The 42711-nt window shown below is 46.7% G+C and carries 41 protein-coding genes, 1 pseudogene and 2 riboswitches; of the genes and pseudogenes, 18 read left to right on the top strand and 24 right to left on the bottom strand.

Features of this window, described 5'->3' with window-relative positions; genetic code table 11:
- The first annotated feature begins 819 nt into the window (after positions 1–819).
- A riboswitch (SAM riboswitch) is annotated at positions 820–927 on the top strand.
- Between the two features lie 81 nt (positions 928–1008).
- On the top strand, positions 1009–1671 hold the full coding sequence (locus tag EGV91_RS06715; protein ID WP_135501952.1) for a sulfite oxidase-like oxidoreductase: 663 nt from the start codon (positions 1009–1011) through the stop codon (positions 1669–1671).
- A 46-nt stretch (positions 1672–1717) separates the two neighbouring features.
- On the opposite strand, the gene EGV91_RS06710 is transcribed toward EGV91_RS06715, so the two are convergent.
- The 3 genes from EGV91_RS06710 to EGV91_RS06700 form a co-directional block, all read right to left on the bottom strand.
- On the bottom strand, positions 1718–2776 hold the full coding sequence (locus EGV91_RS06710) for an LLM class flavin-dependent oxidoreductase (protein WP_135501937.1): 1059 nt from the start codon (positions 2774–2776) through the stop codon (positions 1718–1720).
- 140 nt (positions 2777–2916) lie between these two features.
- Positions 2917–3639: a class I SAM-dependent methyltransferase gene (locus EGV91_RS06705; RefSeq protein WP_135501935.1), complete on the bottom strand. Its 723-nt coding sequence runs from the start codon at positions 3637–3639 to the stop codon at positions 2917–2919.
- 17 nt (positions 3640–3656) lie between these two features.
- A complete protein-coding gene (locus tag EGV91_RS06700) occupies positions 3657–4046 on the bottom strand; it encodes an RDD family protein (protein WP_135501933.1) in 390 nt (129 codons plus the stop codon).
- A 149-nt stretch (positions 4047–4195) separates the two neighbouring features.
- Between EGV91_RS06700 and EGV91_RS06695 the strand changes: the two genes are divergently transcribed.
- Complete coding sequence (locus EGV91_RS06695; RefSeq protein WP_135501931.1) at positions 4196–4822, top strand: hypothetical protein; 627 nt, start codon at positions 4196–4198, stop codon at positions 4820–4822.
- A gap of 71 nt (positions 4823–4893) precedes the next feature.
- Here EGV91_RS06695 and EGV91_RS06690 read toward each other — a convergent pair whose 3' ends face one another.
- From EGV91_RS06690 to EGV91_RS06670, 5 genes are all read right to left on the bottom strand, one after another.
- A complete protein-coding gene (locus EGV91_RS06690) occupies positions 4894–5313 on the bottom strand; it encodes a YybH family protein (RefSeq protein WP_135501929.1) in 420 nt (139 codons plus the stop codon).
- 133 nt (positions 5314–5446) lie between these two features.
- Positions 5447–6124, bottom strand: a complete 678-nt coding sequence (locus tag EGV91_RS06685; RefSeq protein ID WP_135501927.1) for a protein kinase family protein — start codon at positions 6122–6124, stop codon at positions 5447–5449.
- Positions 6125–6201: 77 nt separating this feature from the next.
- Positions 6202–6579, bottom strand: a complete 378-nt coding sequence (locus EGV91_RS06680) for a DUF4181 domain-containing protein (RefSeq protein ID WP_135501925.1) — start codon at positions 6577–6579, stop codon at positions 6202–6204.
- 36 nt (positions 6580–6615) lie between these two features.
- Positions 6616–6978, bottom strand: coding sequence for a hypothetical protein (locus EGV91_RS06675; RefSeq protein WP_135501924.1), 363 nt, complete (start codon positions 6976–6978; stop codon positions 6616–6618).
- Between the two features lie 98 nt (positions 6979–7076).
- Positions 7077–7436, bottom strand: a complete 360-nt coding sequence (locus tag EGV91_RS06670; protein ID WP_135501922.1) for a DUF4181 domain-containing protein — start codon at positions 7434–7436, stop codon at positions 7077–7079.
- 206 nt (positions 7437–7642) lie between these two features.
- Between EGV91_RS06670 and EGV91_RS06665 the strand changes: the two genes are divergently transcribed.
- From EGV91_RS06665 to EGV91_RS06655, 3 genes are all read left to right on the top strand, one after another.
- On the top strand, positions 7643–8509 hold the full coding sequence (locus tag EGV91_RS06665) for a metallophosphoesterase family protein (protein WP_135501920.1): 867 nt from the start codon (positions 7643–7645) through the stop codon (positions 8507–8509).
- 215 nt (positions 8510–8724) lie between these two features.
- The gene (locus EGV91_RS06660; RefSeq protein ID WP_135501918.1) at positions 8725–9075 is read left to right on the top strand and encodes a hypothetical protein; all 351 of its coding nucleotides are present in this window, start codon (positions 8725–8727) and stop codon (positions 9073–9075) included.
- Positions 9072–9476 carry a hypothetical protein gene (locus tag EGV91_RS06655; protein WP_135501916.1) on the top strand — a complete coding sequence of 135 codons (405 nt, stop codon included), beginning with the start codon at positions 9072–9074 and terminating at the stop codon, positions 9474–9476. Before EGV91_RS06660 ends, EGV91_RS06655 begins: the two co-directional genes overlap by 4 nt.
- Before the next feature lie 152 nt (positions 9477–9628).
- On the opposite strand, the gene EGV91_RS06650 is transcribed toward EGV91_RS06655, so the two are convergent.
- The gene (locus tag EGV91_RS06650; RefSeq protein WP_135501914.1) at positions 9629–10363 is read right to left on the bottom strand and encodes a glucose 1-dehydrogenase; all 735 of its coding nucleotides are present in this window, start codon (positions 10361–10363) and stop codon (positions 9629–9631) included.
- 140 nt (positions 10364–10503) lie between these two features.
- Between EGV91_RS06650 and EGV91_RS06645 the strand changes: the two genes are divergently transcribed.
- Positions 10504–11088 (top strand): TetR/AcrR family transcriptional regulator, encoded by a 585-nt coding sequence (locus EGV91_RS06645; protein ID WP_135501912.1) that lies wholly within the window; start codon positions 10504–10506, stop codon positions 11086–11088.
- Between the two features lie 245 nt (positions 11089–11333).
- Here the strand turns inward: EGV91_RS06645 and EGV91_RS06640 are convergent, their stop codons facing one another.
- From EGV91_RS06640 to EGV91_RS06625, 4 genes are all read right to left on the bottom strand, one after another.
- Positions 11334–11783: a DUF4357 domain-containing protein gene (locus EGV91_RS06640; RefSeq protein WP_135501910.1), complete on the bottom strand. Its 450-nt coding sequence runs from the start codon at positions 11781–11783 to the stop codon at positions 11334–11336.
- A 164-nt stretch (positions 11784–11947) separates the two neighbouring features.
- Positions 11948–12316: a rhodanese-like domain-containing protein gene (locus EGV91_RS06635; RefSeq protein ID WP_135501908.1), complete on the bottom strand. Its 369-nt coding sequence runs from the start codon at positions 12314–12316 to the stop codon at positions 11948–11950.
- Positions 12316–12612, bottom strand: coding sequence for a rhodanese-like domain-containing protein (locus EGV91_RS06630; RefSeq protein WP_135501906.1), 297 nt, complete (start codon positions 12610–12612; stop codon positions 12316–12318). The genes EGV91_RS06635 and EGV91_RS06630 overlap by 1 nt, the downstream gene beginning before the upstream one ends.
- Before the next feature lie 25 nt (positions 12613–12637).
- Positions 12638–12898, bottom strand: a complete 261-nt coding sequence (locus EGV91_RS06625; RefSeq protein ID WP_135501904.1) for a metal-sensing transcriptional repressor — start codon at positions 12896–12898, stop codon at positions 12638–12640.
- 236 nt (positions 12899–13134) lie between these two features.
- Between EGV91_RS06625 and EGV91_RS06620 the strand changes: the two genes are divergently transcribed.
- Positions 13135–14250, top strand: a complete 1116-nt coding sequence (locus EGV91_RS06620) for an RNA-guided endonuclease InsQ/TnpB family protein (protein ID WP_135501902.1) — start codon at positions 13135–13137, stop codon at positions 14248–14250.
- Between the two features lie 391 nt (positions 14251–14641).
- Here the strand turns inward: EGV91_RS06620 and EGV91_RS06615 are convergent, their stop codons facing one another.
- Both EGV91_RS06615 and EGV91_RS06610 read right to left on the bottom strand, forming a co-directional pair.
- Entirely contained in the window at positions 14642–15499 is an 858-nt protein-coding gene (locus EGV91_RS06615; protein WP_135501900.1) for a neutral zinc metallopeptidase, read from the bottom strand.
- Between the two features lie 337 nt (positions 15500–15836).
- The gene (locus EGV91_RS06610) at positions 15837–16787 is read right to left on the bottom strand and encodes a ribose-phosphate diphosphokinase (RefSeq protein ID WP_241666127.1); all 951 of its coding nucleotides are present in this window, start codon (positions 16785–16787) and stop codon (positions 15837–15839) included.
- 375 nt (positions 16788–17162) lie between these two features.
- Positions 17163–17254: riboswitch (cyclic di-GMP riboswitch) on the top strand.
- Between the two features lie 45 nt (positions 17255–17299).
- Between EGV91_RS06610 and EGV91_RS06605 the strand changes: the two genes are divergently transcribed.
- The 5 genes from EGV91_RS06605 (at position 17300) to EGV91_RS06585 (ending at position 22857) form a co-directional block, all read left to right on the top strand.
- Entirely contained in the window at positions 17300–18181 is an 882-nt protein-coding gene (locus EGV91_RS06605; RefSeq protein WP_241666126.1) for an amidase, read from the top strand.
- A 251-nt stretch (positions 18182–18432) separates the two neighbouring features.
- On the top strand, positions 18433–20037 hold the full coding sequence (locus tag EGV91_RS06600; RefSeq protein ID WP_135501898.1) for a diguanylate cyclase: 1605 nt from the start codon (positions 18433–18435) through the stop codon (positions 20035–20037).
- Positions 20034–21086, top strand: coding sequence for a HEAT repeat domain-containing protein (locus EGV91_RS06595; RefSeq protein WP_241666125.1), 1053 nt, complete (start codon positions 20034–20036; stop codon positions 21084–21086). Before EGV91_RS06600 ends, EGV91_RS06595 begins: the two co-directional genes overlap by 4 nt.
- A complete protein-coding gene (locus EGV91_RS06590) occupies positions 21086–22483 on the top strand; it encodes a glycosyltransferase family 2 protein (protein ID WP_135501896.1) in 1398 nt (465 codons plus the stop codon). The genes EGV91_RS06595 and EGV91_RS06590 overlap by 1 nt, the downstream gene beginning before the upstream one ends.
- 17 nt (positions 22484–22500) lie before the next feature.
- On the top strand, positions 22501–22857 hold the full coding sequence (locus EGV91_RS06585) for a response regulator transcription factor (protein WP_135501894.1): 357 nt from the start codon (positions 22501–22503) through the stop codon (positions 22855–22857).
- Positions 22858–22926: 69 nt separating this feature from the next.
- Here EGV91_RS06585 and EGV91_RS06580 read toward each other — a convergent pair whose 3' ends face one another.
- The 8 genes from EGV91_RS06580 to EGV91_RS06545 all read right to left on the bottom strand — a co-directional run bounded on the left by EGV91_RS06580 (position 22927) and on the right by EGV91_RS06545 (position 33160).
- Positions 22927–25791, bottom strand: a complete 2865-nt coding sequence (locus tag EGV91_RS06580) for an ATP-binding protein (RefSeq protein ID WP_135501892.1) — start codon at positions 25789–25791, stop codon at positions 22927–22929.
- A 181-nt stretch (positions 25792–25972) separates the two neighbouring features.
- Positions 25973–26494, bottom strand: coding sequence for a GNAT family N-acetyltransferase (locus EGV91_RS06575; RefSeq protein ID WP_135501890.1), 522 nt, complete (start codon positions 26492–26494; stop codon positions 25973–25975).
- A 43-nt stretch (positions 26495–26537) separates the two neighbouring features.
- Positions 26538–27713, bottom strand: a complete 1176-nt coding sequence (locus EGV91_RS06570; RefSeq protein ID WP_241666124.1) for a cytochrome P450 family protein — start codon at positions 27711–27713, stop codon at positions 26538–26540.
- Positions 27714–27950: 237 nt separating this feature from the next.
- Positions 27951–28856: a hypothetical protein gene (locus tag EGV91_RS06565; protein WP_135501886.1), complete on the bottom strand. Its 906-nt coding sequence runs from the start codon at positions 28854–28856 to the stop codon at positions 27951–27953.
- An 84-nt stretch (positions 28857–28940) separates the two neighbouring features.
- Positions 28941–30392 (bottom strand): MBOAT family O-acyltransferase, encoded by a 1452-nt coding sequence (locus EGV91_RS06560; RefSeq protein WP_241666123.1) that lies wholly within the window; start codon positions 30390–30392, stop codon positions 28941–28943.
- An 88-nt stretch (positions 30393–30480) separates the two neighbouring features.
- A complete protein-coding gene (locus EGV91_RS06555; RefSeq protein ID WP_135501884.1) occupies positions 30481–31875 on the bottom strand; it encodes an AMP-binding protein in 1395 nt (464 codons plus the stop codon).
- A complete protein-coding gene (locus tag EGV91_RS06550; protein ID WP_135501882.1) occupies positions 31868–32116 on the bottom strand; it encodes an acyl carrier protein in 249 nt (82 codons plus the stop codon). Before EGV91_RS06550 ends, EGV91_RS06555 begins: the two co-directional genes overlap by 8 nt.
- A gap of 426 nt (positions 32117–32542) precedes the next feature.
- A complete protein-coding gene (locus EGV91_RS06545) occupies positions 32543–33160 on the bottom strand; it encodes a cyclase family protein (protein ID WP_135501880.1) in 618 nt (205 codons plus the stop codon).
- 226 nt (positions 33161–33386) lie between these two features.
- Here EGV91_RS06545 and zwf point away from each other — a divergent pair, with 226 nt between their 5' ends.
- From zwf to EGV91_RS06515, 6 genes and pseudogenes are all read left to right on the top strand, one after another.
- A complete protein-coding gene (gene zwf / locus EGV91_RS06540) occupies positions 33387–34904 on the top strand; it encodes a glucose-6-phosphate dehydrogenase (protein ID WP_338325025.1) in 1518 nt (505 codons plus the stop codon).
- Between the two features lie 104 nt (positions 34905–35008).
- Positions 35009–36426, top strand: a pseudogene (gndA, locus tag EGV91_RS06535) (NADP-dependent phosphogluconate dehydrogenase).
- A 151-nt stretch (positions 36427–36577) separates the two neighbouring features.
- Entirely contained in the window at positions 36578–37234 is a 657-nt protein-coding gene (locus tag EGV91_RS06530; RefSeq protein WP_135501878.1) for a Type 1 glutamine amidotransferase-like domain-containing protein, read from the top strand.
- A gap of 445 nt (positions 37235–37679) precedes the next feature.
- Positions 37680–37871: a hypothetical protein gene (locus EGV91_RS06525; RefSeq protein ID WP_135501876.1), complete on the top strand. Its 192-nt coding sequence runs from the start codon at positions 37680–37682 to the stop codon at positions 37869–37871.
- Positions 37872–37877: 6 nt separating this feature from the next.
- A complete protein-coding gene (gene dndD, locus EGV91_RS06520; protein WP_135501874.1) occupies positions 37878–39893 on the top strand; it encodes a DNA sulfur modification protein DndD in 2016 nt (671 codons plus the stop codon).
- Positions 39894–39898: 5 nt separating this feature from the next.
- A complete protein-coding gene (locus EGV91_RS06515) occupies positions 39899–40261 on the top strand; it encodes a hypothetical protein (protein WP_135501872.1) in 363 nt (120 codons plus the stop codon).
- 49 nt (positions 40262–40310) lie between these two features.
- Here EGV91_RS06515 and EGV91_RS06510 read toward each other — a convergent pair.
- A partial coding sequence (locus tag EGV91_RS06510; RefSeq protein WP_241666122.1) for a helicase HerA domain-containing protein occupies positions 40311–42711 on the bottom strand: 2401 nt, incomplete at its 5' end.

Genomic DNA, 42711 nt, shown 5'->3' with positions numbered 1-42711 from the left:
TTGTTGATTTTCATAAATGAACATCTCCTTTTTCTGTGTGTTTTATTTGATTCTGACTACAAAACGCACGTGGTTCATTTTTAGATCACTCTTTTTTAAAAAAACTTAAAATTCTTTTTTTCTTCCCTGTGATCCTTCCACCTGACCAATTCGCATTATTATAGAAGAAAGCCGTTTTTTATTGGCTGAATGACAATAAAAAAGATTTCTATCCAATGTGAACTAAACAAGTAACGAACTGAAATTCGCTGCGGACGTTTTGGGCAGTGCAAAGATCAATGTTTCTGTTTCTGTCTCTGTCTCTGTCTCTGTCTCTGCATCGCTGCGCTAGCTTCGGGACATGAAAATGCGTTGCCACTTCGCGGGATAGCGACTTTAAAATGAACTTTTTACGTGTTGCATCAAATTTACTTGCGGCATTCTATTTTTACTTGTGGAAACCAATGTGTAACTTGCAGCAAAAGCTAACTTACTTGCGGAAAACCGCTTTTTACTTGCAGCATCCAACTTGCGGAAAACGACGATTTACTTGCTCCATCTTGATTTTACTTGTAGCAAATGGCCACTTACTTGCGGCAACACACACCCCCTGCACAGCAATAGAACATTTCTCATGTTACAAAGCTACCGAGGCGTTAAATAGAATTTGATTCTTTAAATCCAATTACACAAAGTGGCCCTCCTTATTTTTTAATAGAAGGAGGGCGATTTTTCTTGATCGAATAAGATTTTAATTAAATAAATGCTCCAACATCATTGTCATCCCGCAGCAAATTGGATAGAATGAGTCTTATCAGAAAAATTACATAAAATTACGTAACCTTATCAAGAGAGGCAGAGGGACTGGCCCTATGACGCCCGGCAACCGCTAGTATGACTAGTATGGTGCCAAATCCAACAAAGCAGCGATGCTTTGAGAGATGAGGGAGAGTCTGTTCTTGCTATGGCGCTTAACTCTTCCTCTCGCGAGGGGGAGTTTTTTTTATGTGGAGGAGTGATTGGATGAAATTGAACAAAGCAGACCGCATCAAACGGACCCGCGTACCGGTGGCCGATCCCGCACTTGCTGACCGCTTGCCGCCCGGACAAGTGCTGACCGAGCGCTTTCCCGTTTTGCATGAAGGCGAAGTGCCGGAATACAATATGGACGACTGGACGTTGAAAATCTATGGCCGTGTCGAGCAGGAAGTGACGTTGTCGTATAAAGACATTATGGAATTGCCGCAGACGACGGTACAGCGCGACATCCATTGTGTGACACGCTGGTCGCGCTTTGATAATTCGTTTACCGGCGTGAAGTTCCAGGACTTGATGAAAGCGCTCGGCGTCACGCCGAATAGCCAGTACGTCATGCTCCACGGCGATTACGATTACACGACGAATGTCGCGCTCAGCGATTTGGACCGTGAAGATGTGCTGCTCGCCCATTCACTGGACGGTGAACCGTTGACGGCTAAGCACGGCTACCCGCTGCGCTTTGTCGTGCCGCATCTGTATTTCTGGAAAAGCGTCAAATGGGTGCGCGGCATCGAATTTGTCGATGAGAACCATCCCGGCTTCTGGGAACAGAACGGCTTCCATTTGAACGGCGATCCTTTCAAAGAAGAACGTTTTTCAGGGGAAGACTTGGAAATTCCGGATGATGAATGGGAAAAGAAAGAATTTGATTGAATGCAAAAAACGGCTCATCCACTGCGGATGAGCCGTTTTTGATATTTTATTTTATCGTAGTGTATTTTTTCACGGCTGGCAGAATCTCGGTCGCAATCAGTTCGATGTTGCGCTCGATCCGTCCGAACGGTACGCCGCCGAAATCCATTTGGGCGATATAACGCTGGTGGCCAAACACTTCGTGCTGATAAAGAATCTTTTCGATGATCTGCTGCGGACTGCCGATGTTCATCACATGATGGGGATGCGCACCTTGCATGAAATGAGGCTGCGGAAAACCTCGGCCGTTCGTACGCATCATGCCTTTATCCACATGGGGATAACTTTCTTCGAATGCCTGCTGGGTCGTTTCTGCGGCGTTGAAAAATCCCGCCGTCGCAACCGGAAACTCTGCTGGGTCAAAGCCGTTTTCGGCTAGAGCTTCGCGGTAGACATCAATCGAATGCCCGAAGCTTTCAGCCGGTCCGCCAAGTGTCGCAAGCATCATCGGCACGCCCGCCTGCCCGGCCTTTCTGGCGCTCGATGGATGGCCGCCGACTGCGCGCCAGATCGGCAAAGAGCCGTCATGCGGACGCGGAATCACTTCAGCGTCGCGCAGCGATGCGCGGAATTTGCCGCTCCAATTGAGTTTTTCCTGGCGGTTGATTTCGAGCAGGAGCTTGAATTTTTCTTCATATAATTCCTCGTAATCCTGGACGTTATAGCCGAGCAGTTCAAAAAGCCCGATGCGCGAAGCGCGCCCCGCAATGATTTCCGCCCGTCCTTCCGAGATCAAATCGATTGTTGAAAAATCCTCATAGACCCGCACCGGATCGGACGTACTGATAATTGTCGATGAACTGCCTATCTTGATGTTCTTCGTTGCTTGCGCTATCGCGCTCAACACAACGGTATGCGCCTGCGTCGCGAAAAATTCCTGATGGCTTTCGCCGACGCTGAAGAAATCCAAGCCGGCCTGGTCCGCGAGCTTCGCCATTTCGATGATTTCCTTGATTCGTTCCCCCGCAGTGATGCGGTTTCCTGTATGCGGATCCGGCAAATGATCGCCCAGCGTATAAATGCCGAACTCCATGCCTTTGCTTTGGTCAATGCGGTATTTCTCCATATTCAACAGCCCCTCAATTATGTAGATTGAATCGTTCTCCTGATATCAGTATATCTGCCACACAAGGAGGCTGTTACTATTTCGCTCATAAGCGTGCCAAGTTCAGGCTTTGGTCTGAGGAACAGGAAGCCACCCACTGTTTACTCCGCCTGCTTCGCCACAATCGCAAAATAAGTCCCCGGTTCGGACGAATACGCGACGCGTTCGAATTCCGCCTGAAAACCTGCCTGCTTAAGCAGCGTTCGCCATTCAGGCATGGAAAACAAGCCCGAGCGCGTACTGTCATGTTCCCGCGTAATGCCTCCGCTGTCTTTCAGGATGTACAGGTATTCCGTTTCGGTCGCATGGTCATGCGGATTGCTGTCGAATGTCCATTCCAAATAGCGCATGCCGCGGTCCCCGCTGTCCGTGCCGCCGTGGTTCGTCGTGGGCTGGAAAGTTTCCGTGAACTGGTCGGCCATGATGAACAGTATGCCATCCTCATGGAGATGCTTTTTCGCATTTTCCATCACCGCAAGCAAATCGGCAGTTTCCGTGAAATACATGATGGCGTCGTGTATGAATACCAAATCGAAACCGGTGCCCGCATCAATGGTGCGCATATCGCCCTGCAGATGCGGCAGCTCCGGATTCAGCTTGCGGCTCACTGCGAGCATATCTTCGGACAAATCGCTCAGCGTCATGGCGAAATGCTGCTTCAGGTAAAAAGCATTGCTGCCGCCCCCGGATCCGAATTCCACCGCTTTTTTCACTTCCGGATGATGGCGCCGAATAATGTCCAGATACAGCGACGCCTCTTCCTCATACTCCGTATGCGGTGACATGAGCGGCCACCAATCCGCCAATTCCTTGTACAGTTTCAAGGCGCGTCCCCCCTTGCCTAGAGTTTTTTGACGAGCGTTCCTGCGTAGCGGTCATGCGGGAACACCGCTCCGCCATTCCCTTCAAAGCTTTTGCGGTCCTTCAAATAACTCATGCTGCTGAGGGAATCCCGGTGCATCGCGCGTTTCAGCAGCTGAGCTGTTGTCGGTTTTCCGCCGTCTGCTGTGACAATCTTGATGCCCATCGCCTTCTGGCCGAGCGTCTGCCCGGCAAGCCCGATTTCAGCCGCTTCCAAGCCCCATAACACAACTGACGGCATGATGACGTTCGGGACAAAGCCGGTCTTCACTTTCTTTTTCACCAGCGGCTCCAATGCAGCCGACACCGCAGATGATACGGCCATGTCAATCAGCATCGCTTTCAGCCTTTTCTTCGTTAACTCGTTCATTTTTCTTCCTCCTCTATTTTTCACCTTCCATCTATTTCGACAGCGCCCACTCGAATTCCTAGCGATTTCCCAGATTTCCATTTCCCCCTTCCCTGCGTAGCGGCTTAAGCCCTGGTCCTGTATGATAAATAATAAAAGAGGTGATGACCGTGATTTTCTTTGCAATTTGGCTCGCGTTGATCGGCTATGCCGTATTTCTTGCTCCCGGCGGCGACAGCGACCCCATCCTTACGCAAATCTTCAGCGGGCAATTGGGAGGCATCGATCCGCTCGTCCTGGCTGTTTTCAACTCGCTTGGCTTGTTTCCAGCCGTTTTTTTGACGCTGCTCCTGCTCAATGACCGCCAGCGCTGGCCCGCATGGCCCGCAGCGATCGCCTCGTTCGTCATCGGTGCTTTCGCGTTGCTGCCGTATTTTGCATTCGGCGCAAAGCCGCCGCAAAAAAAGCTGCGGACGCCTAAATGGCTCGTACGTTTTCTGTCTTCGCGCATCTGGCTCGGTGCATTGATCGTGCTTTGGGCCAGCAATCTCTTGACGCTGCTCCAGGGATTTTCACTGGCAGCTTACCGCGAAGCCTTTTTCGCCTCCAGCCTGGTATCGGTCATGAGCGTGGACTGGTTTGTACTGTGGGGCTTGTCCGTCTATACCGTCTACCGTTTTTATCCGGATGCACATAATAAAGCATTAGCCTGGATTCCAATCCTTGGTCCGGTATTGGTGCTGTTTGGCAATCGGCAGTTGCTTCAACCGGATGAAAACCGGGAGAACGCTCAATGAAAAAAACGCCTTGGCCCGAATTCCGACGGGTCAAAGGCGTTTTCTATTGTTTGTGCAATCCAGAACTGCGTTCATCCAAAAATCGCTTTACTGTCTTCTGTGCTGATCGGCAGCGAGGAATGTTCGTGTGTAATCTGCCAAGACCCATCCACTTTTTCCAGCAAGAACGTAAAGCGGTTGACCATCTTCCGCAGTTCCTTGCCTTCCCCGTCGACTGCCGCAAAACTCATATTGCCCTGTACATGCGCAAGGTCTGTGTTTTCCTTGCTGGATTCACCAGACAATTCCGTCCGCAGCCACATGCCTTCTTCCAGGCCGATGAACCATTCCGTTACGGCAGCCTTCCATTCTTCAATGCCATTATACTCCCAGCTGTTCCAGCAATCGTAGAGCTGGACATCCGGCGCATAGGGGGCGAGGAACTTCTCGACGTCTTTTTCATATACCGCATCCTTGTAATTTTTGAACACATCGCTGACTTCTGCAAACATAAAATGCCTCCTTTTTTATACTTCTTTGGATTATTGTTCGCCACAAGACGCATAACTTCCTGCATGCCGCCTTTTCTCAACAACGCAAAAAACGGACCTGCCGCCTTCGCAGGATCCGTTTTTATTGGCGTTTTTATTTGCGGTAATTGACCTGCTTGGAGACGATGCGCATAAACTCGTCGAACGACGGCGCGATTTTGGTCCAATGATGGTACCATTTGCGGATCGTATCGAGCAGCCAGAACGGCATCGGTTTGCCATCGATGAGCGAGTAATATTCGCGGTACGCTTTGTAAAGATGCTCCCAGCGGAAATCGTTGCCGGGCTTGATGTATTCCGATACATCGAGCAGTTTGGCGCGGCCATCCTGCAAAAGAATGTTCTTCAAGTGGATATCCCGCGGATTCAGCCCTTTTTCCCGCACATACGCCCTGGCGTTTTCAACATCCTTGATTACCTGTTCCGGTACGCGGACGCCCTGCAGCAGGCAATCGAACAGCGTCAGCCCTTCCTCAAACTTCAGAACCAATAGGCGATCCGTCGCGCCATAGCATTCCGAGAAATTAGGCGACGAGCCGAGCCTGCTATAAACTTCCGCCTCCGCTTCGAGCTTGTCTTTCTTGCCTTCTGCGTAGATTTTGAATGCATAGCCGGGAGCAGACAGCGATTGGAACACCGCGGCATCCGTGCCGACGCCGATGCAGCGGAATCCATCCACCGCCCCTTCGATTGTGACCGGCTCGTTATCGGGGTTTTCCGTTACCGTGATGAGTTCCAGCGCTTTAGCCGCGTTTTGCCATTGTTGTTCCATGCCGATTCCCCCTTTTCGCTATTATAAAGGAACAATTGAGAAGACTGACAGCGTGATGTACTTGGCAGTTTCTGGCATCAGCCTGGCGAGTTTTCACTCCAAAACGTGATTAGCAATAAAAATATAATGAAGAAAGGCAAAAAGACCAATGTCAGGATGTATTCCCTTGATTCTTTGGCGTATTTCCATTGTAAAAATGCTTGAAAAAAACTGAAGACGACCCAATAAACAATCCAAAACCACAGCATGCGCCAAGGGCTTCCACTTAATGCAAATGGCAGAAAACATAAGCCGACTACCAAGATAAGGCCTCTTCCCCAGCGTTCAATCTTTTTCCCCTCTGTTTCAGACAACTTCACTTTTTCGACCTTCAGCCATTTTCTCAAAACAAATTCAAGCCCAAGAAAAACGGCTGCACCCCCAACTAAAAAGAGTAAAAATGCGCCAAGTCCCATCCCAATCCCCCTCCTCTTTCCTATATCTTCACTTCACTAATTAAAACCCATTACGCCAAAGAGAAAGAGCATGGCCAACCCATACGTTACGAGAGTCATTTGATATTTTTTCGATCCTTTCAACAATTTCCATTCAAAATATACTTTCACACCAGCAACAGCTGTAAATATCCCCATCAATCCAATAAAAAAAGCGCCTGCGCCTTGCAGAAGCATAACAGGGAAAAGCATTAGCAAGCCGACAGACATTGCCCATTTGCTGCCGCGCGCGATTTTTTCTGCAGGTACACTTTGCAGCACCCCTTCATCAATCGCAAACCATTTGCGATTCAAGCCTTCTAAAATAAACAACAAAAGCATAGCTGCGTTGAACCATAAAAAATAACTTAAAAATCCCATTCCGCCCCTCTTTCCTTAACGATAGTTTCACTTTACTCACATGTCGTCCTTCTTATTGAACAGCAGATTCGAAAAAATCCGATTCTTCGAATGACTTTTCATCGGAAACTGAACATAGTTATGATCAGCAGCATGCCAAAAACATAGGAAACGAGCGTCATTTGGTATTTTCTCGACCCTTTTAACAGCTTCCATTCAAAAAACGCTTCGACTGCTGTAATTGTCGTAAGAAGCATAAGCAGCCAAAAAATATAAGCATCGAAGTCTTGAGCCACAAGCGGAAAAAGACAGAGCAAAGCGATCACCGTTGTCCACCTTGTCCAACTTTCTATTTTCTTTGCAGACGCACTTTCGAGTACTTCTTCATCAATCGCAAACCATTTTTTGATCAACCGGTCAAACACAAAAGATATTCCAATGATTCCTGCAAGGAACAAGATGAGCCAAAGAAACTCCATCCCCTCCACCTCTTTCCTGAAGTAAAAAATAATGGGCTGGCTTCAGTTCTGCCCTATCTATCTCTTCTTTATTATACGGACAACTTGGAGAATAGTTCCATTAATTCTGGAATATTCTGACACGTAAACTTTACAAACATTTACGCTCCCTTTACAGCCCCTCAGCAATCACCTGCCATACTGGACATAGAAACCAGTGAGAGGGGATGGAGACGAATATGAGGATTGCCGTCATGGGAGATTTGCATTATCCAGCGCTTGAAGAGGGCTCTGCCCATATCGCAGAAGACCGCGATGTGTTTTACGCGCGTTTCCTGGAACAATTCTTTTCGGTACCGGCTGATCTGTACGTATCCATTGGCGACTTGACGAATTTCGGCTGGCGCAATGAGTTCGAGGAAGTCTACGCCATCATCAATGGCCACCAAAAACCGTTCATCCAGGTCCTTGGCAACCACGACGCCTATGCTATGCCGCGCCGCGAAGTGTTGGCAGCGACCGGACAGCCGCGTTTTCAGCTCATTGAAACAGACACTGCTGCATTGGCATTCCTCGACACGGCAAGAGAACAGGATTTCACCGACTGGGGCGGCACTCTCGATGCCGAGCAGCTCGAATGGCTCGAAACCACGGTTGCCAATTCCAGCGACAAGCCGCTCATCGTCTTTGGCCACCATCCCGTCCACGGCACAACGGCAAATTCCACGCGCGACAAGCGCAGCATCCCGCCGAATATCCCCGTCTGGGACATCCTGAGCAAAAAAGCCGGCAGCGGCCTCTACGTCAATGGCCATAACCACGTCAACTCCACCGCCGCACGCGAGCAATGGCATTTCCTGCAGATCGCCGCTATACTCGATGAACAGGCCATGCGCCTCATCGAAATCTCGGAGGACTCGATCACCATCGACTTTATCGATCTGCACGATCCCGAGCTCAATAAACGCGCCGTAACGATCGGCAACGCCATCAGCCATTTCGAGCTGAAGCGCGAATCGGCCGTCGAAGCGGCAGGCACGAATCATGTGATCCCGATTTTGAAGCAAGTATCGGCAAGCGCCAAACAGTTATAGAAATAAAACAAAGATCCGCCCTTCGATTTTTCGAAGAGCGGATCTTTTATGTATATGAGCAGCACTGAAATCTTTCTCTTAAAATAAAGTTCAATCACCCCAAAATATATAACCGCCATTTGGATATTTATGTTAAATTTTAATAGAGCTTATTTAACTAACCCTCAATCATTAAAAATCCTATTCTAATCCACGGAGGTTTGCATGAAAATATTATGGCTGATTTTGTCTTGCTGCCTGCAGCATTCTTCTTTCATCTTTATGAATTTGGCCAACACGTGAAAGGCGAAGATGCACCCTTCTTATTGGTAGGTACTGTGCTGTTTATTGTCGCAACAGGGATTTTATCCAGTTACATTAAAATCTCTTATATATTCTTGGTTAACATTATTGCAGGCTCCTTTTCATTCATTCTGGCTATGTATTTTATTCCGGATGACGGTTGGTTTAAGCCGGTAGGCAGAGATGGTGCCGTCCTATTTTTAGCAGTCGTTTTCTTTTTGGGACAATTGCTGGTAAGAAGCTTTTCAAAGCCAATTTTGATGAAAAAGGAGATGCGTCCATGAAGAAATGGCTGATAGCACTGATTGGCATAGCGGTGGTGGTGCTTAGCGGGTATGCCTTTTTATCAAATGGGTTTTCCAATATCGAAAACATCAAAGTACAAACTTATGACAGCAGCACCGATGAATACGGCGAAGCAAAAATCATTACTGACGAAGCCACGCTCAAGAAAGTGACGAAGTTTCTCAACCGGGCGAATCGTGAAACGAATGTCCATTACGAAATGAGCCGGCGCGAGGATTACAAGATCGCGGTTTATTATGAGAATGGCATGTCTGATAATTTTTATGCTTGGAATCACCCAGGACTGAATGTATTTTTGAAGTGGCCAGCCGAAAGTGGCGTATTGCGAGTTGAAAATAAGAGCCACCGGACCGAGCTTCTTGAAATTCTGAATGACTAAAACCTCTTTCCAGCCAAATTGCGAACCGGCCATTTCTTCCATTCTTTTCGGCACGATTCATTTTTATAAAAACCAAAACAAACCCGCCGAGTGAAAAATCGGCGGGTTTGTCTTTTGAAATTCCTCTATCGCATGCTCTTTTGCCTTAAATATTACTGTGCCGTCATGCCGCCGTCTACAACAAATTCCGAGCCGGTCGAATAGCTGGCTTCATCCGACGCCAAAAATAACACCATGTTGGACACTTCTTTCGATTCAGCGACGCGTTTCAATGGAATATGTTTCGCAAACGCCTCTACCGCAGCTTTCGTGTCTTCTTGCATGACCATCGGGGTCGCAATGACGCCTGGGTGCACAGAGTTCACGCGAATGCCGTAGTTTGCACATTCCATTGCAGCCGCTTTCGTCATGCCGCGCACGGCGAATTTCGTATCGGTGTAGCCGATGGCGCCTGCTACTAGGCCGTTCATCGACGAGATGTTGACAATCGAGCCGCCGCCTGCTTTTTGCATCGACGGGATAACCGATTTCATGCCCAAGAAAACAGACACCTGGTTGATGTCGACGATGCGGCGGTATTCCTCTTCCGTCATCTGCAGAATCGATTTGGCCATCGTGATGCCAGCGTTGTTCACGAGTATATCCACCTGTCCAAACGCTTCTTCCGCTTGAGACACGACTTTTTCCCAGTCAGCAGCGCTTGTAACGTTATGTTTGATAAACAACGCACTTTCTCCAAGCTCTGCAGCAAGCGCATTCCCTTTTTCTTCATTCAAATCAGTTAATACGACCTTTGCACCTTCTTCAACAAACCTTTTGGCATGTGCGGCTCCCATGCCTTGTGCCGCTCCAGTTATGATAGCGACTTTTCCTTGTAAACGGGCCATGTGCAATTCCTCCTCAAATTCAAATAAATACACTACACTTGTAAATTTACAGATTAATCAACGACTTGTCCAATGAAATAAAGAGATGTCATAATAAGTTCATGGATCCGTTCTTTTTAGAATCTACAGGAGGCTCTCACATGACAACGAGCGAAGACCGGCGTATTATACGCACACAGAAAAAACTGAAGGAAGCATTGCTTGCGCTGCTTAATGAAAAAGAGTTCTCCAACTTGTCGATTACCGAAGTCACTCAGCGAGCCGGGTGTAACCGCGTTACATTCTACGCGCATTTCACCGATTTAAATGCGCTGCTGCATGCCATTATCGGCGATTACCTGCAGGAGCTGCAGGCTTATTTCCGTAAAAGCTTTAAAAACCGGGAGCGCTTTTCCTCCACCGACATCGAGCGCCATCTCCCAATCTTCGAGTTCCTATATGAGAATCAGTTTCTCTCTGCCCTCATCATCCAAGGAGAAGTGCTGCCGGGGTCACAAAACCAGTTTTGCGAAAGCTTAGTTGAAATCTCCGCAAACGAATTGCGGCTGGAAGAAGCGAGCGCCGTGGAAATCCCGGCCCTCAATTACTTCATGGTTTACGGCAGCCTCGGCTTTTTCATCCATTGGGTGAAGGAGGATTTTAAGGAACCCCCTTTCACCATGGCAGAAAAACTGGCTGAGCTGCACGGCAGGATGTATACGGGCGCGGTTATTGTAGAGGAATAACAGCAATGGCATGTTTTCGCCATAGAAAAACTGCAGCTCCATCGCCAGTGATTCTGGCAATGGAGCTGCAGTTCACTTGTCGGATGGGTTCTTGTGTATGTGGATAGATTCAACCGAAACCGAGGATAACTTTCGCGTTATGGTAGACTTCGCCACCTTATCCACAGGTGGGTAACTCTTTCCCAAAACCCTTTTCTGTCTTTTCCACAGTTGCCGGCTGAAAACCGCTTCTTTCTTCTTCCTCTCTACTTTTTTCCGAGCTTTTTCCAGGCATGCGCGCCTCTTACCCAGCCGCCGATCGCCGCTCCCATCGCCGACATAGGACTGTCGAATTCGATATCTTCCATAACCAGCAGCTTGCCATGCAGCGGAATGATCAATTTGCTGAGCAGCAGCTCTTCCCGCAGGCGCACGTATTTCTTCGGGCATTTCGGCGAAGTTGATGGCGCGAATTTAGACCCCAGCTTGACGACAAAACGCTCGCCTTTGTAATACCCTTCCGCTTCCGCTCCGCGTTTTGACGTGATGTACAGCAGTTCCGGCGCTGCTTCCAACGGCGCCGGCCGCTGCAGCAAGCCCGATTCATACGGGTCCACCGCCTCCTGCGTGCCGGCCTCCAGATCGACCGCCAAAAACTGATACACTTCCCCGTAAATGTCATGCGCCACTTTCCGGATGACAAATTCCTGTGCCATTGCGCGTCCCCCTCTATACTCTTGTACCGCCTGCTCATATACACGCAGCCACTTTCTATATAGAGGAAATCAGCGGGAACAGCTACTTTTCACACAAATAAAAATGCCTTTTCCGCATAAAGCGGAAAAGGCATCCCTATCATTTCAACATTCAAGCTATTCTTTTATTCTACTGCGCCTTCCCATGAAGACATGCCCTGCGCCACGTTGACGAAGTCATAGCCTTCTTCAAGCAGCAAGTCGCTGGCTTGTTTCGAACGGTTGCCCGACTGGCAGATCACAACATATTTCGTATCTTCCTGCAGGCCTTCAAAATCGCCGCTTTGCAGCAAGCTGAGCGGTTTGTTCTCCGCTCCTGGAATGTGCGCTTGTTCGTATTCATACGCTTCGCGAACGTCCAAGACAGTGTATCCCGCTTCCTGCTTCGTTGCCACTTCGTCGATTTGAATCGTTTCGTAGCCCGCGCCTTGGCCGCATGCCGACAGCAGCAATACGCCCACAACTGCCAGCAGCAGCATCAATCGCTTGTTCATTACTCGATTTCGCCGTCCCATGCCATCATGCCGCCTTCAACGTTTGTCACCTTATAGCCCTGGTTGTCCAGGAACTGGCAAGCGGAGCTGCTGCGCCCGCCGGATAGGCAGTTCACGTAGTATTCTTTCGATTTGTCCAATTCGTTCATCTTGAATTCCAATAAGCCCAAAGGCATGTTCACAGCACCTGGGATTTTCCCGCCAGCCACTTCCGACGCTTCGCGCACGTCGATGATGTTCACTTGTTTGCCTTCTGCCATTAATGCTTTCAATTCTTCAGTCGTAATCGATTTCATGTAATATTCCTCCTAATGGTTTGTGTTAGTTTGTTTTCATCAATAACTCAATCATTTTCTTCACTTTCAACTCCATGTCGTCTTCCGGCGCGCCGCTTTCTTCCAGGCAACGCTCCAGATTCTCACTGACGATGGCGCCAAGTGTGCGGTCAAGCGCATGGGTAACAGCACTGAGCTGTGCAACAACATCCGCACAGCCGCGCTGTTCTTCGAGCATGCGGACAACACCGGCCAGTTGGCCATCCACACGGGCGATCCGATTCTTCACCGATTTTGAATACCGCATGCTCCCCACCCCTTATTTGTTCAATAATTCAGCGACGCGATTAGCTACTGCCGAAACGTTCTGTACATTGACTTCAGCATACTTAACTTGAATCTGTTCCTGGAAGTTTTCATTGATTTCGAACAGTCTGACAGTAATAAATTTAATAATTAGAAAAGTCAGATTATCCTTTCCTTCTGTTATGTTTTTTACTAACCTCATATTATAATGTAGTTAATTAAAGGAGGTGAATAATAATGCCAACGATAGCAGCTAAAATCCTAATCTATACTAACGAAAATGAAGCTGAGTATTTAATGATGACCGCCAAAGCATACCAAAGAGCCTGTAACTTCTTATCCGAAAAAGTCTTTATTTCAAAAGAGTTAAACCAAGTAACGGTAAACAATTTATACTACAAAGATTTGAGAAATCTCTTCAGTTTGAAATCACAAATGGCTCAGTCTGTGATGAAAACCGTCATTTCTCGCTACAAGGCTGCCAAGTCAAACGGACATAATTGGTCATTGATTCGCTTCAAGCGACCGCAATATGACTTGGTATGGAATCGGGATTACTCGCTAAATAAAAATCTCTTCTCAGTCAATACTCTTGATGGACGTATAAAACTTCGATTCGAGAAGAAAGGGATGGGACATTTTTTTCAGGATGATTGGAAATTCGGTACCGCTAAGCTTGTCTTCCGACAAAAGAAATGGTTTCTCCACATCCCGATGACAAAGGAAATCCCGGACCTTGCGTTATCGGAAATCCACCACGTTGTCGGCATCGACTTAGGCATCAATTTCCTTGCTACGTCCTACGATAGCAAAGGCAAAACTACCTTTCATACCGGACGCAAGATGAAGCATAAGCGCGGTCAATACAAAGTGCTGCGCAAGCAACTTCAATTGCGTCACACCCCCTCTGCACGAAAAAGGCTAAAACAAATTGGTTCAAGAGAAAACCGTTATGTGACGGATATTAATCATCAAGTCACCAAGGCACTCGTTGAACAACATCCTAAAGGCACGCTTTTTGTTATAGAAGACTTAAGTAGAGTCCGTCAATCGACCGAAAGAGTGCATGTCAGAAATCGGTATGTTTCTGTTTCATGGGCATTTTATCAATTCCGTAAAATGCTTGAATACAAGGCATTATTGAATGGACAAAAGGTAGTCTCAGTGGATCCGAAATACACGTCTCAAACATGCCCGAAATGCGGACATATCAAGAAAGCAAATCTAAACAAGAAAAATCATACTTTTTGTTGTCAAAATTGCCAGTATAGATCAAACGATGACCGCATCGGAGCAATGAATCTGTATCGCAAAGGGATTGAATTTCTTGATACAGTTACCGCAAAAGTATAGCTTTTGCGGTAGGGGCGAAGTCAACCGTCCCCGATATTCCAGCATATTAAGGTAGGAGCACGAGCGGTGCGCTTGCACTACTGGCTTGGAATAAGTCTAAAAATTTTGCGTAAAACGCAAGAACTCGTCACCAAGTAGCGAGAGACAAACTCTTAACTTCTATCATGAGTTGTTGACCATCGTGCAATAAGGGCATGTATTCGTTGAGTATACGGTAACTTGGTTTGACATATTCGCTTCCTCCTCAAAATTAAATACCCCTTCGGGTATTTATAATATACCACAGGGGGTATATAGGTTGCAAGTGTTTAGATTAGAATTTACGATTATTTCAATAAAAAAAATGCCGATTCATCGTGAACCGGCATTTGCATCTTCGAATCGTTTTGCTCTACTGTCCGGACGCATCGCCGCTGCCAAGATACGCATCACAGCTAGTGGCCATTGCGCTTTCGAATCCAGTCATGAATGCGTCCGCCCGCTCCGCAGGGGTGCCATGATTCTTGTCTTCGGCCAAATCGTGTTGCCCCACGCCGGATAAGGTCTCCATCGTGCTTTCCACACCACCCGCTTCCAGCATGTCACTGCCATAAGCAGATTGCGCCCACACGCCTGTCAGGCATTCCGCATTCAGTTCCGTTCCTTTTACGGCTGCGAGCCTTTCCTGATCCGCCTCGGCAGGCAGCCATCCCCATTCACCTTGAAGCGAATGTGAATATAGGTGGGACAGCGCAACCACTACCGCAAAATTCGCGGCGTCGGCACCAGCTTCCGGATCCCCGTTCGGTGCCGCTTCACTTTCCCATAGGTCCATGGCGAGTTCATTTGCAAAAACGATTAAATCCTCCTCAGCACAATAGAAGGCATCATCTGGACCTGTAGAGCCCGCAGCGGTGCAATTGGTGGCCTCTGTCTCGCCGTCGTAAGTCAGAATGTAATCGACAAACGGCATATCGTGCCCTTCCTGAACCATCAGCTCTGCCCAAAAGTTATGGATATCATTGAGTGCCAGTTCGAGAAAACTAGTCATTGCCCCGCTGCTTTTATCTGCCGTAAATCCGTAGCTTATTGCTTCTCCAGATTCGGCAGTCCGCGCTTTTGGCAATTCGATCGTGTTAAGCTCCTTGCTTTCTTCAGCCGCCTGTTCGTCGGCAGGTTCGGCAGTGGAGCTTTCCTGTTCCGGCCCGCATGCCCCCAGCACCAACACCAGCAATACAGCAGAAAAGATTTTGCCGTTCAATTTCTTCACGGTAACTTCCCCTTTCTAAACTTGCCCTCCCTCCATTCATCGGAACGTTTCTCACCTCCGTTGCATACCGCCTTTATTTTCAATAAAAAATCGTACGCTCCTGCCTGTTGCCCCAGAGAGATATCTTCTATGTAGAAAAACCCGGTTTATTCACATTATATCATATTTATCTGATTATTCTGATAAATATATTGTTTTCGAACGCTCTTTACTGCCTCACCAATCATGCAGCGATGCGAAAAAAAGCCAAAGAAAAATGAGCCCGCACTGTTGTGGGCTCATCTCTTTTGCTTGCGGTATCATTTTAAAGGACGTTTCAAGCGGCAGCCCACTGGATTTATTCAAACAGCGGAGTTACCGGCTTTTCGTTATGGACGTGTTCGATCGCTTCCGCCAATAAAGGCGCGACGGACAGGATCGTGATTTTCGGAATGCGTTTTTCCTCAGGGATGCGGATGGTGTTCGTGACAACCAGTTCCGTGATGGCCGAATCTTCGATCAGCTGAACGGAATTGCCGGAAAGAACCGCATGTGTGCAGCACGCATAAACGGCTTTTGCGCCTCTTTCGACAAGCACATTCGCCGCCAATGCGACAGTCGTTGCCGTATCGATGATGTCGACGATGATGATGGCATTTTTGCCTTGGATATCGCCGACGATGTTGATCGTTTCAGGCTCGCCAGGATTCATCCGGCGCTTGTCGATAAAGCCGATCGGCACATCCAAATCGTTTGCCAGCTTACGGGCTCTGCCCAGACCGCCGTTATCCGGCGCGACAACGATGGCATCTTCCAATCCTTTTTCCTGGAAATGCGCCGCTAAAATCGTTTCACCCAGCAGCTGGTCCACCGGCATATCGAAAAAGCCCTGGAGCTGCGGCGCATGGAGGTCCATCGTGATGATGCGAGTGGCTCCTGCGGTTTCCAGCATATTGGCCACCAGTTTGGCCGTGATCGGCTCGCGTGAACTCGCTTTGCGGTCCTGGCGCGCATAACCGTAATACGGAATGACGACATTGATCGTTTCTGCGGATGCCCGCTTCAGCGCATCGATCATGATCAATAATTCCATGACATGCTCGTTGCTTGGCTGGGATGTCGATTGCACGAGGTAAACTTCCGCCCCCCGCACACTTTCCTCCAAGTGGATCTGGACTTCCCCGTCACTGAAACGCGTGATGGAGCTTTTCCCAAGCTCACAGCCCAGCAAATCCGCGATTTCCTTGGTTAATTCGGGATTTGAATTTAATGAAAACAACTTAAAGTTTTTTCGTAATTGATATGGCAATGTCGAATCCCCCTCCGCACAAAATTGGTATTCACAAGCTGCTTCTCCAGCCCTGCAATTCATAGCAGTTGCTTTCATAATAACCGTTTGACCGGGTTTTCGCCAACTTCCAGGGGCATTTTCCTGCAAATGACGGGGCACAATAAAGGATTCAAGATTTATACGCCGCTTTGGGCACAAAAAAGAACTGATCTGCTGCTGCAAGCGAAGAGACATTTGCTGCAAACAAAGCTTTCTTTCGGGCAAAAAAGCACACCGGCGAAACGCTTTTGCCTCAGTTTGGGAACAGGAAAAAGCGGTAAAAAATAAAACTTCCACACTAGTTCTATTTTCATTGGACTAAAGTCATTTGCAGGCGTACAATAAACAAAAATAATCTGAAAAAGGCAAACTTATCCGAAAGGGAAGGACGCAAAGCTATGAGCCTACACACCGATCACTCGGTGCACGGTCGTCAAGCTGCCAGGCTTCCATTCTGTGGGCCTCGGCTGACAGAATGGAGGAAATTAAATATGTTGAAAAAAGTGATGGTGATTGTCATGGCAGTCGTTTCATTGATGGCCTTTACGAGCCCGAACCAGGCCGAAGCAAGTGAAGTTCCCCAGCAAGCACGTGCAACGTGGCTTTGGAATCCTTGGATGTTTGTCAGCGACGAAGCCGGCACATTGGCTTTTCTGGAAAGCAAACAACTGAACAAAGTCTATGTCCAAATCGACCGGGACGTGCCAAAAGCCGCCTACGGCAGTTTCATCGGCAAAGCGAAAGCGCTGGGAATCGACGTTTATGCGCTCGATGGAGCCCCTTCATGGGTCGCGCCGAAGGGCTATGTAAACCAAGACCGCCTCATGGCGTGGCTGGCTGATTACCAAACGCAGGCAGCTGTAAACGCACGCTTTGCGGGTGTCCATTTGGACGTCGAACCGTATTTATACAGCGGCTGGAACACCAACCGGGCAGCCACGGTCAAAGCGTATCAAACGCTTGTCCAAAGAGCTCGAACCAGTACCGCTAAACTTGCGCTTCCGCTAGAAGCCGATATGCCTTTTTGGTTTGATGAGATTAAATACAAAAACACATTCGGCAGCGGCCTGCTCGCTGAATGGATCATCGCCAACACGAACGGCGTTACGATTATGGCGTACCGCGATTCCGCGCCGATGATTATCGACATCGTCAAAAACGAAATCGCCATGGCCCAGCGCCTCGGCAAAAGTATTGTCGTCGGCGTAGAAACCGGCACCACCGACGAAGGCAGCATCATCACCTTTGCCGAAGAAGGCGAAGCCTTCATGGAGCAGGAATTGGCCAAAGTCGCTGCCCATTACGCAGGAAATCCGGCGTACAAAGGAAATGCCATTCACCACGTCGGCAGCTGGCTGGCGCTGCAGCCGTAAACACATAAGACCTGTTGATGCATGCCATCAACAGGTCTTTTTTTTCGGCTATCCGGCATTTGCTCTGCCTCAAAGACGTAAAGAATGTCAACACGAAAACAATCATAAGCCAGCCTCCCCTAAGATTTATGAAATAAAAAATTTTCTATTTATACACAACTTTACATATTATGGTTGAAATTTATTATATTCCATAGATCAATAGAGTATAATAACAGACAGTTAAATCTTTTTTAAGTAGGTGAATTGGGATGCCCCCAATAAATTATAAAGCAATGCTTGCCAACCGGATGGAGCAGGATTTCTCCAAATGGACGGCCCAGCCGCACATACCCGAACGGGAAATTTACCGGTTTTTACATACGATGAAAGGCACGGCAGGCACCATCGGCCTGATAGAGCTGTCCGAGTTTTGCGGCGCACAAATGGCGTTTTTCGCAGAAGACAGCACCGCACTGCTGCCAATCGATTCAGTAAATGCCCTCATGGCCGCTTTGACGGCCTTTTTCACAACAGACGTGCCCGATTCGCCAGCAGCCGTGGACGCCACAAAAGATGCCCCGGTGAAAGAGTCATTCGTCTTGATCATTGACGCGGACGCCGAGTTTGCTTCTTCCATCAAAGAATCCCTCGAAGAAAAAGGCATTCCGGCCGTTATTGCGCTTACCGGCAAAAAAGGCATGGAGTTTTTCTATACCCTGCAGCCGCAGATGGTCCTTGTCGATCTGCAATTGCCCGATGTGGATGGATTTGAGCTCGCTGCCCGGATTTCCGAAGCCGCGAAAAGCCGCTACCTGCCGATTGCTGTAACCAGTGTCGATGGCCGCATCGAAAACCAGATCCGCACAATGGAAATCGGCGCAACCGATTTTCTTGCCAAACCTTTGACGATGCCCTTTTTTACCGCTTACGTCATGAACCGTCTGCAAAACCAAGAAGCGATTTCAAAAGGGACGCTTTTCGATGAACTGACAGGCGCCGGCAACCGGAAGTATTTCAATAACGTCCTGGCGCACATGACGACTTTGGCGGAACGGACCCGGAGCGCCTTCACCCTCGTCTTGATGGACCTCGACCATTTCAAGAAAGTCAACGATACCTACGGACACCCGGTCGGGGATAAAGTGCTGCAGGCATTCAGCCAGCTCGTCTTGGACATGAAACGGGAATCGGATTATTTCTTCCGCTACGGCGGAGAAGAATTTGCCTTGATCCTGCCGGACACAAAAGCACAGGCTGCCGCCATTTTAGTCGACCGCATCCGCTCCGCTTTTGCTGAAAGCGATTTTTCGTCCCTTGCCTCCGAGCCGTTCCAAGTGAACTTTTCCGCCGGCATCAGCGAATACCGCCTGAAACAGGACACGTTGGTGAGCATGGCAGACCAGGCGTTGTACCAAGCGAAAAAGAATGGGCGAAACCAGACGATTGTCTACGAACTGTCAAACGATGACCTGCGGCGCCACCTCAACATCATCATTGTCGACGACGATTCACTCGTGCGCAAATTGGTGTCGAGGCAATTTTCAGGCTGGAAACCCGATGACTTTGACATTTATATCGAGGAATATACGGACGGTGCCAGTTTCGTTGAATCCGACTGGTACAAACCGGACGAGAATTACATGATCTTGCTCGACGGCGTCATGCCGAAAATGGATGGCCTGGAAGTGTTGAACCAAGTGCGCAGCCAGTACCCGCACGAAAACATCGTCATTTCCATGCTGACTTCCCGCAACAACGAATCCGACATCGTCTTGGCGTTAAAGAGCGGCGCAGACGATTACATCCTCAAACCATTTTATGCACAGGAAATCGTGGCACGCGTTCAGCGGCTTACCATGAGGATGTTCAATTGACCATTTATTCTTTTTGGCTCCTGAATGTCTTCCTATTCCTCAGCCAGCTTGTCCTGTTGCTCATGCTGGCGCTGCGCAAACACAGGCTGTCGGAAAAAGAACGGACGATCAACGAACAATATGAAGACTTAACCGAGTCCTTCAGCTCTTATATGATGGACCCTGCCGATGACCGGTTCCTGCAGGAAATCCGCAGCACTCCCCACCAGACAGTCGTTCTTCAGCGCTTGCTGAATGGCTATGTGTCAGTGGCGAAAGGCAGCACCACTTCCCCGCTTGTCGCCCAATTGTCGGAAGATTTTTTGACAGAGCGCTACGCCAAACAGCTGACGCGGAGGAACTGGGCGATCCGGATGAACACCCTGTACTTTATCGAAGATTTCCATATGCAGTCGCTGGCGCCGATGCTGAAAGAAAAACTCCGAAAAACCACTCTCTTGGACCAGGAAACGCAGCAGCTGCTTCGAACCTTGGCTTCTTTGAATGAGCCCGAAACGCTGTCCGTGCTGGCGCAATATCCCGATGCGCCGGTGCGCCTTTACCTGGATATCTTCAAGCGCCTGGAAGAGCACACGCGGTCACAAGAGCTGAGCGCCGCTTTGCGGAATGAAACAAACAACAAGACATTGAAGCACGCGGCCATTTCTTATATCGGCATGGCCGGATTGATCGCGTTTCTTCCACGCATCGAAAGCGAGATGCAAAACAAAGACAGCGAGATGCGCATCCAGGCATTAAAAGCCATTTTCCATTTGCAATTCATCACCGACCCGAGCTTATTGCTGCCATTTTTCCAGTCGCTTTCCTGGCAGGAGCGGATGTTCGCTTCCCGCATTGCCGGCAGGCTGCAATTGTCCCGCTTTAAAGAAACACTCAGCGAGCTGCTGGGCGATTCGGTTTGGTGGGTCCGCTATTCCGCTGCCGAAGCGCTGGTGCAATTTGCGGATGGAGATATCCTTATTGCCCATTTAGCCGCCACCCATCCGGACCGCTTTGCCCGGGACATGGCAAGCCAGTGGAAATCGTCCCTTTTAGGAAGTGAAAACTAATGCATGCCTTTTTCCAAATTGCAGCGTATGTCATCATTGCGTATATGCTGTTTTCAAGCTTGAGCTACCTGCTTCTTTTTTTGCTGGCATTCCGAAAAGTGAAAAGAGAAGACAAACTCGATCGCAGAGAATCGACCGAAGATTTCCTGGGCAACCAAAACACGTATCCCGTATCGATCCTGGTTCCTGCCTATAACGAAGAAGTCGGCGTGGTCAGCACCGTCCGCTCGCTGCTGGCACTGGAATACCCTGAAAAAGAAGTTATCGTCATCGACGACGGTTCGAAAGACCAGACATCCGAGCGCATGATCGAAGCGTTCAACATGAAACAGATCCCTTTCGCTGTCCGCACCCACATTGAAACAGCCGAAATCACGGCCATTTACCAATCGACGGTCTTCCCGTATATCCGTTTGATCAAAAAAGCCAATGGCGGAAAAGCGGACGCACTCAACGCAGGCGTCAACTTGTCTTCTTACCCTTATTTCTGCGCCATCGACGGCGATTCGATCCTGGAAAATGACGGCTTGTTGAAAACGATGAAACCGATCATCGAGTCGGATGGCCAGATCATCGTCACCGGCGGCTCTGTCCGCATTGCCAATGGCTCCACCATTTCGCGCAGCAAAGTCGAAATCATCGACTTGCCAAAGAATCCCGTTGTGCTAATGCAGATCGTCGAGTATTTCCGCGCCTTTTTGATTGGCCGCCTCGCCTTGAGCCATTTGAACATTTTGCTCATCGTGTCCGGCGCTTTCGGCGTTTTCAACAAAGAACGCGTGATACAAGCCGGCGGCTACAATAAAAACACCGTGGGCGAAGACATGGAATTGGTGGTGCGCCTGCACCGCCTGCTGCGCGAAGAAAAGTCCAAGCAGCGCATTGAATACATCCCCGACCCTGTGTGCTGGACCGAAGCCCCCGAATCGCTCGAAGTTCTCCGGTCGCAGCGGATCCGCTGGCAGCGCGGATTATTCGAAACGCTTTGGTCCCATAAAAAAATGATGCTGAACCCGAAATACGGAGCTATCGGTTTGGTGTCGATGCCCTATTTCCTGTTTGTCGAACTTCTCGGTGCCGTATTCGAGTTTACCGGTTATTTCATCATCTTCGGCGGCTTTTTCTTCTCGCTCGTCGACCCGAATACGGCCGGCGTGCTGTTCTTGGTGACCATCTTCTACGGCTCGCTCATTTCAGCATTGGCCGTGCTGCTGGAAGAATTGACGCTCCACAAATACCCGAAAGCGTCCCATCTCGCGCGCCTGTATTTCTGGGCGCTGACGGAGGCTTTTTGGTACCGCCCGCTGATGGTGCTGTGGCGCGTCCAAGGCATTTTCGCGGCGTTCCAGAAAAAAGCCCATTGGGGCGACATGAAACGCAAAGGCATTTCATCTTAGTTTAAGGAGGTACAGCTATGAAAAAAATATTAGTGGCAGATGACGAAGACATCTTGCGCATCCTTATCACCGATACACTCGAAGACGATTTCAAAATCGAAGAAGCCGAAGACGGCAAAGAAGCGCTGCAAAAAATCAGGGAAAACGATTACGACCTCATTGTCCTCGATTATATGATGCCTCATCTGACCGGCATCGAAGTGCTTGAAGAAGTCCGGAAAGACCAGAACAACACCCGTGTGCTGATGCTGACGGCCAAAGCGCAAGACGCAGACCGCGAACAAGCCATCCTAAAAGGGGCGGATTATTTCATGTCCAAGCCGTTCAGCCCGATGGAATTGCTGACACTTGTAGAGAAAATACTCGCTTCCTGAAAAAAACGAACAAGCCCATTATGGGCCTGTTCGTTTTTTTGTTGTCGTGGCGTTAAAATTCGGTTGTATTCAATCATTTCCACCTGGCACGGTTTCTTTTTCCGGGTAAAAAATAACGCCGTTTTGGTGCTGGCCGTCCAGCAGAAGCTTCATCACTTTCGATAAATCGACCGGAGCATAAGGTTTCGTCAAATAATGGCTGATTTGCGTGATTTTGCGGACGTCGGCAATCGGGTCCAGCGCCGAGGAAATGACGATTGGAATCCCTTTCGTAGCGTCATCCTTTTTCATCATGTCAACCAGGTCCCAGCCGCTCAATTCCTCGCCGAGCATGATGTCGATCACAGCACCCACAAGCGGCGTGCGTTTCGCTTCTTTGAACGCTTCTTCCGGGCTGGTGTGGTAAATCACTTTGAAGCCGTTCAGCTTCAGTTCTTCCGACAGCAGCAAGGCCAGGCTCATATCATCTTCCACGATCATCACCGGCGGGTTTTCTTCGGCGCCTTCGTGAGCGGTGTATTCGACAGTTTCAGCGAGCAGCGGCAGCTCGAAATGGATGGCCGTGCCGAGCCCTTCCTGCGAATCGATCCAGATATGGCCGTCGTGCTTCAGGATGATTTCCTGGCAAATTGCAAGGCCGAGGCCGGTGCCGCCGATTTTGCGGCGCGAACTATTGTCGATGCGCTGGAATTTCGAGAACAATTTCGGAATGTCTTCTGCTGGAATGCCGATTCCCTGGTCTTGAATCGTGACGTGCAAGTTCTTGAAATCATTTTTCAGCGAAATCGTCACATTGCCGCCCTGCGGCGAAAACTTGATGGCGTTGCCGATCAAATTCATCAATACCTGTGCGAGGCGCTCCCGGTCGCCTTCGATCATGACATCCGAAGCATCGTCGATGAAAACGATCGGATGCATGTTCTGGGTGCGGAATTTCTCGGCCGTCTCGATGATCATCTCGCTCATCGACAATTTGCCCATGCGGTAGACCTGATTGCCGGATTCCATGCGCTGCAGGTCCAAAAAGTCGTTGATCAAATTGGTCAAGCGCTTCGCTTCTTTGTAGATCGTTTTTAAATAGCGCTCCTGTTTTTCAGGTTTCAGCTGCTTGTTCAGCAGCAGCTCGGTAAATCCGAGCACACTCGACAGCGGCGTGCGGAGTTCATGGCTGACGGTGCTGACAAGCTCAGACTTCATCTTGTCCACTTCGTGCTCACGCGTCACGTCCCGGTGCACAAAAATGGTTCCTGTCTTTTCTTTGTCGACGATAACAGACGTACTGTAGACGTCGATTACACGCTCGTACGGTTCTTTGATGGTGTATTGGAAAGTGTTCGACGCGGAATCTGTCGCTTCGATGCATTTGCGCAAGAATGCAAGCATCGCTTCCGGCGTCGTCGTCTGTTCGGACATCGACTGGATCCACACCTCCTGGTCGACGTGCGCATCAAGCGGCACGTCTCCGCAATACAGCATCGCGCACATCGTGTCGTTGTGCTGCACCATCGTGCCGCTTTTCGAAATGAACTGGATGCCTTCGTTGATGTTATTGATGATGCGCTCGTTCAGCGTCCGTTCATGGATGGCAGCATCGTATAATTGGATGCGGTCGATCGCGAGGTGCATCTGATTCAGCAGCCCGCTGATGTCCTGCTCTTCTTCTTTCGAGAAAGCCCGGCCCACACGCGACAAGCCGATCAGCGCGACGTCATCTTTTTCCTCGTTTTTCACCGCGGCGTATAAATCGTATACATAGACTTTCTCCACGGCAAAGCCTTTTTCATGCAGCGCTTCCCGCTTCATTGTGAACGATTCACGGTCCTTTAAGCGGGCCGTGAGATACGGCATGCGCTCTTCCCGGAATTGCTGGAACATCGTTCCGGTGAAACCCGTCAAGGCGAACTCACCCGATTTCGGCAGCCACAGCACTCCGGTATCGATGTCGTAGACATCATTGAAATATTGGATCGTCGCATTGGCGAGCTTTTGTTTGTCTAAAGTGAACGACAGCACGTGATTCAAATCATTGAAGCGGATCAGCCGGTCTTTAGTCTTCTCGGTTTCTTCCAGCGATTCTTCGAGCTTGATCTGCTTTTCCTGCAATTCGGTTTTATTCAGCAGCAAGGCCTGGTTTTGGGTAGTCAGCTCTTCCTGGTTGCCTTGGATGGTCTTGATCATGTTGTGGAATGTCATCGACAGCACGCCCAGTTCATCCGTGCGGTCAAGCGGCTTATAGGAAACATCCTCGCCGCTGACAAAGCCCTCGATCGATTCCCGCATGCCTTCCAATGGCTTGACGATATCGTTCAACGCCCGCAAAATGACCATCGCGATAATGACAAACAACAGGAGGAACAGCAGCGTCAGCAAGAAGGCGAAATTCTCGGCTTGCTTCAAGATATCCTGGTTCAATTGCCGCAGCGCCTTTTCAGAAGCCCGCTCGTTGTCCGCCGCAAACGCCACAAAGGCATTCACCGTCGAGTTGGTGCCGTCCTGCGACAGCTCCCGCAAGAGCGCATAATCATCCGCCCGCACGGCCGCAATGGAATTCGCAAGCACTTCGTTTTCATACGCCACCAAAAACTCGCTTAAATCCGCGATCGGCTCTCGTTCTTCCGCGGTCAACGGCAACGCATTCATCTGCTTGATCGTATTTTTCAAGCTTTCCAGTTCGACATAGGCCAGATCCAATTCCCGTTCGTTTTGGAACGCATAAAAGCCGCGCGCCCGGAAAAACAGCTGATTCAACGACTGCGAAAGTTCTTTCAGCTTTTCCTGTTTCTCGATCAATTCGTTGTAGGCAGCTTCCTGTTCCTGCTGCTGCGCGTTGATGTAAAAATAAATGCCGGTGATGACCACCGAACAGATTAACAGCGACGAAATGGTTAACCTTAAATACTTATGCCTAATCCCTTTTTCTGCTGAATTCCGCATGCACGTGCCTCCTGGATTCTTTTCTGCGTTGTTTCCCTTTTGGGAATTGTCTTAAGTATAATCGATTGATACTTCCATATATATGCTTTTTTATTTTTATAATGAATGATACTTCCAAAAGTCGTTGCGGAAATTTCCATAAAAAAATGCCGATTCATTGTGAATCGGCATTTCCTTGTTTTCACTCGTTTGGATCGTTCAGTTCTTCGGGAGACGACCAATAGATTTTCTTGTCGTCTTCCCGCACCTGCACCAGTCCCGCTTTTTGCAGCACACGGATCGATGCGTGATTGTCCAGCGAGCATGTCGCCGTGATCTTTTGGACGCCCGGCTGCGCCAGCCCCCAGTCGACCATGCCAACGGCCGCTTCTGTTGCGTAGCCTGCGCCTTGATAGCGCGGCAGGATGCTGTAGCCGAGGTTGATCTCGCCCCTTTCGTTCGGGCTGCCTTTAAAGCCGATGTCGCCGATAATCGTCCGGCTTTCCTTGTGGACGATCAGCCCTTCCCACCGATTCTCTTCCGGCTGCCCGGTGAAGCGTTCGATTTTATACGGAAAGAATTGCTTGTAGACGTCCATCGGGTAGTCGGCAGGCACGCGGTAGGGAATCCGTTTCTCCAGCTCTTCGGGTCCTTCGAGCAGCGCTTTGATCATATCGAGTTCGAACGTGATGATTTGCAATCTAGGGGTTGTGGCTTGCGGCACTAACATTCCTCCTAAGTGACGATGTTGTGTGGCTGTCTTCTTATTATAACGAAACAGGCAGTTCCTTGACCCCGCGCACGATCATGCCCGGCCGCCACGCCAACTCGCTTTCATCTACGGCCAGCCGGATGTCTGCGAAGCGGGACAGCAGGCTCGAGATGGCGATTTCGCCTTCTAGGCGGGCAAGCGGCGCGCCGAGGCAAAAATGGATGCCCATGCCGAATGCCAGGTGCGGATTTTTTTCGCGCGAAGGGTCGAAGCGTTCCGGCTCATCGAATTTAGCAGGATCGTGGTTCGCCGCATTCAGCGCTACCACCACGACATCGCCGCGGTGGATTTTCTTGCCGCGGAAGTCCATGTCTTCGCTTGCCCAGCGCGACGTGCTGAATTCTACCGGCCCATTGAAACGCAGCGACTCCTCAATCGCCTGCGGCACCCGTTCCGGCTCCTGCCGCAGCATTTCCTGCTGCTCCGGATTTGCCATGAGCGCAAGCACCGTGTTGCCGATCAGGTTGACCGTGGTTTCGTGCCCGGCAATAATGAGCAGCGAAACGAGGCCGTATAATTCCTTTTCGGACAGCCGGTCGCCTTCCTCTTCCGCTTCGATCAATTTGCTGATCAAGTCGTCATCGGGATTTTCGCGTACCTGCTGGAACCATTGCCCGAGGTATTGGATAAACTGGTTCATATGCTGATAGACACTGACGCCGATTTCGCCGCTCGTGCCTTCAATCATCGAATTGGACCACAGGCGGAATTTATCGCGGTCTTCCGACGGCACTCCCAAAATTTCGCAGATGACGATGATCGGGAGCGGAAACGCAAATTCATCAATGAGATCGACGGTGCCTTTCCCTTCAAGGCCATCGAGCAGCTCGTCCGTCAGTTCCTGGATGCGGCCGCGCATGCCGGAAATCATTTTCGGCGTGAACGCTTTTTGCGCGAGCCCGCGCAGACGTTTATGGTCCGGCGGGTCGGAGAACAACATGTTCTGGGTGAAGACCGACATCTCGCCCATGCTGCCGCCGTAGAGCTTCGAATAGTCTTTGATGAAACGGGCATCCTTCAACACAGCTGCGCCGTCTTCATACCCCGTCACCAGCCAGCCCCGCTGCCCATCCGGAAAGTGGACATAATGCACCGGATCCATTTCTCGCAGTTTTGAATAGGCCGGATACGGATTTTGGATGAATGATGAGGAAAACAAATCTTCGTTCATTGGCTTCATCTCCTTTTTGTACCCTATACCCGATTGGCAGAGAAAGTCATTGGTTCTTCGGGTTAATTTTCGCAGGAAATATTCCAGTCCCCTCGGCTTCAGGACAAACACCAGTTTATCTGAACCTCTTTCAACTAAGATTTGCCGGTATAGAAATAAAAAAATCTCATGGAAGACAAGAATCGCATACCACTTCTTGTCTTCCAGGAGATCATCGCCGAAAGTTATATAAACCGCTCAGAAATACCCTAATTTCTTAAGGTCCTCGTAAACGATCCAGGAATATTTTTTTCTCCCCTCACTGTTTAAATGGTCGGAATCGAGAAAAAGGCCTTTATTGTCTGCGAATCGTGGATCGTTCATGTAATTTAAAAAAGGAGCATCGATTTCAAGCGTGTCCAGGTACTGAAAAACAAGCCGATTCATCACGTCTTCATCGAAATGTTCTTGATAAGTCTGATGCACCGGCTCCATCGTCAGGATGACTTGGTAGCCCTGCTCTTTGCAATACTCCAGCATTTTCCTCAACTGCTTCACATTTTGTTCAACGTAATTTTTTTTAGTCGCTTGTCTATATTGGGCTTCTACGTGTTCATACTTTCTTTCCGCATAGCTTTTGCCGTTGTTTGCCCAGGGCTTATGGGAATCCCATCTATAGCTTTTCAACGTGCCTGAGAGCGCAGCGTTGACACTCTCCCCATTTGCCCCTGGAAAATACATGTAACGGTAATAATCCAGCAGCCGGAACGGTTCAATTTCGCTATGATCCAAAATTTCATAATAATTTCCGATGTCCAGGATTTCGAAATTCGCGAAAGTCATTTGAGAGATGGAAATGATGACCACCCCATCCGGTTTAAGATGCTTGCCATACTCTTTCAATAACTTAAAGTCGTATTGAACCGTCTGTGCAGGAAGAGCCAAATCCAGATGGGACAGGCCAGTCGGCTTAAAATAATAGCCATACATGGAATGGGAGGCACCCAGATTGATGATATCCACTGGATGCGGATTCTTCTTGAACGCCAGTATGTCACGGTTGATGTTGTAGTCATACGAATCCTTGACAAAGTTATTTGCCGGGATGAACAGCAGCAAAGCTGCAATAATGATAATTATTACCTTAATGAATAAACGGCCCATAGCAAATCCTTTCGATGCAGTACTTCTTTTGCCAAAATTATTTAATCGCCCGCCAACAAAATGCCTACGTTATTTGCATTTCGATCAAAATCCACCATAGATAAACCCCTCACCCGAAACACCGAATACGAGGATGGAAACTACGATTAAAATATAAACGGCAACTCGTGCGAATGCCGGCCGCTGCGATAACCAGGTCCATGTGGAAGCATTTTTTCGTTCGATATAATGAAACACTTGCATAATGACAAAGAAAAAACCGAAAATCACTAGATCCAGCAGCGAAAACATTTCAGCGGCTTCCACAATTCCAGATGGTTTCCACGAGCTGAACGTCAAAAACAGCCGTGCATTTTCAAATGCTGCTGCAACGGAATCCGAACGGAAAAACACTCTGGAAAAGCAAACCAGCAGGAACGTGATGGCAATCTTCACCCATTTATGGAGCGAGGGGCTCTTATCCAACCGGATAAAGGACGCCATCCTGCCGCGGGCGTGTTTGGTATGATCGCCGAAAACCCGGTAGAACCCATGGATCAGACCCCATAACACAAAAGTCCAAGCGGCTCCGTGCCAAATGCCGCTGACCAAAAACGTAATCACGATGGCTACATAAATTTCACTTCTCTTCTTTTTCCCTTTGCACAGCGGGACAAAGATATAATCCCGGAGCCAATTGGAAAGCGTGATGTGCCACCTGTTCCAGAAATCCCCGATCGACACGGCAAAATGCGGCTGCTTGAAGTTTTCAGTCAGTTTGATCCCGAGCATTCTGGTACAACCGATGGCAATGTCACTGAGCGCTGAAAAATCGGCGTACAATTGGATCGAGAAGAGAATCGTCGCCAGGACGATTTGCGAACCGGTCGGGTCAGGACTGTCGTACACACCTGCAACAATCGGAGCCAGCCGGTCTGCAATCAATGTTTTCTTAAAAAATCCCCAGGCGATCCGCTTCATTCCATAGCTTAAATTTTCATAGTTTAAGGTCTGTTCCACTTTGAATTGCGGAAGCAATTTCTTCGCGCGTTCAATCGGCCCCGCAACCAATTGCGGGAAAAACGCAAAATAGATGGAAAAATAGCCGTAATGCCGCTCCGCTTTCTGCTTGCCTTTGTAGATGTCCACCAGATAACTGACGGCCTGGAACGTATAAAAAGAAATGGCTACTGGCAGGACAATTTCCTGGTACGGCACCGCATAATTCCAATTCAGGTAGGTTGAAAGTGCCCGAACGGAGTCATTGACAAAATTAAAATATTTAAACCAGCCGAGAAAAAACAATAATACGCAAATGCCAAGCAGCATGGCTTTTTTCTTCTGTTTTTTGGTTTCCTGTTTCTCGATGAGCATTCCCGTAAAATAAGTGAAAACGGTGCTGGCCAGCAGCAGCAGGACGAAATAGCTGCTCAAAGAAGCGTAAAAACTATAGCTTGCTGCCAGCAACAGAACCCATCTCCACCGGTGCGGGATCCCGTAATACGTAAAAACGATGGCTGCGAAAAACAAGAGAAACTCAATTGATATAAAGGTCATTCAATCACCTGATAAAAATAAACTTAAGATTTTTCATAAAACGGGACATGCACTTACATCTTCTGCTGCGGGCTCAGACGCTGATGAATCATCCCTGTCCAGGCAACTCGGAATAAAGTATTTTTCCGAAGGGATTACGCGGAATTTCCTCAATTCGCATAATCTCCAAGCCCTTTAAGTTTAATTTTTCCTTCATTAATTTTTTAATTTGAAGACGGTCTTCTTTTACTGTGTAAATAGACAACCGGTCATCCGTCCCGGCGCAGACGCACTCATGGCCATGCTCCTGTAAAAGCCCTTCAACTTCATCCAAGCTGATGCGGTTTCCAGCGACTTTCACGATTCTTTTGAGTCGTCCCGTGATAAAGAAATAACCATCCTCATCAAAATAAGCCAAATCCCCGGTGTGCAGCATTCCGTTATTCTCATCTTTCTTCGAAAGATCGGCCGACGACTCAGCATACCCCAAAGAAACATTGGCTCCTTTGTAGATCAATTCGCCGTTCACATGAGGCGCTGTAATTTTCTGGCCCTTATCATCCTCCAGCATCAGTTCTCCACCAGGGATGGCAATTCCGATGCTTCCGGCTTTATCAAGATTCTTTTCATGCGGCAAATAACTCATTCGCGCCGTTGCTTCCGTTTGGCCGTACATGGTGAAAAATTGAATCCCTTTCCGGCCACAGACTTCAGCAAATTTGCCCGCTAGATTCGAGCTTAATTTCCCGCCTGCTTGCGTCAGTTTTTTTAAGCTTGGCAGATCGAACGCTTCAAACTTCAGCCTGTCGAGCATCTCATACACGAAAGGGACGCCGCCAAAAGTCGTTGCCCCTTGCTCTTTGCATAAATCCCAAAACTCTTTTTTCAGGATGGAGGCATCCGTGACAATGATCGCCGCTCCGCAAACGAAATGGCTATTGATGATGGACAGGCCATAGGAGTAATTCATCGGCAATGTGGTGATCGGTTTATCGTCTGCCTCGATGCTCAGATACTGCGCGATGGATTCTGCATTGTTGAAGATGTTTTCATAACTTAAGCGGACAAATTTGGGGCTGCCCGTACTTCCGGAGGTTGTTAAAAGGAGCGCAAGCTGGCCATCCAGCTCATGCTGGAAAAAGGTCCGGCATTTAAATAAGGTGTAATCTCCAAACACAAATGCACGATCCATTGTCTTTGCGAGGTCTTCGTTTTCACTGCTCGCCCAGATGTATGCAGGCTGATAAAGGTCGATCAGCCTTTGCAGCCGGTCCAGCTGGATGGAAGCATCCAACAGAACGGGCACCACATGGCCTCTAATAAAGCCGACGTAGCCAAATAAAGACTCTTTATTATTTGAACACAAACAAAAAACGAGTGTTCTTTCACCCACTTCACCACAGATCGCGTCCGAAATTTCCACCATTTCAGCGTAGGAATATTCGCGTTCAGCATGGACAGCGGTGCGGTTTCCAAACACCTCAAGCTGTTTGAAACTATTCATTAACAAAGTCTACTCCCAGCCGTTTCAATAGCTCCATTCCTGAGCGATACGAATCGAACTCCGTCATCTCTTCAGATTCTATGGAGACATCAAACGCATCCTCAATCGTAGAAATAAGAATCATATGCCCAAGTGAATCCCATTCGCTTGTTTCCCCTAGCGCTAAATTTTCAACGGCCTCGTCTTCTTCCAATTCCAACGCGTCCATAAATGCATTTCTATATTTTTCGATATTTTTCATCAGTTACACCCTATCAATAGTTATTTTCACTTTCATCTGTGTGAAGGTCTGGTTTGCTCAAGCAGCTTGCAGATCCATCTGCTCCTTTACACTTTATGAGCGTTTTGAATAAATTTCTTAATTGAAAATGATTCTCATCATCAATTATAAGTATATCGAACGAAAAGTCAACATGGTAATTATATGCGGTTATTGTACTTATACCGGACTTTCAAGCCTTTCACTCCCCGCAATCATGTCGCCGACTGCGGATTTCAAACAGAAAAAAGCTCCCCCTTGAACACAGGAGAAGCTTCATTCATTCACGATATGATTTTTCTTTACAGTCAGACCGACTGCTCGCAGAACCAAACTTATGCACATGTGGATAAGTTTAAAAGTTGTGGGTGCGCTTGTTTATCCACAAAAACCGACACGCCGAGGCTTTTAGACAAGTCCCTCAAACAACAATACCCGGGCTGGTGAAGCATCGGTGCCGATCAATTTCAACGGAGCTGCGACCATAAAGTATTCGCCTTGCTCAATTTCCTTTAAGCGCAGCCCTTCGATAATAATGATGTCGTTCGCGAACAGGGCTTTATGCGTCGGATGCCCTTCCTGGCTTCTTTCGACGCCAAGCGAATCGATGCCCACTCCGCGGATGCCGACTTCAGCCAGATAGTCTGCGCCGTCTTTCGCCAAGTAAACAAAGTCAAAGTCAAAAGCTTCTTCAAACGAATTTCTTGTTTTGAATAAAACAAAGTCATCCTTTTGGAGCCCGAATCCTTCCAGATCCACTTTTGATACAGCATCCTTCACGTTTGTCAGATCTAGCACTTTGCATTGCCCGACCAATTTATCCAATGGGACCGATTCGAATGTTTCGCCTTCAACCATCATGTGAAGCGGTGCATCGATATGCGTGCCGGTATGGACATCCAATTCCAGACGCGTTTCCGTAACGTAGCCGTTCGTTTGCTGATTGAGTTTCGGCTGCTTCTCCGGTTTGTCTTTGTAGACGGTCATGCCTTCATAAATAGAACCTGTGATATCGTACATTTTCATCAAATCAACCCTTTCAATATGGCTAGTTGTATGCCGTTGTTTAAACCTTCGCATGTTTTGGAGCAAACTGTCCAGTGAAAAAAATATTAAACAAGCGTCAGTGTGAATAATAAGGATTTTTCAAGCCGCATACTTACATTACAGCGCATAAATCATTATACTAAAAACTGTTGCAATACTCAGCCATGGTGAAAATCAGCTTGATGAAATTAGGAGGATTTAATGTATGAACACTGAAAGACCAATAGCAGAAGCCAATCCTGAAGATGGGTTCATCGAATCTCCAAACAATTGGTCCATGGAAGACATGACCTTTATTTTATTCGGCGCGACGGGAGATTTGGCACAGCGAAAATTATTCCCAGCTTTATATAATTTGTATCTCGATGGAAAATTGCCGGATACGGTCTCGATCATCGGTTTGGGCAGAAAATATGCTTCAGACGAGGCATTTCAATCGAAAGTGGAAAAAGCGCTTTGCGCCTATTCCAGAAGAAGCGTTGACCCGTCAAACTTGCAGGAGTTTTTAGCAAAATTCCGCTATTTCACGTTTGACGCGACCATTGAAGAATCGTACGTGAACCTGCTCAAATTGGTTGAAGCGCGGGAAAAAGAACTGGGAATTCCGGAAAATCGGCTGTTCTATTTGTCCGTGGCGCCAAGTTTAGTGGATATCATCACGTCCAACCTCCACGCAAGCGGCCTCGACAAAAACAAAGGCTGGAAACGCCTCGTGATTGAAAAACCATTTGGGCGCGATGTGGAAACGGCCCGGCAATTAAATGATAAGTTATTGGAAACATTCCACGACAATGAAATTTACCGCATTGATCATTACCTGGGGAAACCGATGGTGCAAAGCCTTAATACCTTGATTTTGGCAAATCCGGTATTGGACTCCTTGCTGGACCAAAAACTGATTTCCAACGTCCAGATTACGGCCAGTGAAATTGTGGGCGTGGAAACGCGCGCTGATTATTACGATAAAGCCGGTGCGATCCGCGATATGGTGCAGAACCACCTTCTCCAACTGGTTATGATGACGGCCCTCTATCTGCCGGAAAACTTGACGGACAATAAAATCCAGACGAAGAAAACAGAAATCCTCGCTTCTCTTCGGACGATCCGCAAAGAAGAAGCGCATCAGCATGTGGTCCGCGGCCAGTATGAAGCCGGCGAAATCCACGATGCACCGGTTACCGGCTATAAAGAGGAGCCCGGCGTTGAAGCGTCTTCCAAGAATGACACATATTTCGCAGCACGCCTGGCGATTGACCATCCATCTTGGGAGGGAATCCCTTTTTATATCCGCACCGGGAAACGGATGAACAAGAAGTCCACGCAGATTGTCGTCGAATTCAAGCACAAGATGGTCGATTCAGACCGCTTGAAAGGCACTTCCCCCAATTTGCTGGTGCTTGAAATCAGTCCGAACGAAAGCATTTCGCTGCGCGTCAACTTGAAAGAAGCATCCGGCAATCAGTTCAAGCCGGTATGGATCGACTTCTCCACCAGTTCAGAAAATCAGCCGGAAGCCTACGAACTTCTATTGTTCGATGCCATCCTCGGCGATTCGACCTTTTTCGCCCACTGGCGGGAAGTCGAACTGTCCTGGGAATGGATCGAGCCATTATTGAACGCCTATGAGGAAGACCTGCTGCCATTGCATGGCTACCGCGCAGGTTCAACAGGCCCCGAAGCGGCAGAAGAATTGTTGCAGCAAAAACAGCATAAATGGTGGTAACACGGATGCCAGGTTCCCTAAGGAACTGGCACCTGCAAACGAAGCACTAGAACATGAAATAGAAAAAATCGGTGTATCACACACCATAAGGAATGGAGCAGAATATTATGAAACAGCAAATCGGTGTTATCGGTTTAGGCGTAATGGGCACGAACCTCGCATTGAATATGGAAAGCAAAGGCTTTTCGGTAGCGGTCTATGATTATTGGACAGAGCGGGTCGATGAACTGTCCGCTAAAGAGGCGCAGGGAAAAAACATCCAAGGCGCTTACAGCATCGAAGAGTTCGTCTCTTCCCTGGAAACGCCCCGCAAAATTTTGATGATGGTCCAGGCCGGCGACACGACCGATTCGGTCATCGAATCGCTCATTCCTCATCTTGAAAAAGGCGATATCCTGATGGACGGCGGAAATTCGTTCTTCCAAGACACAAACAGACGGACAGCGGCCATTGAAGCAGCCGGCCTTCATTTTATCGGAGCAGGCATTTCAGGCGGCGAAGAAGGCGCCCGCAACGGCCCTTCCATTATGCCTGGCGGATCGAAAGAAGCCTACGGACACGTCCAGCCACTACTCGATGCCATTTCTGCGAAAGTGGACGGCGTTCCCTGCAGCACCTATATGGGGCCTCTTGGTGCCGGCCATTACGTGAAAATGGTCCATAACGGCATCGAGTACGGCGACATGCAGCTGATTTCCGAAGCGTATTTCATCATGAAACAGGCTTTTGGGCTTAGCGCACAGGACATGCACGGCATCTTCGCGGAATGGAACAAAGGGGAGCTGGACAGTTACCTCATCGAAATCACCGCAGACATTTTGGCAAAAAAGATGACGAAACCGGCAATCCGCTGCTCGACCAGGTGCTCGATGCAGCCGAACAAAAAGGCACCGGGAAATGGACAAGCCAAAACGCATTGGACCTGGGCGTCTCCCTGCCGATCGTCACCGAATCGGTCTTTGCCCGCTTCATCTCGGCCATCAAGGACGAGCGCGTGGCGGCAAGCCAGTTATTGACTGGCCCTGAACCCCAGCTTCCTGCAGGACCCTCCCAGGAGCTGATCGAAGCGATCCGCAAAGCGTTGTACATGAGCAAAATTTGTTCGTACGCCCAAGGCTTCGCACAATTGCGCGCAGCTTCTGTCGAATACGGCTGGAACATCCCGTACGGCGACGTCGCCATGATTTTCCGCGGCGGCTGCATCATCCGTGCGCAGTTCCTGCAAAACATCAAAGAGGCGTTCGACTGTAATCCCGAACTACCTAACTTATTGGTAGATCCATACTTCAAGGACATCGTCGAAGAATACCAGTCTTCCCTTCGCGAAATACTGGCCTTGGCCATCCAGCAAGGCATTCCGGCACCCGCCTTTTCAAGTGCATTAGCTTATTTCGACAGCTACCGCTCTGCGGTATTGCCAGCGAACCTGATTCAGGCACAGCGGGATTATTTTGGCGCCCATACCTACAAGCGCGTAGACAAAGAAGGCGTTTTCCACACGGATTGGTCGTCTAAGCAATAGGGAAAACAACAACCAACACGTTAAAGTTCATCCCATAGAAAAAAGCCGGTTCATTGCGAACCGGCTTTTTCTATGGGTAAACTAGGTTTCGGCATGAAATTTGATGTAAGCTAAAATGACTAGTATTGATAATTTACTGCCGGAGGTACTTATGAAAACACATTATTACTTAGGTTGGTTCAACAACTTCTTTCCAGAGAAGCTGGAAAAAGTGTTGCAGGAAGACATAACGGATCGAAAATCACTGGTGATGATCAGTTCAACTCCATTCGTTGATGAAGCTGATGGTGCTACTGAACGTTCGTGGCTGGACCATGCCGGAATCACCTTTGATGAATACCAGTTGATCAATTTTCACGTGCAGAAGGAAGATGCCCATAGCTTACTGGAAAATGCTTCAGTTATATTTTTGCTCGGTGGAAATACGATGGAACAAAATAGGTTTTTGATGGACTATGAATTAGCAGAGCCGATCAAAAAAAGCAAAGCTATTGTCATGGGCGCAAGCGCTGGTGCGATCAATATGTCTGCCAAATGGCTCTGCTCAAAAAACTTTGGCTATGACGTAGAAACAAGCTCTTTTTACGATGGAATCGCCTTGAACGATTTTTCCGTCCTGTCTCATTTTGATCTCGAAAACAATATGGCGTTGGTCCAGGAGGAACTGTCTTTCTTATCGAAAGAAATGAAGGTTTATGCATCGAACAAGGATTGCGCCCTGCGTACAAAGGGAGACAAAATCGATATTCTTGGCAATGTATATTTAATTTCCAACTCAGGTATTCAGAAAATGGATGAGACGTTTTAGCTATGAAAATTTTTAAAAATAAAACCTGAACTCTCATAAGAGAACTCAGTTTTTATTTTTTATATGGTATTAAGAAATATTGAACTGGTAATTTTAAAAACATATACTCATATCGCTTCACATTAACGACTTTGCTTTTCTTTCAAAATAAGCATGCAGCTTGTACTCAGCTATTTCTTCCCGTTAAAGACAGTCTGATTCTCATTTTCACTGTTGCATCATTTAAAAGCCGGTAATTCGTTATAGAAAGAGCTATTCCTTATACATCGTAGAGGATTGCCTTTAGCGTCATGCAAATACAATTTATCTCTAGGTGCATTTATGCACTTTCTCTTACAAATGATTATTACTTTAATCTTATGAAATTATTTTAAAAATATACTTTCGTTGTGTTATAGTAAAAATAATCCATATTTATCATTTTTATAGACAAAGGGGTAATAAAATGTCCGAATTTAAAAAGAAAGAACGTGCCTTATTGATGTCTATATGCATGGCAGAAAAGGTGCCAGTAGCTTTAGGTGAAGAACTGCTCAGAACTTCTGAAACTTTTGCTTATGAAACTCAATCCGCCGCATCGCGTGTAAAACAATATGACGATTTGATAGATTATCATTTCGCTAAAAAAAATGGGTGATAAAAAATGCTATTTAAAAAGATAATTTTTGATAACTATAAAACTTATTACGGTACTCAACAAGTAGATCTATATATTCCTCCTGAGGTAAAAGAAAAAGAAGGAAAAAACATTATTTTAATAGGCGGTTTGAATGGTGCAGGTAAAACTACTATTTTAAAAGCTATTAAAGATGTCCTTTATGGTAGAAGAGAAGTTTCGGAAGAAGAATATAAGAAAGTATTTTCAAATGTAATTAATAATACATTTTATGGAGAAGGTGGCAGAGAATGTTCAGTATCGCTGGTTTTGGAAACAGACTCCGGTGAAGAATGGACCATTAAAGTAAAATGGTTTTTTAACGCATATAAAATGATGACAATGGATGAAAGAGAAGTAACTATCAAGTCTCCTAAAATGTATATGCCTAAGAAAAATCTAGTTCAAAACATTGAACAATATAACCGCTTAATCGATAAAATCATGCCTTATTACGCTTCTCCGTTTTTCATTTTCGATGGCGAAGAAGTAAAAGAAATTATTGTGAGACAAGAGCAAGCCGAAATGAAAGAAGCTATTCACAAAATTACCGGCATGAATTCTTATAAGCAATTACTCAAAGATTTGAATGCTTTAAAATCAGATCTTGAAGCAAAAATTATTAAAGCTCAACGAGGCAGCCAAGTCCATGCTTTGAAAACTCAATTAGAAGAAGTACAAAGTTCATTACTTACCCTAGACACTAAAAAGAAAGATACTCGGGCAAAAATTATTCAGTATGAAGAAAGAATTAACGAGTTACGAAAAAAACGCAATAAAATTTTCTCTCAAAATTCCCGTTCAAGAGAGGAAATTGTAAAACGTCAGGGGAAATTGATTTCTGAAATTGACCAGAGTAAAAAGAATTTAGATACCTTATTAAAAGATAGTATTGTTCCTATTATCTTAAAAAATAATATTTTAAATCTTAAAAAACAATTAAAAGTTGAACAAGATGCCAGAAACGCAAAAGTTGTCAAACAAGCATCTCTCAAGCCATACCGTCAATTTATGGAGTCGCTATTAAATATTCCGATATCTCCAACTCTTACACCTGAACAAATTGAGCAAATTAACAAGATCGGTGAAGATATTTGGATCAATCAACATGAAATTAAAGTGACTCCTGAGAATGAAGTAAAAGAGCTTCATGATATCTCATTTAAGGACTATCAGGTAATTCAAAACTATCCAGTCCGGGACCAAAAAGATATTTCAGAACTTATCAATAGAATCGAAAGACTTGAACAAGATTTCGAAGCTACCGAAGTTGAATTAAGAAATGCGCCGGAGTTCAAAGACACTGTTGAAGAGAACGAAAAGATTGATAGTCTGACCAAGATGGTTGGCCAGTTAACTTTACAGATGAAATCTATTAACAATAAAATTCAAAGAGACACTGATATTAAAACTACTTTGATGAACAAGCTTACTCGGAATTCCGGAAATGACGGAGATATGGGCAAACTTAAAGTTCAACTGGAGAATACAACTTCGGTAATTACAGCCCTAAATCGATATATAACGGATGTTACAACATTAAAAGCCAATTTTATTAAAGAAGAGTTTTCAAAAATGTTATTAAAACTTTTCCGTAAGCAAGATGAGTTCGGCAAAATAGAATTTGACATCAATACTTTTACTGTCCGTTTATTCAATGACAAAATGCAGGAAGTCAGTATTAATGACCGATCTGCCGGAGAAATGCAAATGATATCTTCTGCTTTAATCTGGGCATTAATTAAGGTTTCAGATCTGGAGCTTCCAGTTGTAATAGATACGCCGCTTGGCCGACTGGACAGTCATCACCGAAACCAGTTGATTAATCATTACTATAATGAACTTAGTAACCAAGTGATTATTCTGTCGACAGATACAGAAATTACACAAGATTACGTAAATGTTATGAAAGCCAATTCTTATAAACAATACATGCTCGATTACAACGAAACTAAAAAATATACTTTAATCCGAGATGGATATTTTGAATTTATTGGGAGATGACAGTAATGGCTAATAAAAGAATGCTTCTCTCAGCAGAAGGAAAAGAAATTCTCGATACATTAACTGCAGCACTTGAATTAGATCGGCCGACGGTTGTTCATATTGCTTTGGCAAAAGGCATCGCCGAAAATGACTTGCTCAATGAACAATTAGATACGAGAAACCGATGGACAATTCCGGACAACATCATTAAAGAAAAAGATTTTCTTTTATTTAAACATTTAATTATTCAAAAAGCCGATCGCATTCTAAATGATGATGAACTGCATAAATACATGATTATTCTTATCGAAAACGGGTTGAGAATAATGAAGAATTTAAATGACAATAAAACTTCCATGCAAGATCTTCGCTTGTTAATACTATAAAAAACGAGCCCTGCCAATTCTCTCTCAGAGATTAGGCAGGGCTCTTCTTTTATATTCTTTCTGAAAGCGGACTAATATTTACTACCGTTGGCAACGGGGTTGAAAGTTCCCCATTTTCTTTTAAAATCGGACTATGAACAATACATTGACCCTTTTTCAAATGAGCCAGTTTAGCTTCCCATATTTTCTTTTCACCATTATCTTTCGATAAACTTGCTGCTACATTTGAAAGTTCTTGCTCCGGCGGAAGGAAGTAAACTTTTTCAGCAGCATTTTGGAGACGAGCTAATTCATCTGCGCCTAATTGGGATTTCAAAAATTGTGTGGCATACCAGCCTGACCAACCGAACTTTCTTCCTTCGGTCAAAATTCTCGCAGATGGTGATTTTTCGGTATGGTCCAAGTTTTGAGCTTCATCCATTAATACAGGCAGCGGATGATTCTTGCTCCCAAATCTGACTGAGTAATTCCAAATATCCCATAGTATAAACTCTGTGATAACTAATTGAACATCTCTAGGGAATAGAGTCAATTGGATGATGAAAATTTCGCCATCAGCCTCAGTGATTTTTTTCCAGTCAATTGATTCACTGAAATCAAACAAATCCCGGTCAATTAAAGGCCGTATTTGAGAAAGCGCCGTTTTTGCATAACTGGTTCCCGCATCTTCTAAAAGATCTTTTAGCTTCTTAAAATCCATTGAATCTCCGTATTGATCCATTCCTTCTCTTACAGCTTCGTAGATTGCATTTTGTTGCTGAATGCCCAGACTCTTATACACTGAAGAGAAAACACTTTTTACTCTTTCAGCTATGTCAGTATTCGATTCCGGAAGTTCCAATCCCCCAATATTCCTCACATTTCTCTTGAAAGGATTAATTGGCAGTTTTTCACTAATAACTACTTTTTGTTTAAGCTTAGGACCCAGATATTCAACAAATTCCGGTTCTAACTGGTTTGGGAGAAACCCTTCTGTGTAATCAATGACAATGCTTGATAGACCTAGTTTGGATTTTTCTAAAAGAAGACATTGCATAAAATAAGTTTTCCCTTGTCCAGAACCGCCTGAAATTAATAAATGACGATTTGCCAACGAAGAATTTCCGAATTCCCAATAAATATCCCTATTGGAATTTTCCACTTTCCCAATTTTAATGCGGATATTTTTGAGGTCTATACTGTGGTTTTTCTCAATTTTTGGAATTGGCTCACGCTCAGATTCTGGTTTGACTTCTAGTTCCGGTTTTTTCTCTGGAATTTCTTCTGGGACGATTTGAGGAGTTGGTTCCAGCTCTCTATCTTTCACTTTCTCCGGTTCGATCTCCAGTATTACGCTAGGTTCAACTTCGGGAACTTTAACTGCTTCTATTTCCTGTATTGTTTTCGGCTCTACCTCAGGACCTTTCATTGATTCGATTTCATTTTTAAGTTCAGTATTATTCTCATGAATACCATGGGGATTAACATTAGAAATCCCTTGCGGTTCTCTCTCCAATTCATCAATTTTAACCGTATTTCCAGATTTATTATTGTAATTCTTGGCATAAGCATGATCTTCTTCTACTTTATACTCTCCGCTCGGGGAGACTAAGAGAGCTTTAGACCCTTCTCTAGGCATATAAAGAGTAGAAAGCATTTCCTCTTTAATAAAATCAGATTCTTCATGTTGAATCCATTCCCATAAATTCGAAATAGATTTAACCAAACCTTCGTAACCGTCCTGCTCAGGTAAATTCATAATTAAAACATCATCTTCTTTACTTACACTTCTAAAATGCGCTTCTTTCTTAAATGAGAGAACCGAGCCTTCACCAATAAATGGTGTAAGGTGCTGTCCAATTTTATATTCCGCTTTCAATAATTTTTCAATCATAGCATCAGAGATATTATAGTTTTTCTCCGGCCACAATTTACTTATTTCCAGCTTTCTTGCATTTGCAATTAACAACTGAACAAAGAAGTTCTTATAAAACTGCCCTGTAAAACTTTCTCCTTTTTCACCAGTTAAAGCATCTACAATTACTTTTTTGGTTTGATGTGCTTGTTCGAGAGCTTTTTTCATTACATCATTACTGTTAATGCCTATTTTCACTTCAACTGGATAGAAATGAAGATAAACTTCATCTCCTATACTTTCTAATCCAATTAATAGAAGATCATCACTGTGACGGCCGGTAACTCCCAAGTTTTTCGCAGTAAAAATACCGTCCTTTTTATTCAAACTTACGGCTCCAGCTACTCGTAGAATTTCCTCCATAGAAATTGGGACCCATAGAATATTGGAATGGTCAAAATACGAAATTGCGTATTTTATAGCAGAAATAATGCTTAGTTTTTCCCGGTCAAAATGACCTTTGCTTCCAATAATTCTTAGGAGCCATTCCCCATTAAAAGTATTAAACGCTTTTATTGTATTTAACACATTATTATCTGTGCCTTCTACCTTTTTT

Source organism: Planococcus koreensis (genome assembly GCF_004761975.1).
GTDB lineage: Bacteria > Bacillota > Bacilli > Bacillales_A > Planococcaceae > Planococcus > Planococcus koreensis.
The sequence above is the reverse complement of the archived record's forward strand: the minus strand, read 5'-3'. Positions and strand labels throughout refer to the sequence as shown.

Bases quoted from the DNA above. Each gene is read 5' to 3' on its own strand.
- EGV91_RS06710 (WP_135501937.1), bottom strand. From the start codon at position 2,776: ATGGAGAAATACCGCATTGACCAAAGCAAAGGCATGGAGTTCGGCATT.
- EGV91_RS06700 (WP_135501933.1), bottom strand. From the start codon at position 4,046: ATGAACGAGTTAACGAAGAAAAGGCTGAAAGCGATGCTGATTGACATG.
- EGV91_RS06690 (WP_135501929.1), bottom strand. From the start codon at position 5,313: ATGTTTGCAGAAGTCAGCGATGTGTTCAAAAATTACAAGGATGCGGTA.
- EGV91_RS06685 (WP_135501927.1), bottom strand. From the start codon at position 6,124: ATGGAACAACAATGGCAAAACGCGGCTAAAGCGCTGGAACTCATCACG.
- EGV91_RS06680 (WP_135501925.1), bottom strand. From the start codon at position 6,579: ATGGGACTTGGCGCATTTTTACTCTTTTTAGTTGGGGGTGCAGCCGTT.
- EGV91_RS06675 (WP_135501924.1), bottom strand. From the start codon at position 6,978: ATGGGATTTTTAAGTTATTTTTTATGGTTCAACGCAGCTATGCTTTTG.
- EGV91_RS06670 (WP_135501922.1), bottom strand. From the start codon at position 7,436: ATGGAGTTTCTTTGGCTCATCTTGTTCCTTGCAGGAATCATTGGAATA.
- EGV91_RS06665 (WP_135501920.1), top strand. From the start codon at position 7,643: ATGGAGACGAATATGAGGATTGCCGTCATGGGAGATTTGCATTATCCA.
- EGV91_RS06660 (WP_135501918.1), top strand. From the start codon at position 8,725: ATGGCTGATTTTGTCTTGCTGCCTGCAGCATTCTTCTTTCATCTTTAT.
- EGV91_RS06655 (WP_135501916.1), top strand. From the start codon at position 9,072: ATGAAGAAATGGCTGATAGCACTGATTGGCATAGCGGTGGTGGTGCTT.
- EGV91_RS06650 (WP_135501914.1), bottom strand. From the start codon at position 10,363: ATGGCCCGTTTACAAGGAAAAGTCGCTATCATAACTGGAGCGGCACAA.
- EGV91_RS06645 (WP_135501912.1), top strand. From the start codon at position 10,504: ATGACAACGAGCGAAGACCGGCGTATTATACGCACACAGAAAAAACTG.
- EGV91_RS06640 (WP_135501910.1), bottom strand. From the start codon at position 11,783: ATGGCACAGGAATTTGTCATCCGGAAAGTGGCGCATGACATTTACGGG.
- EGV91_RS06635 (WP_135501908.1), bottom strand. From the start codon at position 12,316: ATGAACAAGCGATTGATGCTGCTGCTGGCAGTTGTGGGCGTATTGCTG.
- EGV91_RS06630 (WP_135501906.1), bottom strand. From the start codon at position 12,612: ATGAAATCGATTACGACTGAAGAATTGAAAGCATTAATGGCAGAAGGC.
- EGV91_RS06625 (WP_135501904.1), bottom strand. From the start codon at position 12,898: ATGCGGTATTCAAAATCGGTGAAGAATCGGATCGCCCGTGTGGATGGC.
- EGV91_RS06620 (WP_135501902.1), top strand. From the start codon at position 13,135: ATGCCAACGATAGCAGCTAAAATCCTAATCTATACTAACGAAAATGAA.
- EGV91_RS06605 (WP_241666126.1), top strand. From the start codon at position 17,300: ATGTTGAAAAAAGTGATGGTGATTGTCATGGCAGTCGTTTCATTGATG.
- EGV91_RS06600 (WP_135501898.1), top strand. From the start codon at position 18,433: ATGCCCCCAATAAATTATAAAGCAATGCTTGCCAACCGGATGGAGCAG.
- EGV91_RS06590 (WP_135501896.1), top strand. From the start codon at position 21,086: ATGCATGCCTTTTTCCAAATTGCAGCGTATGTCATCATTGCGTATATG.
- EGV91_RS06585 (WP_135501894.1), top strand. From the start codon at position 22,501: ATGAAAAAAATATTAGTGGCAGATGACGAAGACATCTTGCGCATCCTT.
- EGV91_RS06580 (WP_135501892.1), bottom strand. From the start codon at position 25,791: ATGCGGAATTCAGCAGAAAAAGGGATTAGGCATAAGTATTTAAGGTTA.
- EGV91_RS06570 (WP_241666124.1), bottom strand. From the start codon at position 27,713: ATGAACGAAGATTTGTTTTCCTCATCATTCATCCAAAATCCGTATCCG.
- EGV91_RS06565 (WP_135501886.1), bottom strand. From the start codon at position 28,856: ATGGGCCGTTTATTCATTAAGGTAATAATTATCATTATTGCAGCTTTG.
- EGV91_RS06560 (WP_241666123.1), bottom strand. From the start codon at position 30,392: ATGACCTTTATATCAATTGAGTTTCTCTTGTTTTTCGCAGCCATCGTT.
- EGV91_RS06555 (WP_135501884.1), bottom strand. From the start codon at position 31,875: ATGAATAGTTTCAAACAGCTTGAGGTGTTTGGAAACCGCACCGCTGTC.
- EGV91_RS06550 (WP_135501882.1), bottom strand. From the start codon at position 32,116: ATGAAAAATATCGAAAAATATAGAAATGCATTTATGGACGCGTTGGAA.
- EGV91_RS06545 (WP_135501880.1), bottom strand. From the start codon at position 33,160: ATGAAAATGTACGATATCACAGGTTCTATTTATGAAGGCATGACCGTC.
- zwf (WP_338325025.1), top strand. From the start codon at position 33,387: ATGAACACTGAAAGACCAATAGCAGAAGCCAATCCTGAAGATGGGTTC.
- EGV91_RS06530 (WP_135501878.1), top strand. From the start codon at position 36,578: ATGAAAACACATTATTACTTAGGTTGGTTCAACAACTTCTTTCCAGAG.
- EGV91_RS06525 (WP_135501876.1), top strand. From the start codon at position 37,680: ATGTCCGAATTTAAAAAGAAAGAACGTGCCTTATTGATGTCTATATGC.
- dndD (WP_135501874.1), top strand. From the start codon at position 37,878: ATGCTATTTAAAAAGATAATTTTTGATAACTATAAAACTTATTACGGT.
- EGV91_RS06515 (WP_135501872.1), top strand. From the start codon at position 39,899: ATGGCTAATAAAAGAATGCTTCTCTCAGCAGAAGGAAAAGAAATTCTC.